The organism is Paracholeplasma morum, assembly GCF_016907055.1.
GTDB lineage: Bacteria > Bacillota_I > Bacilli_A > Acholeplasmatales > UBA5453 > Paracholeplasma > Paracholeplasma morum.
This window is the reverse complement of sequence record NZ_JAFBBG010000004.1, coordinates 57,672-115,342: the sequence shown is the minus strand read 5'-3', so window position 1 is coordinate 115,342 and position 57,671 is coordinate 57,672. Positions and strand designations below refer to the sequence as shown.

The 57,671-nt window shown below is 35.4% G+C and carries 55 protein-coding genes and 1 other annotated feature (1 of these 56 only partly in view); of the genes, 48 read left to right on the top strand and 7 right to left on the bottom strand.

The features are described 5' to 3' along the window. Positions 1 to 13: 13 nt before the first annotated feature. The 5 genes from JN09_RS03230 to JN09_RS03210 all read left to right on the top strand — a co-directional run bounded on the left by JN09_RS03230 (position 14) and on the right by JN09_RS03210 (position 6,126). Complete coding sequence (locus JN09_RS03230) at positions 14 to 967, top strand: hypothetical protein (protein WP_204432610.1); 954 nt, start codon at positions 14 to 16, stop codon at positions 965 to 967. A gap of 156 nt (positions 968 to 1,123) precedes the next feature. Further along, positions 1,124 to 1,843, top strand: coding sequence for a hypothetical protein (locus JN09_RS03225; RefSeq protein WP_204432608.1), 720 nt, complete (start codon positions 1,124 to 1,126; stop codon positions 1,841 to 1,843). A 32-nt stretch (positions 1,844 to 1,875) separates the two neighbouring features. Further along, positions 1,876 to 3,411 (top strand): hypothetical protein, encoded by a 1,536-nt coding sequence (locus JN09_RS03220; RefSeq protein WP_204432607.1) that lies wholly within the window; start codon positions 1,876 to 1,878, stop codon positions 3,409 to 3,411. A gap of 10 nt (positions 3,412 to 3,421) precedes the next feature. After that, entirely contained in the window at positions 3,422 to 5,473 is a 2,052-nt protein-coding gene (locus JN09_RS03215) for a DUF2357 domain-containing protein (protein ID WP_204432605.1), read from the top strand. 2 nt (positions 5,474 to 5,475) lie between these two features. Next, positions 5,476 to 6,126: a signal peptidase I gene (locus tag JN09_RS03210; RefSeq protein ID WP_204432603.1), complete on the top strand. Its 651-nt coding sequence runs from the start codon at positions 5,476 to 5,478 to the stop codon at positions 6,124 to 6,126. A gap of 244 nt (positions 6,127 to 6,370) precedes the next feature. Here JN09_RS03210 and JN09_RS03205 read toward each other — a convergent pair whose 3' ends face one another. Further along, a complete protein-coding gene (locus JN09_RS03205) occupies positions 6,371 to 6,985 on the bottom strand; it encodes a TetR/AcrR family transcriptional regulator (RefSeq protein WP_204432602.1) in 615 nt (204 codons plus the stop codon). Positions 6,986 to 7,299: 314 nt separating this feature from the next. Between JN09_RS03205 and JN09_RS03200 the strand changes: the two genes are divergently transcribed. The 11 genes from JN09_RS03200 (at position 7,300) to phaZ (ending at position 18,639) form a co-directional block, all read left to right on the top strand. Next, positions 7,300 to 8,508, top strand: a complete 1,209-nt coding sequence (locus JN09_RS03200; RefSeq protein ID WP_204432600.1) for an acetyl-CoA C-acetyltransferase — start codon at positions 7,300 to 7,302, stop codon at positions 8,506 to 8,508. A 10-nt stretch (positions 8,509 to 8,518) separates the two neighbouring features. After that, entirely contained in the window at positions 8,519 to 9,238 is a 720-nt protein-coding gene (locus JN09_RS03195) for a beta-ketoacyl-ACP reductase (RefSeq protein ID WP_204432598.1), read from the top strand. Between the two features lie 86 nt (positions 9,239 to 9,324). Further along, positions 9,325 to 10,356 carry a 3-oxoacyl-ACP synthase gene (locus JN09_RS03190; protein ID WP_204432596.1) on the top strand — a complete coding sequence of 344 codons (1,032 nt, stop codon included), beginning with the start codon at positions 9,325 to 9,327 and terminating at the stop codon, positions 10,354 to 10,356. Positions 10,357 to 10,359: 3 nt separating this feature from the next. After that, positions 10,360 to 11,319, top strand: a complete 960-nt coding sequence (locus JN09_RS03185) for a branched-chain amino acid ABC transporter permease (RefSeq protein ID WP_204432590.1) — start codon at positions 10,360 to 10,362, stop codon at positions 11,317 to 11,319. Positions 11,320 to 11,321: 2 nt separating this feature from the next. Next, positions 11,322 to 12,359, top strand: a complete 1,038-nt coding sequence (locus tag JN09_RS03180; protein WP_204432588.1) for a branched-chain amino acid ABC transporter permease — start codon at positions 11,322 to 11,324, stop codon at positions 12,357 to 12,359. Continuing rightward, positions 12,346 to 13,431 carry an ABC transporter ATP-binding protein gene (locus JN09_RS03175; protein ID WP_235985170.1) on the top strand — a complete coding sequence of 362 codons (1,086 nt, stop codon included), beginning with the start codon at positions 12,346 to 12,348 and terminating at the stop codon, positions 13,429 to 13,431. Before JN09_RS03180 ends, JN09_RS03175 begins: the two co-directional genes overlap by 14 nt. Then, complete coding sequence (locus JN09_RS03170) at positions 13,431 to 14,201, top strand: ABC transporter ATP-binding protein (protein WP_235985169.1); 771 nt, start codon at positions 13,431 to 13,433, stop codon at positions 14,199 to 14,201. The genes JN09_RS03175 and JN09_RS03170 overlap by 1 nt, the downstream gene beginning before the upstream one ends. 45 nt (positions 14,202 to 14,246) lie before the next feature. Next, positions 14,247 to 15,557, top strand: a complete 1,311-nt coding sequence (locus tag JN09_RS03165) for an ABC transporter substrate-binding protein (protein ID WP_204432585.1) — start codon at positions 14,247 to 14,249, stop codon at positions 15,555 to 15,557. A 64-nt stretch (positions 15,558 to 15,621) separates the two neighbouring features. Next, entirely contained in the window at positions 15,622 to 16,944 is a 1,323-nt protein-coding gene (locus JN09_RS03160) for an acetyl-CoA hydrolase/transferase family protein (RefSeq protein ID WP_204432584.1), read from the top strand. Further along, positions 16,925 to 17,746 carry an alpha/beta fold hydrolase gene (locus JN09_RS03155; protein ID WP_204432582.1) on the top strand — a complete coding sequence of 274 codons (822 nt, stop codon included), beginning with the start codon at positions 16,925 to 16,927 and terminating at the stop codon, positions 17,744 to 17,746. Before JN09_RS03160 ends, JN09_RS03155 begins: the two co-directional genes overlap by 20 nt. A gap of 11 nt (positions 17,747 to 17,757) precedes the next feature. After that, positions 17,758 to 18,639, top strand: coding sequence for an intracellular short-chain-length polyhydroxyalkanoate depolymerase (gene phaZ / locus JN09_RS03150; protein WP_204432579.1), 882 nt, complete (start codon positions 17,758 to 17,760; stop codon positions 18,637 to 18,639). A 39-nt stretch (positions 18,640 to 18,678) separates the two neighbouring features. Here the strand turns inward: phaZ and JN09_RS03145 are convergent, their stop codons facing one another. Next, positions 18,679 to 19,128 (bottom strand): CDGSH iron-sulfur domain-containing protein, encoded by a 450-nt coding sequence (locus tag JN09_RS03145; protein WP_204432577.1) that lies wholly within the window; start codon positions 19,126 to 19,128, stop codon positions 18,679 to 18,681. A 113-nt stretch (positions 19,129 to 19,241) separates the two neighbouring features. Here JN09_RS03145 and JN09_RS03140 point away from each other — a divergent pair, with 113 nt between their 5' ends. From JN09_RS03140 to JN09_RS03120, 5 genes are all read left to right on the top strand, one after another. After that, on the top strand, positions 19,242 to 19,943 hold the full coding sequence (locus JN09_RS03140; RefSeq protein ID WP_204432575.1) for a GTP pyrophosphokinase: 702 nt from the start codon (positions 19,242 to 19,244) through the stop codon (positions 19,941 to 19,943). After that, positions 19,940 to 20,965, top strand: a complete 1,026-nt coding sequence (namA, locus tag JN09_RS03135) for an NADPH dehydrogenase NamA (protein ID WP_204432574.1) — start codon at positions 19,940 to 19,942, stop codon at positions 20,963 to 20,965. Before JN09_RS03140 ends, namA begins: the two co-directional genes overlap by 4 nt. A 104-nt stretch (positions 20,966 to 21,069) precedes the next feature. Then, positions 21,070 to 21,327: a metal-sensing transcriptional repressor gene (locus JN09_RS03130; RefSeq protein WP_204432573.1), complete on the top strand. Its 258-nt coding sequence runs from the start codon at positions 21,070 to 21,072 to the stop codon at positions 21,325 to 21,327. Further along, a complete protein-coding gene (locus tag JN09_RS03125) occupies positions 21,324 to 23,765 on the top strand; it encodes a heavy metal translocating P-type ATPase (protein ID WP_204432566.1) in 2,442 nt (813 codons plus the stop codon). Before JN09_RS03130 ends, JN09_RS03125 begins: the two co-directional genes overlap by 4 nt. A 4-nt stretch (positions 23,766 to 23,769) precedes the next feature. Beyond that, positions 23,770 to 23,994, top strand: a complete 225-nt coding sequence (locus JN09_RS03120) for a heavy-metal-associated domain-containing protein (RefSeq protein WP_204432561.1) — start codon at positions 23,770 to 23,772, stop codon at positions 23,992 to 23,994. Positions 23,995 to 24,122: 128 nt separating this feature from the next. On the opposite strand, the gene JN09_RS03115 is transcribed toward JN09_RS03120, so the two are convergent. Then, positions 24,123 to 24,473 (bottom strand): hypothetical protein, encoded by a 351-nt coding sequence (locus tag JN09_RS03115; protein ID WP_204432554.1) that lies wholly within the window; start codon positions 24,471 to 24,473, stop codon positions 24,123 to 24,125. A 143-nt stretch (positions 24,474 to 24,616) separates the two neighbouring features. Next, positions 24,617 to 25,816, bottom strand: a complete 1,200-nt coding sequence (locus tag JN09_RS03110; protein WP_204432551.1) for a S1 family peptidase — start codon at positions 25,814 to 25,816, stop codon at positions 24,617 to 24,619. Positions 25,817 to 25,982: 166 nt separating this feature from the next. On the opposite strand from JN09_RS03110, the gene tig reads away from it, so the two are divergent. The 14 genes from tig (at position 25,983) to JN09_RS03040 (ending at position 40,893) form a co-directional block, all read left to right on the top strand. Next, positions 25,983 to 27,266 (top strand): trigger factor, encoded by a 1,284-nt coding sequence (tig, locus tag JN09_RS03105; protein WP_204432549.1) that lies wholly within the window; start codon positions 25,983 to 25,985, stop codon positions 27,264 to 27,266. A gap of 162 nt (positions 27,267 to 27,428) precedes the next feature. After that, complete coding sequence (gene lon, locus JN09_RS03100) at positions 27,429 to 29,735, top strand: endopeptidase La (RefSeq protein WP_204432547.1); 2,307 nt, start codon at positions 27,429 to 27,431, stop codon at positions 29,733 to 29,735. A 120-nt stretch (positions 29,736 to 29,855) separates the two neighbouring features. Then, positions 29,856 to 30,443 carry a ribosome biogenesis GTP-binding protein YihA/YsxC gene (gene yihA / locus JN09_RS03095; RefSeq protein ID WP_204432545.1) on the top strand — a complete coding sequence of 196 codons (588 nt, stop codon included), beginning with the start codon at positions 29,856 to 29,858 and terminating at the stop codon, positions 30,441 to 30,443. Continuing rightward, positions 30,436 to 31,290, top strand: a complete 855-nt coding sequence (locus JN09_RS03090) for a DegV family protein (protein ID WP_204432543.1) — start codon at positions 30,436 to 30,438, stop codon at positions 31,288 to 31,290. Before yihA ends, JN09_RS03090 begins: the two co-directional genes overlap by 8 nt. Positions 31,291 to 31,326: 36 nt before the next feature. Next, positions 31,327 to 31,532, top strand: a binding site (T-box leader). A gap of 41 nt (positions 31,533 to 31,573) precedes the next feature. After that, positions 31,574 to 32,125, top strand: coding sequence for a GNAT family N-acetyltransferase (locus tag JN09_RS03085; protein WP_204432541.1), 552 nt, complete (start codon positions 31,574 to 31,576; stop codon positions 32,123 to 32,125). Further along, complete coding sequence (locus JN09_RS03080) at positions 32,110 to 34,668, top strand: valine--tRNA ligase (RefSeq protein WP_204432539.1); 2,559 nt, start codon at positions 32,110 to 32,112, stop codon at positions 34,666 to 34,668. The genes JN09_RS03085 and JN09_RS03080 overlap by 16 nt, the downstream gene beginning before the upstream one ends. Next, complete coding sequence (locus JN09_RS03075; RefSeq protein ID WP_204432536.1) at positions 34,640 to 35,923, top strand: bifunctional folylpolyglutamate synthase/dihydrofolate synthase; 1,284 nt, start codon at positions 34,640 to 34,642, stop codon at positions 35,921 to 35,923. Before JN09_RS03080 ends, JN09_RS03075 begins: the two co-directional genes overlap by 29 nt. A 54-nt stretch (positions 35,924 to 35,977) precedes the next feature. Continuing rightward, positions 35,978 to 36,661, top strand: coding sequence for a RadC family protein (gene radC / locus JN09_RS03070; RefSeq protein ID WP_204432534.1), 684 nt, complete (start codon positions 35,978 to 35,980; stop codon positions 36,659 to 36,661). A gap of 37 nt (positions 36,662 to 36,698) precedes the next feature. Then, positions 36,699 to 37,691: a YcjF family protein gene (locus JN09_RS03065; protein WP_204432532.1), complete on the top strand. Its 993-nt coding sequence runs from the start codon at positions 36,699 to 36,701 to the stop codon at positions 37,689 to 37,691. A gap of 145 nt (positions 37,692 to 37,836) precedes the next feature. Continuing rightward, the gene (gene rplU, locus JN09_RS03060) at positions 37,837 to 38,145 is read left to right on the top strand and encodes a 50S ribosomal protein L21 (RefSeq protein WP_204432531.1); all 309 of its coding nucleotides are present in this window, start codon (positions 37,837 to 37,839) and stop codon (positions 38,143 to 38,145) included. Positions 38,146 to 38,153: 8 nt separating this feature from the next. Continuing rightward, a complete protein-coding gene (locus JN09_RS03055; protein ID WP_204432530.1) occupies positions 38,154 to 38,465 on the top strand; it encodes a ribosomal-processing cysteine protease Prp in 312 nt (103 codons plus the stop codon). 1 nt (position 38,466) lies between these two features. After that, on the top strand, positions 38,467 to 38,745 hold the full coding sequence (gene rpmA / locus JN09_RS03050; protein WP_204432525.1) for a 50S ribosomal protein L27: 279 nt from the start codon (positions 38,467 to 38,469) through the stop codon (positions 38,743 to 38,745). Positions 38,746 to 38,785: 40 nt separating this feature from the next. Continuing rightward, positions 38,786 to 40,054 carry a GTPase ObgE gene (gene obgE / locus JN09_RS03045; RefSeq protein WP_204432523.1) on the top strand — a complete coding sequence of 423 codons (1,269 nt, stop codon included), beginning with the start codon at positions 38,786 to 38,788 and terminating at the stop codon, positions 40,052 to 40,054. Between the two features lie 71 nt (positions 40,055 to 40,125). Continuing rightward, complete coding sequence (locus JN09_RS03040; protein WP_204432522.1) at positions 40,126 to 40,893, top strand: alpha/beta hydrolase; 768 nt, start codon at positions 40,126 to 40,128, stop codon at positions 40,891 to 40,893. A 44-nt stretch (positions 40,894 to 40,937) separates the two neighbouring features. Here JN09_RS03040 and JN09_RS03035 read toward each other — a convergent pair whose 3' ends face one another. Beyond that, positions 40,938 to 44,585, bottom strand: a complete 3,648-nt coding sequence (locus JN09_RS03035) for a coiled-coil domain-containing protein (RefSeq protein WP_204432521.1) — start codon at positions 44,583 to 44,585, stop codon at positions 40,938 to 40,940. Between the two features lie 162 nt (positions 44,586 to 44,747). Here JN09_RS03035 and JN09_RS03030 point away from each other — a divergent pair, with 162 nt between their 5' ends. From JN09_RS03030 to queA, 4 genes are read left to right on the top strand one after another with little or no spacing between them, the layout of a single operon-like run. Beyond that, positions 44,748 to 45,341, top strand: coding sequence for a class I SAM-dependent methyltransferase (locus tag JN09_RS03030; protein ID WP_204432520.1), 594 nt, complete (start codon positions 44,748 to 44,750; stop codon positions 45,339 to 45,341). 25 nt (positions 45,342 to 45,366) lie between these two features. Continuing rightward, positions 45,367 to 45,921, top strand: a complete 555-nt coding sequence (gene ruvA, locus JN09_RS03025; RefSeq protein WP_204432519.1) for a Holliday junction branch migration protein RuvA — start codon at positions 45,367 to 45,369, stop codon at positions 45,919 to 45,921. An 8-nt stretch (positions 45,922 to 45,929) separates the two neighbouring features. After that, positions 45,930 to 46,940 (top strand): Holliday junction branch migration DNA helicase RuvB, encoded by a 1,011-nt coding sequence (gene ruvB / locus JN09_RS03020; protein WP_204432518.1) that lies wholly within the window; start codon positions 45,930 to 45,932, stop codon positions 46,938 to 46,940. Continuing rightward, positions 46,940 to 47,959, top strand: coding sequence for a tRNA preQ1(34) S-adenosylmethionine ribosyltransferase-isomerase QueA (gene queA, locus JN09_RS03015; RefSeq protein WP_204432512.1), 1,020 nt, complete (start codon positions 46,940 to 46,942; stop codon positions 47,957 to 47,959). Before ruvB ends, queA begins: the two co-directional genes overlap by 1 nt. Before the next feature lie 152 nt (positions 47,960 to 48,111). Here queA and JN09_RS03010 read toward each other — a convergent pair whose 3' ends face one another. Next, positions 48,112 to 48,930 carry an undecaprenyl-diphosphate phosphatase gene (locus tag JN09_RS03010; RefSeq protein WP_204432511.1) on the bottom strand — a complete coding sequence of 273 codons (819 nt, stop codon included), beginning with the start codon at positions 48,928 to 48,930 and terminating at the stop codon, positions 48,112 to 48,114. 108 nt (positions 48,931 to 49,038) lie between these two features. Between JN09_RS03010 and JN09_RS03005 the strand changes: the two genes are divergently transcribed. The 9 genes from JN09_RS03005 to uxaC all read left to right on the top strand — a co-directional run bounded on the left by JN09_RS03005 (position 49,039) and on the right by uxaC (position 57,616). Continuing rightward, the gene (locus JN09_RS03005; protein WP_204432510.1) at positions 49,039 to 49,407 is read left to right on the top strand and encodes a hypothetical protein; all 369 of its coding nucleotides are present in this window, start codon (positions 49,039 to 49,041) and stop codon (positions 49,405 to 49,407) included. Beyond that, a complete protein-coding gene (locus JN09_RS03000; RefSeq protein ID WP_308699518.1) occupies positions 49,407 to 49,682 on the top strand; it encodes a phosphocarrier protein HPr in 276 nt (91 codons plus the stop codon). The genes JN09_RS03005 and JN09_RS03000 overlap by 1 nt, the downstream gene beginning before the upstream one ends. Continuing rightward, the gene (locus JN09_RS02995; protein WP_204432508.1) at positions 49,675 to 50,556 is read left to right on the top strand and encodes a DUF368 domain-containing protein; all 882 of its coding nucleotides are present in this window, start codon (positions 49,675 to 49,677) and stop codon (positions 50,554 to 50,556) included. The genes JN09_RS03000 and JN09_RS02995 overlap by 8 nt, the downstream gene beginning before the upstream one ends. After that, the gene (gene trmB / locus JN09_RS02990; RefSeq protein WP_204432507.1) at positions 50,528 to 51,124 is read left to right on the top strand and encodes a tRNA (guanosine(46)-N7)-methyltransferase TrmB; all 597 of its coding nucleotides are present in this window, start codon (positions 50,528 to 50,530) and stop codon (positions 51,122 to 51,124) included. The genes JN09_RS02995 and trmB overlap by 29 nt, the downstream gene beginning before the upstream one ends. Continuing rightward, positions 51,124 to 52,182: a M42 family metallopeptidase gene (locus JN09_RS02985; protein WP_204432504.1), complete on the top strand. Its 1,059-nt coding sequence runs from the start codon at positions 51,124 to 51,126 to the stop codon at positions 52,180 to 52,182. The genes trmB and JN09_RS02985 overlap by 1 nt, the downstream gene beginning before the upstream one ends. 12 nt (positions 52,183 to 52,194) lie before the next feature. Then, positions 52,195 to 53,043: an aldo/keto reductase gene (locus JN09_RS02980; RefSeq protein WP_204432502.1), complete on the top strand. Its 849-nt coding sequence runs from the start codon at positions 52,195 to 52,197 to the stop codon at positions 53,041 to 53,043. Positions 53,044 to 53,293: 250 nt separating this feature from the next. Next, entirely contained in the window at positions 53,294 to 54,742 is a 1,449-nt protein-coding gene (locus JN09_RS02975; RefSeq protein WP_204432500.1) for a tagaturonate reductase, read from the top strand. Beyond that, positions 54,729 to 56,213 carry a UxaA family hydrolase gene (locus JN09_RS02970; protein WP_204432498.1) on the top strand — a complete coding sequence of 495 codons (1,485 nt, stop codon included), beginning with the start codon at positions 54,729 to 54,731 and terminating at the stop codon, positions 56,211 to 56,213. The genes JN09_RS02975 and JN09_RS02970 overlap by 14 nt, the downstream gene beginning before the upstream one ends. Positions 56,214 to 56,224: 11 nt before the next feature. Beyond that, positions 56,225 to 57,616 (top strand): glucuronate isomerase, encoded by a 1,392-nt coding sequence (gene uxaC / locus JN09_RS02965; RefSeq protein ID WP_204432496.1) that lies wholly within the window; start codon positions 56,225 to 56,227, stop codon positions 57,614 to 57,616. A gap of 5 nt (positions 57,617 to 57,621) precedes the next feature. Here the strand turns inward: uxaC and JN09_RS02960 are convergent, their stop codons facing one another. Further along, a protein-coding gene (locus tag JN09_RS02960) for a pectinesterase family protein (RefSeq protein WP_204432490.1) crosses the window boundary here: on the bottom strand, positions 57,622 to 57,671 show its 3' portion. 823 nt of this gene lie beyond the right edge of the window; only the last 50 of its 873 coding nucleotides appear in the window; its start codon lies beyond the right edge, outside the window; the stop codon is at positions 57,622 to 57,624.

The window sequence follows — 57,671 nt, the reverse complement described above, 5'->3', positions numbered from 1 at the left end:
GAGGAGAAAAAAAATGAAAAAATTAACACAAAAATTAGTATTATCTGTTATTACAATGGCGTTAGTTGTAGTTGCATTAGGTACTTCAACTTTCGCATGGTTCACACTTCAAAACACTGCTACATTGGAAGCATTCAATGGACAAGTCACTTCAGGTGAAGGTATTGAAGTATCACTTGGTGATTTTAGTGGTAGTACACAAAGTATTTCGACATCTTCAAGCTGGGTAACAGTCATTACTTCAACACAAATTAAAAACAGATTATCTGAAATGTATGTTGATGGTGTAAATCCACTTAAGTTTTCAGATGTTACAAGTGTAGATGGAAAAAATATAGTCTTAAAAGATGGTTCTACACCAGCTGGTGCTTTAAGCGGGAAATATGTGCAATTTAATCTATATTTTAGATCAAACACTGCAAAAACAATTACCCTAACAGATGCATCTTTTGGAAATACTGCTGCAATTGATTGGCCAGTTGACGTCGATTTTAAGGGTGCGAATGATAATGCCGGTTCAGCTGTGTTGGCATCGGGTTCAACCGTTAAAGTTGCTGCAAGACAAGCTGCTAGAGTATCTGTATTTGGCTCAACAGGTGCAACTTATGAATTATCAGAATCACTTGGCACTACTCCAAGTACAGTTCTTTACAATTCAAATGCGCTCCCATCAGTTTCTTATGCATCAGGCACAGAATTTGGTGCTGCTGCTTACGCAATTGCTAAGGGGAATCCAGTAGCTTATACTGCTCAAACTATCGCTCCAACTTTCAAAATACCAACTGGAAACTCAATCGATTTGGTTACATTGGCTGCACCTGCAGGTGAGTTTGCAGGCTTAACACCTGGTTATTTTTATGGTCAAGTAACAGTCAGAGTATGGATTGAAGGTTGGGATGCAGATGCCTTTGATGCACTTTTTAAAACTAACCTATTTGTCGACTTAAAATTCGGCGTTGCTGCATAATTGTAATAGATTAAGTTTATGAACTAAATGGGTTTGCGAGTATTCGCAAACCTTTATTTTTTGAATAAATCCCACATTTTTGTTTACACTAGATTTACTGTTGTTTTTGTAATATAATATATATAGTTAAAGTCGAGAATAAGGGAGAATCATTAAATGGAAAATTCGAATAAAGGTCTTAAGAAGACGCTTAAAATTGTTGGGAATATTTTATTTTATTTCATAATTGTATTCTTGTTGTTTTTTTCAATCGCGAACTTGCAAGTTAAATCCAACAAAGATGTGGCAAACGTCTTTGGTATAGGATTCATGCCAGTTCTCAGTGACTCAATGGAAGGTAATGAATCTGACTCTTTTAATGAAGGGGATTTACTGATCGTTAGAGTCCTTTCTAAAAATCAAAAAGACAAACTGGAAGGCAAAGATAATGAAATCATAACATTCTATGATTTATCGATTTCCGGGTTGAATACGCATAGAATCAAAGAAATTACTGCTAGTTATGTTATCACTCAAGGAGATAAGGCTGCTGAATCTGCTGAATACGTTGTGGGTGGAGAAAACTCCGGTAAAGACTATCAAATCGTTGATTATGATAACGTAAAAGCTGTGCACTTATTTACAATCCCTGCAATTGGTGCTGTAGTTAACTACTTACAAACACCTGTTGGATTCGCGATTTTCATTATTGCACCAGTGATTATTCTATTAGCATATCAAGGTTATGTGCTCACAAAGACATTACTTGCAGTTAATAAAGAAAAACTTGAAGCTAAGTATGAAATAGATAGACAAACTGCTATGAAAGACTTAGAAGTAGAAAAAGAAAGAATTCGTCAAGAACTTCTTGAGGAAATGAAGAAAGAAAAGAAATAGATTTAAGACTTTACGATAGTTGAGGTAAGACAATGATCGAATTTGCTCGTTATTATGTCGACTTCATTAGGGAATTATTCGCAAATATTGGCAAATTTTTTAAGAGATTTTTTGAGGCATTTGCTGATTTGTTTTTTAATGATATCGCTGATTATATAAGAAAATTAATTATTGCCAGCAACAAGTTTAATGCACTTGACTGGATAATTGCCATAGTAATCCTCGGGATTAATATGATTTTTCTTGTTTTCTTAACACTGAAGGTCTATCAACTATTAAGATCTTATGTTCGCTTTGTAAAAACTGAGATGGACAAAGACGAATTACTCGAAGAAGTTGCCCTTTTAACTCAAAAAACAGTTGAGTTAGCAGATGAAAAGAATAAAATATTAATGCTTAAACTCGGTGGAGCCAGCGTTTCTTCGCAACTTCCATCCAAAGAAAAAGATATCACCAAGAAAGAACAACAACCTACTGGGCCAACTAGATTCCCACGCTTAACTCAAGTGGATGATGAATATCGAAATATGATTACATCCGTTCAAATGACAGCTGAGGATACTGTAGGGTTAACTGAGTTAGTATCTAGATTTATTAATTTCTCAGCATCAAGATTAGGACTCTATTATGATCCTAAAACAATCAGAACTTATTTTGCTGGGATGGCCTCTTCAAAAATACTAATTCTTGAAGGTATCTCCGGTACAGGTAAAACCTCTCTACCATATGCGATGGGAAAATTCTTTGGACATGATTCAGCGATTATATCTGTTCAACCTTCTTGGCGTGATAGAGCCGAAATGATTGGATACTTAAACGAATTCACCAAAAAATTTAATGAAACAGACTTCTTAAAAGAACTGTATGAAGCTACCTATAGAGAAGACTTAAACTTTATCGTTCTAGATGAATTGAACTTAGCTCGTATCGAGTATTACTTTGCAGAGTTCTTATCAATCATGGAAATGCCTAATGAATCTGAATGGAAGATTGATATTGTTTCTGACAAGCAAGCCAATGACCCTAAACATCTACAAGATGGTAAAATACTGGTTCCGCAAAACGTTTGGTTTGTTGGGACTGCCAACAAAGATGACTCGACATTTACGATTACGGATAAGGTATATGACCGTGCTGCATCTATTATCATGAACAATAAAGCTGAGTTCGTTGATGCCCCATATACAGAACACATTCAAATGAGCTATGAGTATTTAGTTCAATTATTCCAATCAGCACAGGAAACCAATGCAATTTCGCCTAAGGCTTTAGATAACCTTGCGAAACTGGATGATTTTATTTCACAAAAGTTTAAGATCACATTTGGTAACCGTATTATGAAACAAATTAAACTCTTTACCCCTGTCTTTATTTCGGCAGGTGGGACAGAGTATGAAGCGTTAGACTACCTTGTAGCACGCAAAATATTGAGAAAGTTCGAAGTCCTTAACTTGCCATTCTTGCAGGATGAAATTAGCGAATTAATTGTATTACTTGATAAATTATTTGGTAAGAATGTATTTAAAGAGTCAATCGCATTCCTAAATGACCTAAAGAAAATGAGTTAGGTGGTATTTGATGAAAAAAAAGAATCAAGACAAATTAACTGAATATTATCAAACACACGAACAAAACATGAAATCTTTGGAGAAGGAACATACTTTTCCAAAGAGTTTTTATGCTAAATTGAATAGTGGTAAAAATACAATCTATCAGAAGAGTATTTCTGAAACAAAAACATTTGATGAAACCTGGATTAAGACGATAGAATCCTATTTTCCAAGTATAGAAAAGATTATTCAAAATCCAAAGTCCAGTCTAAAATACAATGAAGAAGTTGTTGCAATCGAAAAAGCAAAGAAAATACGATCGACATCAATTCGACATTTAGCAAGTCATACTCACTATATCAAGGAAATTAGAGATGGTGTTGTTATGCCTAAAAAGCTTATGGTCGAAGAAGTTGAAGTTAACTATGGAACCTATGAGAATAGATTCATAATGACTTTAATTGATCGTCTTTTTAGTTTTGTCAAATCAAGACACGACTTGATTAAGGATAACATCATCTCTTTCCAAAAGAAACGTTTTAATTACGTTTCTGAATTTGATTTTGGTGATCTCGGTGTAGAAATGAGTTTGGATATGACCTTTAAAGAGGATTTAGAGGACAAATCGATTAATCAGTATAATCATAGTTTGATGACTCGAGTTGAATATCTTACAAAGCGTATATCATCTATCAAGAATTCTCCGTTTATGGAGATGCTTAAAGGTGAGAAAAAAGTCATTCCACCGATTATGCAAACCAATATCATGCTGAAAAATGTAGATTTCAAAAACTGCTATATGCTTTGGTTGTTTTTAGATAAGTACAATACGTTGGCATATGATGTTGCAGTGAAGGAACAAGATCTAAAAGTCTCTTCGCTATATCAAAGTTCTATTGAGCGTTTGGCTTTGAACATGTTCTCTACCATTGCCTATAATCAAGCAATCCATAAAGATGAGTATGATGCAGTACCAACCAAAGAATTTGTCAAAAAAGCATTTAAATACAACTCAATTAGCATTAAAGACACCATAGATAATCCTGAACCAATCGTCGTTGAAGACGAAAGAATCAATCAATTTTACCTTCAGGAGAATTTAAAACTATTTAAGAAGAAGGTCGATGAAGAAATCGATCGCAGTTCCACTTATGAAGTCGGTCTTAAACGTGCACTTCGAGAGACGATTAGTATTTCTAATGCTGTTTTCCAACATCACTTTGAACTAGAGGAAAATGATGATGTCTTCTCAAGATTGGTGAAAGACGAAGACCCTGAAAAACTGTTAATTGACCGAAGAGAAAAGGCAAAAATAGCTAGAATCATAAGAGAAACCAAAGAAGTAGACTATAATAATGCCATCAGATTAGAACGTAAATTAATGAAGGAAATTGAAAATGCAAACCTAAAGCTGCTTCAATCCATGGATGCGAAAGCATTAGAAGATGCTCAAGCATTAGAAGTTGAGATGAAACTAAAAGAAGAAAGAGAACTAGCAAATAAGGAACAACAGATGCTGGCGGATCATCTTCAATTAGTTAATAAGAATCGCGACAATCTTTCATTAGAACGTAAGGAAATTGACGATAGAATTAAAGAAGAACAAGACAAACACGAAAAGAACAATCAGGCTATGCTTGATGCCTTAAGTGAACACTTAAATAAAGGAGTTGAAGCAAAACTTCAAGCCCTTGATAAACACTTCGAACAACAACGACTTGCCATTGAAAAAGAGCATGAAAAAGAAGTGAAACGTCTTCAAAGGGAAGAGAAACAAGCGCTTCAAGAGGCTGAACGAAAGGCGAAAGCCGCCTATCGCCAAGCAGTTATGCAACTGAAAAAGAAACTTAAGCTTGAACAAGAAAAAGCACTTAAAAAGCTCAAACTTCAAAGAGAAAAGGAACAAGAAAAACTCCAAAAGGATTTTGAGAAATTGAAGATTCAGTTGACTAAACGAAAAGAGAAAGAAATCCTTGAAATTGATAAGAATGGGAAAAAAGATATACTTGAACTAAAAAAGAATGGTCTAGAACCAAAAACAGAACCTGTTATGAAACCTAGTCTATTTGATGAGGTATAAGTATGAAGAAAGCTATTAAAGTAGTCTTAAATATTACTACTGTAGTATTCTTCTTATCATCGATCCTCTTATTGGTTATGGGGACAATGGCAGTTCAACAAAATAGATATTTGAAAATATTTGGTCATTCTTATTCAGTTGTTGGATCAGGTTCAATGGAACCGACGATTAAAACAGGTGAATTCATTGTGATTAAGTATGTTGACTATGATACAGTCTATGAGTTGGTTGAAGAAGGAAAACAACCTATAATCGCATTCAAAACAGATAAGAATATAGTTCACCGTGCAATAAGAACTGAAAACGGTAAAATCGTGACCAAAGGGGATAACAATAATTCTGAAGATTCTATAAGAGTAGATTCTACTAATTATGTTGGATTAATAACAACCCACTTTATGCTATTAGATTTGGGGAATATCTCTCTCAATTATAAAAACGTCGTTTTTCTAATAATCACATTACTATTGATCGGAATTCTCATTCATGAATTCATCAGTATCGTAAAAATTCTAAAACTCAAAGCTGAAACAAAAGAACTACAGGCGTTTGAACAGAACAAAGAAAAATGGATAGCTGAAGAAAAAGAACGAATCAAGAAAGAACTAGAAGAAGAGATAAAATCAAAATATAATTCAAATAAGAAGTTATGATATCAAAAAAACACCTAATTGGTGTTTTTTTTAAGTTTAGATACCTATGCTTTACAAAGGGATAGCTGTTTTATTGCTTTTAATAATAATGATATAACTAAATGAATTTCTACAGGGGGTATATTTCATAGTTTGAATCAGCTATAACAAGTTCAGTGTATATTATCGCGATTTTCGTATATTGTGAAAGTGTTTACATTATAAACTATAAACGGTTTCAGTAACATGAACCTTGATTCACAATCTATAAAGATTTATTAAAAATTCCTCTATCTAGAATACTCATTGCTTGATCAATGATATAATCGATTCTTTCTTCAGATATATCATCTTTAAAGATTACTTGAAGACCTAAAAAGTTTGATATTCCCATTAAACAGTAAGACAACGTTTCTAAATCCAGATCATTTCTAAGTTCTGAATTATCGACGTATTTCTTCAAATGTTGGACATAGGAGGACGCGAAAGAGGAATAGTAATCTCTAAAAATTACGAAATCCACGAACAAAGACTCCCATACAATTCTATACGCGAGTGGATCGCGTTTGGCATATAGTATAAACGCTTTAATACCTGCTCGTTCAATATCATATCGATTGCTTAATCCGACTGTTGCTAGAGCACTGGCTTTTCGTATAGACACTTTGTATAAGTCCAAAATATAGAGATAAAGCGCTAATTTGCTATCGAAATGGATATAAAAAGTTCCGGAAGCTATTTTGGACTTAGAAATAATGTCGTTTATCGATGTTGCCTGGAACCCATTTTTTGCAAATAACTTTTTACCTGTATTTACTATTTTATTAAATGTTTTTAGACCGGATGGAGTCTTTGGAATTCTGTATTCTTGTTTGATCATCGTATCACCTAGGTTCATTTTATAGTAAAAAACAATAAAAAACAATCAAATTAGTTTCCTAAGAAGTGTTTTTTAACGGTTAGATATAATCTAAACTTTTTTCTTTAGAGATCTGAAAAATACATCAAAAGCCTTTAATAAAACTAACGATAACGAAATGGTATAAAACCACAAAAAAAGAAGGTGAATAATTATTTTTATGTAAGCGCTTGACATTGTTTTTGAGATAACGTAAAATGAAATCAAGATATGAATGTTTATTCACGTAATTTTTTAGAAGAATCTATGTGACTAATTTCAAGAGGAGGTATGTTATGAGTAAAAAAGTTTATATTGTTGGTGCGAAGAGAAGTCCAATCGGATCATTCTTGGGAACACTAAAAGATATTTCGTTAGCTGACTTAGGTGCGCAAGTATTAAAGCAAGTAATCGAAGATTCAAATATTCCAAAGAATGAAATCGATGAAGTCATTGTTGGTAACGTTATTCAAGCAGGACTTGGACAAAACATTGGTCGTCAAGTTTCTGTCAAAGCTGGTATTTCTGAAGAGGTTCCTGCATACACAGTTAATATGGTTTGTGGAAGCGGTATGAAATCTGTCATGAATGCATTTATGGGAATTCAGTCCGGATTTGCAAATCTAGTGGTTGCTGGTGGTGTTGAATCCATGAGCGGTGCACCATATGTAGTTACATCTAACATTAGAAATGGTGTTAAAATGGGCGGATTACAACTGGAAGATACCATTTTAAGAGATGCTTTACACGACTCATTTACGCCAGGCATGCACATGGGTATCACAGCTGAGAATATTGCACACAAGCATTCTCTAACTCGTGAGGAACTAGATGCATTTGCACTTGAATCTCAGCGTAAGGCTATTCAAGCTAGTGATTCAGGACGTTTTAAAGATGAAATCGTTCCAATCGAAATCAAAACTAGAAAAGAATCAATTGTATTTGATAAGGATGAATATCCAAACAGACAAACAAACGCAGATAAAATGGCTAAATTAAGACCAGCATTTAAACCTGATGGTATTGTGACTGCAGGTAGTTCATCTGGTATTAATGATGGTGCAAGTTTCGTCATCTTAGCTTCTGAAGAAATGGTTAAGAAGCATAACTTAGAAGTCATTGCAGAACTCGTTGCTGTAGGACAAGGTGGGGTAGATCCTAATTTCATGGGTTTAGGTCCAGTTCCTGCTGTTAAAGACGTTCTTGATAGAGCAAATATGAAGTTAGAAGAAATGGATTTAGTTGAGCTTAACGAAGCATTTGCTTCTCAAAGCTTAGGTGTAATCAATGAATTAGTTCTAGCTCATAAAGTAGACAAAAAAGAATTCTTAGAAAAAACAAACGTCAATGGTGGTGCAATCGCCCTTGGACATCCAGTTGGGGTTTCAGGCAACCGTATCATCGTAACATTGGCACACGAACTTAAAAAACAAAACAAGACTTACGGTTTAGCAAGTCTTTGCATCGGTGGCGGCATGGGAACAGCAGTCATCATAAAACGATAAGGAGAATAACATGAAATTACAAGGTAAAGTAGCAGTCATCACTGGTGGCGCTAAAGGTATTGGTATGGAAATTGCAAAAGCTTTTGCAAAAGAAGGCGCAAAAGTTGTTGCAGCAGATATGGGCGAAATGGCTTATGAATGTGAAAACGTGTTTTATAAGAAATTAAACGTCACTGATTCAGAAGGATGCAAAGTATTCTTTGATGAAGTAATGGCAGAATTTGGTCACATCGATATTTTGGTTAATAACGCAGGTATCACAAAAGATGCTATGACTCGTAAAATGACTGATGAACAATGGGATGCAGTTATCAATGTTAACCTTAAAGGGGTATTTAACTTAACTCGTCATGTTGGACCACAAATGGAAAACCAAGGTTCAGGATCAATCATCAACATTTCAAGCGTAGTTGGTGTATTCGGTAATATCGGACAAGCAAACTATGCAGCTACTAAAGCAGGTGTTTTAGGGTTAACTATGACATGGGCTAAAGAATTTGCAAGAAAAGGTGCTGCAGTTAGAGTTAACGCAATCGCTCCAGGTTATGTTATGACTGACATCTTAAAGACTGTTCCACAAGAATTACTAGATGGTTTTGCTAAATTAACTATGCTAGGCCGCCTAGGACAACCAGAAGAAATCGCGAAAGTAGCATTATTCTTAGCGAGTGATGATGCTTCATATATTACAGGACAAACCATTAATGTTAATGGCGGTATGCGCTTATAATAGCTTGAAATCTTGCCAAACAAGTCGTTTGGCTTGATTCATGTCTCACGCACGCGTACACTAACAATTGAAAAGAGGAATTTATTATGAAACCAACTGTAGGAATTGTAGGTACAGGGATATATTTACCAAAGGGTAGGATGACTGCTAAGGAAATTGCCGATCAAACTGGTGGTATCTGGTCAGAAGACGCAATCATTCAAAAACTTGGTATTGTCGAAAAAATCGTACCTTTTGATAATGCAACTGATGGAACTCAAGAAATGGGTGCCCTAGCTGCTCTAGATTGTTTAAAAAACACAGGAGTCGATCCAAAAGAGATTGATGTCATCTTGTGTGTTACAGAAGAATGGAAAGAATACCCATTAACCACTTCAGCACTTTACGTTCAAGATCGAATTGGTGCTGTAAATGCTTGGGGTATTGACGTTCAAAACAGATGCTGTACAACAGTATCAGCCTTAAAAATGGCTAAAGATATGTTAGTTGCCGACGATGATGTACATACCGTCATGGTTGTTGGTGGTTACCGCAACCTAGACTTCGTAGATTACAGCGATAAAAACATGTCAATGATGTACGACTTAGCTGCAGGTGGTGGTGCCATCATCCTTAAGAAGAATTATGGCAAGAATGAACTATTAGGTTCACACATCATCGGGGATGGGTCATTATCAAGAACCGCGGGTGTTGAAATTGGTGGTATCTGCAACCCTCTAACTAAAGATAATCTTGAAGAGTCTAAAAAATCATTACGTTTAATGGACCCAGTTAAAATGAAAAATAGACTAAACGAAGTATCCATGCCAAACTGGTATAAGTGTATTAATGAATCACTTCGAAAATCCAATTTCTCAAAAGAAGATTTCTCTAAGGACGGATTCTTAGCAATACTACATATGAAACGTTCTGGTCACTTGTCATTATTACAAGATTTAGGTCTAAAAGAAGAACAATCGATTTATTTGGAAAACTATGGACATATCGGCCAAATTGACCAAATCTTATCACTTCACTTAGCACTACAATCTGGACAAGTTAAAGATGGCTCCATCGTATGTATGTTAGCAGCAGGTATCGGTTATGTATGGGCAGCTAATGTCATAAGATGGGGGTAAACCATGTCATTCTTTATTGATATTTTCATCTCAGGGTTCTTACAAAGCGCGCCTCTTGTGCTTGCCACATTCGCGATTGTATTAATCTTTAAAACGTCATTTACTACCAACTTTGCGCAAGGGATGATTGGTACGGTTGCGGCATTTGTTACAACCTACATCATCATGCCAATCCCAGATATTCAAGGAAATGTGGCTTCACCATCATTTTTAGAATATCTAGTGGCCATTTTAGCTGGTATTACTGTTAGCTTTATTTTCTCAATGATTATCGATGTTTTAATATTTAGGCATTCCAGATACTTAAATCCAGTAGGAAAACAAATCATTACAATGGGTGTTGTATTGGTAATTACTGGGGTATTACCTATATTATTTGGGATTTCAGACCGTTCATTACCAAGAATAGGTAGAAATCTTGAAGATACTTTCTTAGGAGATGTTCTATTAGGGATCTCTAAAGGGTTCAAAGCCATCGGTGTCAACGTTGGAATACACGTATTACTAGGCTTCATAATCAGTTTTCTTTTAATCTCAGTAATATTCATAGCACTTAAGTATACTAAATGGGGGCTTGGCGTTCGTGCTACAGCATCAAATGAAAAAGTTGCTAGCATGATGGGGGTCAACACAAAGTTCATTACGGCTATGAGCTGGGCGATTGCAGGTGGACTTGGAGCAGTTGCGGCAATTTTAATCTCTTCAAACAAGGGATCATTCGGAAACGTAACCACTTACTTCATGATTTCTGTTCAAGTTCAAGCATTCTTTGCGGCAATCTTAGGTGGATTCTCAACATTCTATGGACCAGTTGTTGGTGCAATCATTTTCTCAATATTGAATAACCTCTTCGGTGTTTATTTCAATCCATGGGGAACAACAGTCCTATATTTGACAATTATGACAGTCGTCTTATTCAAACCACTTGGGTTGTTTGGTAAGAAGATAGCGAAGAAGGTGTAGATATGGATAAAATACTAACAGTCATTAAAACTAAGTTAAAAAATCCTCTATACCAATTCATACTATTTGGATTATTGATGATTTTACTACCAGTCCTTTCACCATTCTTAAGTGTTACAACTGTCGATGCATTAGCTAAAACACTCGTATACTTCATTGTTGCACTTGGATTCTCACTATTGATTGGTTATGGTGGATTGGCTTCATTAGGTACTTCATCCTTTATTGCAATAGGAACATTCGTTGCCTATGCAGGGATTAACGTATTTGAATTACCGTTCTTATTAACCATTTTACTAGGTGTTGTCATTGCGATATTGTTCGGGTTAATCTTTGGGGTTGTATCACTTCGTATTGAAGGGATGTACCTTGCGATTGTAACACTTGGTCTTTCTGAGATCATGATTGAACTGTTTAAGAACTTTGACAAGTTTACTGGTGGGGTTTCAGGAACCACTTCAAAAGCTATCGAAATGTTTGGGTTAAGACTAACCTCAACTGAAACGCTCTATTTAGTCATTATTGCGGTTGTAGTAGCAATGATATTAACTTACAACCTGATTAACAGCCCATTTGGACGTGCATTGCTTTCAATCAAAAACAATGATTCAGCAGCACAAGCCATGGGGATTAGCATTATTAAGTACCGTTTGATTGCATTCATTGTTTCAACAGTTTATGCAGTAATCGGTGGAATTCTTTACATGGGATATATCCGATTCTCTATGGGATCTACCTGGGGACTAGCGATTTCTCTTAACATCCTAGCGGCAGTAGTCGTTGGTGGAGCTAAATCGATTTGGGGTGTATTACTAGGTACATTTATGATTTTCGGTATGGATTTGATTCTGTTTAAGAATATTCCATTCCTAGCGGATTCTAAGTTTGCGAATTTATCATTTGTAATCAGTGGGATATTAATTATCGTGGTAACGATGTTCTATCCAAACGGACTAGCAGGATTAATTAACGAACTTAAATTCAAGATAAAAAAACTAAAAATGAAGAAGAAGGTGGCAAAAGAACATGAAGAACAATAATAAAATGCTCTTAAGCTACTACAATCAACGTTTAGTAAGACTTGAAAAGAAAAGCAGTTATTACAAATTATATGGTGGAAAAAATCAGGCTAAGCAATTAGCAAGATTAGAAAAACAAATCACACGTTTAGAAGAAAAAGTCAATCAACTGACTCAAGTTCAAAAACAAGTGATTGATAAGCGCATCTTAGAACTTGAAAGCTTGATTAAGACTACTGAACTTGAGAGTACTAAGAAAGAACTCTTAAGTGAACTAGATTCATTAAAAGCTAGAGAGTCGTTACTAACAGATCAAAAGCATGTGCTGTCTTTATCACACTTAACAATGAAGTTTGGTGGGTTAAAAGCCGTGGATGACTTAAGCTTTGTCGTTAACCGTGGAGAAATATTTGGTCTAATTGGACCAAACGGTGCGGGTAAAACTACAGTATTCAACTGTATCACTCAGTTCTATAAACCAACATTTGGCGCAGTTTACTACACAAACCGTCACGGTGAAGTTGTAAACTTAACGGACTATAAAGTACATAACATTATAGATTTAGGAATCGCGAGAACATTCCAAAACGTTGAACTAGTATGGGAATTATCTGTAATGGATAACCTACTAGTGGGCGCTCACTCATTATTTACATCTGGATTCTTCACACAATTATTCCATTTGCCAAAAATGAAAAAAGAAGAAACCTTACTAAGGAATAAAGCGTTGGAAATCATTGAATCATTAGGGTTAACCCCTTTTAAAGACATGATTCCATATGGTCTACCTTATGGTGTATTGAAGAAAATCGAATTAGCCCGTGTCTTAATGACCAATCCAAGTTTAATTATCTTGGATGAACCAGCAGCGGGATTAAATGATTCAGAAACTAAAGAACTTGCACATACAATCAAAGAAATCAAGAACAAATACAACTTGACCATTATTCTTGTCGAACACGATATGGAACTTGTTATGGATATTTGTGACAGAATTTGTGCAATGTCATTTGGACAAAGACTCGCAATCGGAACACCTCAAGAAATTCAATCGAACAAAGATGTTCAAGTTGCGTATTTAGGAGGCGAATGATGCAAACTTTAGAGATTAAAGACTTAGTCATTGACTATGGCATCATCAAAGCCATTAAAAATGTCAATTTGAAAGTGGATAAAGGGACCATTGTTGCCATTCTAGGTGCCAATGGTGCAGGTAAAACAACACTCATTAAATCCGTATCAGGAGCCGTTAGAGTATCTTCAGGTAGTATTCTTTACAAGGGTGATAACATCACAAACAAAGATGCGCACATCATTGCAAAAAAAGGGATTTTACAATCTCCTGAAGGTAGAATGATTTTAAGAGGATTAACCGTAGAAGATAACTTATTGGTTGGGGCATACTCGCTTAAATCCTTAAAGCAAACTGTGATGGTGAATGGGGTTGAAACCACAAAAACCATCGGTAAAAAAGAGCGTATCGCTAAGTTACTAGAAGCAGTTTACGGTTATTTTCCAGTCTTAAAAGAAAGAAAGAAACAACAAGCTTCCACTTTATCAGGTGGTGAACAGCAAATGTTAGCAATAGGTAGAGCCTTAATGGGAGACCCAGAGTTACTATTACTCGATGAGCCATCCCTAGGATTGGCACCACTTATTGTAAGAGACATTTTTGAAATCATCACAAAGATTAAAGAATCCGGAAGATCCATCCTAATCGTTGAACAAAATGCTTATCAAACGCTAAAGATTGCGGACTATGCATACGTTCTTGAATTAGGAAAGATTAAGATTGAAGGTAAGGCACACGAGTTATTATCGAATGATGAACTAGTGAATGCGTACCTTGGACAAAAGAAATAAGGGACTTTTCCACTCAGTGGATAAAAATAAAAAAGGAGAATAGAAATGAGAAAATTAGTATTATTACTAGTAGTTGCGCTTCTTGGCATATCACTTGCAGCATGTAATGGCTCAAGAGAAATCAAAGTTCAAGGTGTTACAGCTACAGAAATCAAAGTCGGAAACACAGCTTCAAAAACTGGTGCATTCGCGGCAGTAGGTGTACCTTTCAGTGCAGCAATCGAGGCTGTATTTGAAGAATACAACAAAACTGAAGGCGTCGTTCAAAAGATTAAATACATCACATATGATGATGCAACTGATGCTTCAGTTGGTCAAACTAACACTAAAAAGTTAATTGAAGAAGACAAAGTATTCGCAATCGTTGGACACGTTGGAACAGGTACAGTTGGTGCAACATTACCATACATTCAAGAAAAAGGTGTACCAATGGTTTATGCGGCAACAGGTATCAATGATCTATATTTTGAAAAAGCTGAAGGAAATCCAATTTTCGCAGTTCAACCAATCTATAGAACTGACGGTAGAATCGCTTATGCAAGAGCAACTAACGAAGCTATCTTTGGAGCAAACAGAGATCAAAAATTAGCAGCTAACGCTAAGATTGGTGTATTATACACTAATGATGATGCGGGTAAGTCAATTCTTGCTGGTATTCAAGACGAAGCTAAATTAGCAAAGAATGAAGCTAACTTAATCGTTAAATCATTCTTATCAGACACTGTTGAATCAGTAGTTAAATCAATGTTAGATAGCAATCCAGATGTAATCATCGTTGCTGGTAACCAATTACCATTTAACGAAGCTTTAATCGCGCTTGATGACAACGACAACACTAAACCAGTTATCACTTCATACGTTAATACTAACGCATCAAGTATCACTGTTAGACCTTACGGTTTTGACATTTATGGTTCAGCTTGGATCGACATCATTGACCCTCAAGGTCTATATGGTTTCTCACAAGCTTATTGGGATTTCGTCGCAACTATGACAGCTGCAGGCTATGGTAATCCAAATGCTGCTGACAACTATACTGCAAACGCATTCGCAATGGCTGGTTATGTAGCCGCTAAAGTATTCTTAGCAGGTTTAGCTAACGTTGAAGGTGAATTAACATTCAAATCATTCATCACAGCTATGGAATCAAAACCAATCCAAGTTCCAATGGGTGGACAAATTGACTTCTCTGAAGGCAAACGTTGGGGTATTAGCTCAATGGCACTTTCTAAATTAGTGTACACTCCTGCAGTCGCAGACAATCCAGATACAGAAGCAAATGAAGCAAAAGCAGCTTCACATGCATTTATCAAAGTTAGAAACATCGAATCACTAGATCAAATTAAAGCAAAATAAGTTAAAATTGGGATTAAGGGAGCATTGTGCTCCCTTAACACCTTAACTTGAAAGAAGGGTCAATATGAAACAAGCAAAATACATTACTGTAGAAGAAATGATTGATTTAGTTAATCCACAAGACGAAATTGTCGTTGGAATGGCTGCTAATGAACCACAATTGTTTATGTCCAATCTTCACCTAGCTGCAGATAGAGTAGAAAAAGTCACAGTTACAAACTGCTTACCTATCTCTAATGCAGATTTCTTCATTGAAGAAAAATACCGTAGTAAATTCAATCTTGATGGTTGGTTTTATACTAACGTATTAAGAAAAGTACATCCTCATGGCAATATCTCGTTTATCCCAAACCACTTGCATTTAGCTGGCTATAAACGTTTATTTTATAAAAAACCTAGACTGTTCATTACCTCAGCAAGTATGCCTGATGAACATGGTTATGTGTCATTGTCAACTTCAAACGTTTATGAAAAGCAAATGGTTGAAGCTGCAGAAATCGTCATTTTGGAAGTTAATCCTAACTTTCCAAGAACGATTGGAGACCTTGAAGTTCATCTAAGTGACGTGGATTATTTGGTTAAAGCTGATTATCCAGTCCCAACCATTCCAGATGCTGAACCTAATGAAAAAGATATGATTATCGGTAGACAAATTGCTGATATGATTAACGATGGCGATACCATTCAATTAGGAATTGGTGGTATGCCAAATGCCGTAGCTAAGTCCTTATACGGAAAAAAAGATTTAGGTATTCACACTGAAATGTTCACAAATGAAATGATGAACTTGATTAAAGCTGGCGTTATCAATGGTAAAAAGAAAACTCTACACAGAAACAAGCATGTTGCATGCTTCGCGTATGGTACTAAAGAGCTTTACGACTTTATCAACAATAACCCAAGCTGCTGGATTTTAGATGGTAAGTATGTTAATGATCCCGCTGTTATCGGATTAAATGATAATCAAGTTTCAATCAATAGTACAATCGAAATTGATTTATCTGGACAATGCTGTTCAGAATCCATTGGAACCCAACAGTTCTCAGGAACTGGTGGACAATCAGATACTGCTGTTGGCGCACAAAACTCCAAAAATGGCCGTAGTTTTATCGCGCTTTACTCAACTGCAATGGTTAAGAACCCAGCAACAGGTGAAAGGGAAGAAGTTTCCAAGATTGTTACAATGTTAAAACCTGGGGCAGCTGTGTCACTATCTAGAAATGACGTCGACTATGTCGTTACTGAATATGGTATGGTTTCCCTAAGGGGCACCAATATTAGAGAACGCGCTAAACTCTTGATTTCAATCGCCCATCCTAAATTTAGAGAACAATTAACACAAGAAGCAATAAAGGCCGGCTATTTACATGAGTTATATCTCGATTAATAATAAAAAAGTATATTACGAAGTTGAAGGCGAAGGATTGGCGATTGTCCTACTAAATGGTATAATGATGTCAACTAAAAGTTGGCAACCTTTCGTAAATAGCCTTACAGCGAATAATAAACTGATACGTATCGACTTTTTTGATCAAGGACAATCTGAAAAATTGGTTGGAGAGTCTTATACACACGCGATTCAAGTGGATGTTGTTAAAGAAGTAATTGACCACTTAGGTCTCGATAAAGTATCTATCATAGGCATATCTTATGGTGGAGAAATCGCTATTCAATTCGCAATTAAGTATCCAGAAAATGTCGATAGACTCGTATTATTTAACACAGCAGCATATACAAGTCCTTGGTTAAAAGACATTGGGCGTGCTTGGATTGCGGCTGGAAGAACGAGAGACGGAGAAGCTTATTACAATACAGCTATCCCTGTCATTTATTCTCCGATGTATTATGAATCACATAAAGGCTGGATGGACAAAAGAAAAGAAGTTCTTGTCCCTGTTTTCTCAAATGAACTATTCCTTAATCAACTTGAACGACTCACATTATCGAGTGAATCATTTGATGTGAAAGATAAACTTAAATTGATTGAAGCTGAAACTTTAATCGTTGCTGCAGAAGAAGATTACTTAACACCTGTTGCGAACCAGGAGTATTTAGCATCCAATATTAAAAATAGTCACCTAATTAAAATACCTGGAGCAGGACACGCCTCAATGTATGAAAAACCATTATTGTTTACTGCCCTTTGCTTAGGCTTTATAAACACAAAGGATAAAACATATTCAATATAGGAGGATTTATAGTGGAAAAGAAACGACTCACTTTGAAAAACGGAGAGACTTATGCTTATTTAGAACAAGGCATGGGCGACAAAACAGTTCTCTTGATTCATGGAAATTTATCATCTTCAGTGTATTACAAGCCTTTATTCGAACGTTTTCCGGACTCTATTCGTGTAATAGCACCAGATTTAAGAGGTTTTGGCGATACAAGCTATCAAAACCCATTCAACAGTTTGAAAGAACTTGCGACAGATCTTCAACTTCTATTGTCAGAGTTGAAAATAGATAAAGCAGTTTTAGTTGGTTGGTCTCTTGGTGGTGGAGTTGCAATGGAATTTGCAGCACGATATCCAAAATCAACAGAAAAGTTAGTACTCATTAACTCAACGACTCATAAAGGGTATCCAATCTTTAAAAAGGATCAAAACAACGCACCAATTCTGACTGAAGGTTATCATTCGAAAGAAGATATGGCAAAGGATCCAATCCAAGTCAAACCCATATTAGAAGCTTTAGCTACTGAAAATGCATTTTTCATGTCGTATATCTATGATTTGACAATTTATTCAAATCAAAAACCAAGTCCAGAAGATGCTAAATTATACATCTCGGAGACATTAAAACAACGTTGCTTGGTAGATGCTGACTATGCTTTAGCTTGTCTAAACATGTCTGATATGAATAACTTGTACACAAAAGGTGACAATACGATTAATAACATTCATACGGATGTATTGATGTTTTGGGGGAATCTAGATAAGACAGTTCCTGAATACATGGTATTAGATAACCTTAAAGCTATCCCGCATGCGAAATATGTCAAGTTTGAAGACTGTGGTCATTCACCATTAGTAGACAAACCAGATGAATTAGCACTAGAAATTCTTAAATTCATAGCATAAAAAATGCCTCAACAAGTCATCCTTGTTGAGGCTTTTATCTTATTTATCATTATATCCGATTGCTTGGTGTGTACCGTCGCAAAATGGCTTATTTTTGGATGCGCCACAGCGACACAACGATACTTTCGGTTTTTGTTCATAATGGGTATCACCATCATAAACCTTGACATCTCCACTAACTGAAAGTGGACCAGAAACACCTTTAATTTCATTTTGCATTACTGCGATTTCTGGATCATTTATCATATGGTCTGTTTGCTTTCCATATGGTGCTTGAAGGGTTCCATCAAAAAAGGTTTTGTGTGTTCCATCGCAGTATGGAGCATTTTTACTCTTTCCACAACGGCATAAATATGTCGTTTCAGCATTAGGATAATCCTTAATCTTTACCACTTCAGTCTTACCATCTACAACAGTAAGTTTCTTTTCAGTTAATGGAATTCTACCAATAACTTTGTAAGGACCGTCTTTCATTATTTCAATTTTCATAGTACTACCTCCTTATAATCATTATACATCGTAAAAGAATTTTCGAACCACATTTATTTATAAATGTATGTTTCTTTGTTATAATATAGATAGAGGAAGGCGAGGTACTAGCAATGTCAGCAGAATTTGAAAAAAACCTGTTTACAGAAATGTCTATTCAACCCCCTGTCGAATTTCAAGATAGTAAAGATGAATATAAAAAACTCATGATGGCATATTACGCAGCAATGAGAGAAGTTCAGACGAAATTCGAAATCTTAAATGACGAGTTAAACTTAAGACACAGCCGAAATCCGATTGAGTTTATTAAAGTAAGAATTAAAAAAAGCCAAAGCATTTTGGATAAATTGAGTAGATACGGGCTAGATAAGACACTTGATAACCTTAAGCAAATTAATGATATCGCCGGTGTACGTATTGTATGTACTTACGTAGACGATATATACGAGATTGCCAACATGTTTGTTAGACAAGATGATGTCACACTTGTTCAAATCAAAGATTATATCAAAAAACCAAAGCCCAACGGCTACAGAAGCTTGCACTTGACCATTGAAATACCGGTCTATTTTAGCGATTCTAAGCGAAAACTTCGTGTAGAAGTGCAAATTAGAACGATTGCGATGGACTTTTGGGCAAGTCTTGAACATGATATGAAATATAAAAAAGACTTAGATATATTACCAGCGCTAAAAGAAGAGTTGAAACAATGTGCAGAGGTTATTGCTGATACAGACATCCGTATGCAAAAGATCAAAAATAGATTGGATGAAGGTAATCAAGCTCCTATAGAAAAGAGTGAGAATAGCTTATGATAAATGTGTTTACACCCCTTACAATTAAGGACTTAAAACTAAAAAATCGCATCGTAATGCCTCCCATGTGCATGTATAGCAGTGATGATACGGGAATGGCAACTGACTTTCATGTTGTTCACTACGCCACAAGAGCCATTGGACAAATTGGGTTGATTTTCGTTGAGTCCACGGGCATCGAACCGGATGGCAGAATCACCAGTAACGACTTAGGTATTTGGGAAGAAGATCACGTTAAAGGTTTACGATGGATTACTAAGCAAATTCATGCTCACAATGCCTATGCGGGCATTCAAATCAATCATGCAGGCAGAAAATCCAAGGCTGCACTTGTTAAAAAAGCCCCAAGCGCGATTGCATTTGGGGAGTATGAAGAGCCAAAAGCACTTACCGTCGACGAAATTAAAGATATTATTGAATCCTATAAGAACGCTGCACGACGTGCAAATGAGGCCAATTTTGATGTATTAGAAATTCATGCAGCTCATGGCTACTTAATTCACGAGTTCATTTCACCATTATCCAATACTAGAACTGACGCCTATGGTGGGTCTATGCATAATAGAAGTCGTTTCCTACAAGAAGTCATTGACGCGGTTCGCTCAGAGTGGCCACAAGATAAGCCTATTTCGCTTAGAATTAGCGCTGAAGATTACGTTAAAGAGGGCATTCATCCTCAAGAATGGGCAGATATCATCAAGACTTTACCAAGAGGTTCCATCGACATTGTTCATGTCTCCTCGGGTGGACTTGTACCATTTAAGATAGATGATTATCCGGGCTATCAATTAAGTTTTGCTAAAAAGATTAAAAAAGAAACAGGATTGATCGTCATTGCAGGTGGACTTATTGAAGATCCAATTATGGCAAATGGAGTTTTAGAGTCCAACGAAGCAGACTTAATCTACTTTGGACGTCTTTCACTAAGAGATCCTTACTTCCCATTAAGATTTGCAAGTCGTCTTCGAGAAACCATTGAATGGCCAGAACAATATATTAGAGCCAATAAGAACATGAACTAAAGCCATTTAGAATCCTACTAAATAGGCTTTTTTTCTTGCATTTAATCCAATGTTGATGTATGATATTACTGTACCCCCTAGTGGGGGGGGTGAAAGGTGAGCGTATGACACATAATAAAGCACTTAAAACACTAAAAATCACAAAAGGTCAAATCGAATCTGTTATTAAGATGATTGAAGATCAAAGATACTGTATTGACATTTCTAATCAAATCCAAGCTTCCATGGCGCTTTTGAAGAAAGCTCAAAAACAAGTTATCACAGAACATTTGAACCATTGTGTGAAGGAATCTTTTGAAAACAATAATGCAGAAGAAAAAATCAAAGAAATAGAAGTTCTTTTAGATAGGGTGATCGGATGAAGAAAAAAACATTCTTAGTTGAAGGAATGACTTGTGCATCTTGTGTAAATGCAGTTGAAAGACAAACGAAAAAAGTCGAGGGTGTACAATCTGTTTCAGTTAATCTTATAACCAATCAAATGGAAGTAACTTTTGACGACTCTAAAACCTCAGTTGACGATATTGAAATAGGTGTTAAAAAAGCTGGTTATAAAGCGGTTTTGATGCAAAAAGAACTCTCATATACTGTGGAAGGTATGACTTGTGCTGCTTGTAGTAAAGCAGTTGAACGGGCAGCTAAAAAAACCGATGGAGTCATACAAGCCGACGTCAACTTAATGACTGAAAAACTCGTAGTTAAGGTTGATCCAAACGAATTTAACGCATCTGACTTAAGTAAGAAAGTCTCTATTGCTGGGTATAAGTTGATTCAAGAACAAACCACTGATATTCACCAACACAAAAAGGAACAAGAAATCAAAATCCTTAGACTAAAAGTCATATTAGCAGCACTATTTACGTTACCATTATTGTACATATCGATGGGACACATGATTGGATTACCATTGCCAACGATTATCATGCCACATGAGGAACCATTCAATTTTGCGCTAATTCAATTGATTCTAACCTTACCAGTGGTAATCATTGGGTATAAGTTTTATACAGTTGGATTCAAAACACTTGTCTTAAGAAACCCTAACATGGATTCATTGGTTGCTTTAGGAACATCAGCCGCATTTTTATATGGTGTATATACCTTATTTGAAATTGGTCTTGGTATGACCCATTCTGCGGATTTATATTTTGAATCTGCAGCTGTAATCATCACGATGATTTTACTAGGTAAATACTTTGAATCCGTATCAAAGGGTAAAACGTCAGAAGCAATCAAGAAAATGATGGATTTAGCACCGAAAAATGCAACTGTAGTCGTAAATGGTTTAGAACAAGTCATTAAAATTGAAGAAGTTCAAACTGGAGATATTATAAAAGTTAAACCCGGAGAGAAGATGCCAGTAGATGGCATCGTAATCGAAGGAAATACCTCGGTAGATGAGTCGATGTTAACTGGAGAATCCATACCAGTTGAAAAAACAACAGGAGATGTCATAATCGGTGCCAGTGTGAATAAAAATGGGTCAATCTTTTATAAAGCGACCAAGGTCGGAAAGGATTCAACACTCGCTCAAATCATCAAGTTGGTCGAAAATGCTCAAACAAGTAAAGCCCCAATTGCAAAACTTGCAGATAGAATATCTTCAGTGTTCGTTCCTGTTGTATTAGTTCTAGCAATCATCACATTCGGATTCTGGATGCTTATGGGAGAATCATTTGAGTTTTCGATGAAAACAATGATTGCAGTATTGGTTATCGCTTGCCCTTGTGCCCTTGGATTAGCTACGCCTACCGCTATTATGGTTGGTACGGGAAAAGGTGCAGAATATGGAATCCTTATTAAAAGCGGAGAATCTCTTGAAAAAGCTCATAAAATCACCGCTGTTGTTTTAGATAAAACCGGAACGATTACTAATGGCAAACCTAAAGTGACCGATGTTCTAACCTCCGGTCAGTATCATGAAGACCAATTAATACAATGGGTCGCTAGTGCTGAATCACAGAGCGAACATCCTCTAGGCGAAGCAATCCTATCCTATGCGAAAGAAAAAGGGTTTGGATTAAAGAAAACCGAACAATTTGAAAATATTCCTGGTAAGGGCATCAAGGCAGTAATAGATGATAAAAGACTTTTAATCGGAAATGATAAAATCTTACTCGATAAAAAGATCAAACTAGGTCAACTAAAAGTCATATCGGATGAACTATCTTCAAAAGGCAAGACCGTAATGTATGTGATAATTGATGAAGTCTTATCGGGGCTAATCGCCGTACAGGATACAGTTAAGGAAACTTCCATACAAGCTATTGAACAACTTAAAGCCCAAAACATAGAGGTTTACATGCTTACTGGAGACAATCAAAAAACCGCTTCAGCAATTGCATCTGTTGTGGGAATTAAAAATGTATACTCCGAAGTATTACCAGATCAAAAGTCCGAAATCGTTATGAAACTTCAATCTGAAAAACATCATGTGGCGATGGTTGGAGATGGCATCAATGATGCAGTAGCACTGGCGCAATCCGATGTTGGATTTGCCATAGGTTCAGGCACGGATGTTGCGATGGAATCTGCAGATATCGTATTGATGAAGAGCGACTTAAGAGATGTGAGCATCGCCATCGAGTTGTCGAAAAAAACCATCAAAAACATTAAAGAAAATCTGTTTTGGGCATTCATTTATAACATATTAGGAATTCCAGTGGCTATGGGTATTCTATACCTTTTTGATGGCCCACTGTTAAACCCAATGCTTGCTGGAGCAGCGATGAGTTTTTCAAGCGTCTCTGTTGTACTAAACGCATTAAGATTAAAAAAGTTTCAACCAAAGAAAGGATAAACATATGAACCAAACATTATTTATCACAGGCATGAGTTGCCAACATTGTAAAAGACATGTGACTGATGCATTGAAGTCATTAGAAGGTGTTAACGAAGTAGAAGTAAGCCTTCCTGAGAATAAAGCAGTTATCAAAGTGGATAGAGCACTTAGCTTTGATACATTAAAAGCTTCCATCGAAGAAGTTGGTTATACACTTACTAAAGTCGAAGACCAAAGAGGTGAATAAATCACCTTTTAACGACCTAAATCGTCTTATTTAAAACGACTACATATCAAACAAATATGTACGTTAAGGTGTGTTCACACCTTTAGTCCCTATCCATAAGGCATCGGGATTACCTTTTCGAATCGTGTTTAGTGAGGCATTTTGATCTGCACGCTTAAAACGGCTGTTTTAAGTTTATTGATCATGATGCCTTTTTGACTCTTATATAACCCTCTTTTAACTCTAACACGAGAAAAATCATCCTTTACGAACTCATCTTGGTCTAGATAAGATGATTTTGAAGTGTAAGCTTCATTAATCACTTGGGTCTTTATACCAATTTGTTCAGCTAAATAGCTAATCCGGTCTCTTAATCTAGCGATTGGGATATTTTTCGTCGCTTCATCAACTTTACGAATGATCATTTGAGCTTGTGTCGTACTTAAGTAACGATAGTGTTGATTGTTTTTCAGTAATTGATAGTTTTCGCTGTAAGACAAATAACCCTTTGTTTGGCATAGAAAAACACCTCCATAACTTCAATTATAGAGATGTTCTTATCTATCGCTTCATAACGATGTAATCCATGCATCGTTTTTTTAATTTGTCTACTAAATAGGGGTCAGTCTAATCTCAATTCGCTTTAATTTATGTAGGAATTGTCATTAGAAGCAGTTTCGGTTGCCATAATTTCATCGATCGCTTTTAGTACCGTGGCCATATGGACTTCATAACTTTCAAGGTTATCTTTATCACCTGCAAAGTGAATGCCGATTAGGTTACCAACAGTGTCAAACATCGCGCCACCACTGGAGCCTTGGCCTAGAGCGGCTGTGGTTGAAAAGGAATCACAACCAGTAGCACATAACGTACTTGGCTTTTCGGGGTCAGGTTTTAGGAATACTGAATAATCAAGATCTTTTATGAAACCTACTTTATATTGGTTAAAGTTTTGAACACCACCAGGTGATCCAACTGAAAATACGGTTTGATTTAGATAAATTGGGACTGCAGTTTTTGTAGTAAATTGATCATCATCTAGTACAACTAACGTTTCTCTTGAAATCAGTTTTACAATTGCGATATCGGTTTTTTCTGTATAGGTACCCACTAAGGTTGCTTGAGTATCCATTCTCGCTGAATCATAGTATATATCGAAAATAGAATAACCGTGTACAACGTGATAGTTTGTTAATATATAGTATGTATATTCGATGTAATCATCACCAATCAAAGGGTCGATGGTTTCTTGTGTACTATCATAGATAACACCGGAACCCCAAGCCACACATTCTGTTCTAAAACCAATTCTATTGCAGCTGTGAATGCCGACAACACTTTGTTTCTTTTCTTCTACAATCGCCATATCAAGAGATTTAAATGCATTGCCAGAAACAGAGCTTTCTAAAGATTTAACTGTTTCATTACGCATATACTCTATTGATTGGATATTGAATGTTTTGTTAGGGACATTAGGTTCAAATTGAATTTCATCCGTGAAACTCACTTTAATGGTTTTCTTGTCTTTAACTACATTAAATTCCGTGTAAGTCTTGTCGGATATTTTAATGGAAACCAATTCGTTTTCATCGACATATTTGATTACCAAATCGAATCGATAAGTATCTTCTTCGACATAACTGATTGTGAAATCAGTCACTTCAGGCTCACTCTTTATTTGATCAACTAAAGAATCAAAAAACTTGTAAGTTTGCTTTGCGGCAGTCTCATATATGGTATCTAATTTAACGCCTTCTATTTGAATATCAACAAATTTACTTGTGACATATAAAAGTAGAAGCACGATGAATGTATTGCGAATGACAGCAAAGAATTTTTTCATAAAATCACACCTTTTTTAAAAGATTCAGGTTAATCTTTTTTACTAATTATATTATATCATTTTTGAATGAGATATAGACAAAATACCATAAATTCCAAAAAAAGGGTAAAAACATTTACAAATAACGTAGTTATGCTATAATTAAATAGGCTTAGGAGGAAATTATATGAAATTTGAAAAAATATCAACCAATCGTGCAAAATTTACATTTGAAGTAACCCCTCACGAATTCGAACATGGATTAGACCATTCATTTGAAAAGGCAGTTCAAAATGTTGAAGTTAAAGGGTTTAGAAAAGGCAAAGTTCCAAGAACTATATTCGAACAAAAATTTGGTGTAGAATCATTATATGAAGATGCATTAAACCATGTTATTGGTCACTTATATCAACACATTTTCGATGAAAAATCAATCGTTGTTGTTGGTGAACCACAAATAGATTTAGACTTTAATTCAATCAAAAGAGGCGAATCTTTTGAATTATCAATTATTGTCCCAATCAAACCAGAAGTTGTTTTAGGCGACTATAAAGGCGTAGAAGTTAAAGCTAAAGATTTAGTTGCCACTGACAAAGAAGTAGACCAAGAAATCCAAGGTTTATTAAACCAAAATGCTTCATTAGAAGCCAAAGAAACTGACATTCTTGAAGAAGGCGACACTGCAATCTTTGATTTTGAAGGTTCAGTAGACGGCGTTCCATTTGATGGTGGTAAAGCTGATAACTACGAACTAGTAATCGGTTCAAACCAATTCATTCCTGGTTTTGAAACAGGTATGTTAGGTATGAAGATTGGTGAAACAAGAGACGTTAACGTTAAATTCCCTGATCAATACCAAGCAGAAAACTTAGCTGGCAAAGATGCTGTATTTAAGGTAGTATTACATGAAATCAAGATCGCTAAAGGTGAAACCCTAAACGATGAATTCGTAGCTAACTTAAAACGTGATGGTATCAATACAGTTGAAGAACTAAAAGCTGATGTGAAAAAATCCATTGAAGCTAGAAAAGAAACTCAAGAAAATGACCGCATTGTTGGATCAGCAGTTAAGTTTGCTTGCGATAATGCAACAGTAGACATTCCTGAAGAAATGATCGAACAAGAAATCAAACAACTTAGATCAAACGTAGAAAACCAAGCTAAACAATACAAGATTGATTTTGAAATGTTTGTCCAATTAAACGGATTAACTATGGAACAATTCAATACTGAAATGGCTAAACAAGCTAAAGACAGAGTATTGACAAGCTTAGTAATCGAAGCAGTAGCTCAAAAAGAAAACTTAACGGCATCTGAAGAAGAAATCAATGCTAAGTATCAAGAAATTGCAGATATGTATAAATTAACCGTTGAACAAGTTAAAGCTCAACTAGATGTTACAGCAATCGTGAATGAAGTTTCATTCAATAAAGCAATCGATTTATTGGCTGCAAGCGTTAAAGAAGTTTAATTTAGAATTACCAATTTAATAAGTATAAGGACACTCGCGTGTCCTTTATTTAAAAAACACATTTGGCACTCAAGTGTTTCGATTGCAAATTGTGATTAGTTACAGTATAATACTGGTATACAAATGAATTGATTTGTATAATAGAAAATAAGAGGTGATACGATGGAAAACAAAAACTTACCCGCTATTGTTGTACGGGGCATCGTTCCGATTCCTAACAATGATTTTAGAACTGAAATTGGTCGTTCAATCTCATTTAAGGCTTTGGATGAATCAGAAAATTCTTTTGGCAACTATATATTAATACTAATTCAAAAGAATCCACTCATTGAAAATCCAACTCCTGCTGATATTGAAGAATATGGCGTGTTGGCCAAAACCACGATGAAATTAAAATTACCAAATGGCAATTTAAAAGCGAAGTTTAATATTGTTTCAAGAATTAAAGTTAAAGACTACTTTTTAACTTCTCCATTCTTTGTAGCCGAATACGAAGAAGCAGAAACAATCAGTGGTGATGTTGATGAAGAAATGACACTCGTTCGTATGGTTATGAACGATGTAATTACAAATCAAAATCTAGTTTTAAACAACGCACAAGAAATTGTTAGAACCGTTCAATCTGGACTAACAACTGAAAAACTAGTAGATACAGTTGTTTTTGGTCTCAAAGGTAACGAACAAGACAAATACAAATACATCAAAGAATTAAAACTAAATCAAAGATTAAAACTCGTATTAGAAGATATTGCGAAACAAAAAATGGTCTCTGAACTTGAACAACACATCAATGAAGAAGTTAAACGCTCAATTGATGAATCTCAAAAAGAGTACTATTTAAGAGAAAAAATGCGCGCTATCCAAAATGAACTTGGCGATAAAGCACGTAAAGAAGACGAAGTAGATGAATTAAGAGATAAAATTCTTAAAGCAAAAATGCCGAAAGAAATTGAAGAGAAAGCACTTCAAGAATTGGCAAGATATTCATCCACGCCACCAGCTATGGCAGAATCTGGGATTATCAAAACATATCTAGATTTCTTAGTAGCGCTTCCGTGGAAGAAATCTTCTAAAGACTCTAATGATCTTAACAAGGTTCAAGAAAAACTGGACAAGAACCACTACGGATTATCAACGGTTAAAGACCGTATCATCGAATATCTAGCCGTTAAAATAAAGACTAGACGTAATCCACAAACCATTCTTTGCTTAGTGGGTCCTCCAGGGGTTGGTAAAACAAGTTTGGCAATTTCAATTGCAGATGCACTTGGAAGAAAATTTGTTAAACAATCACTAGGTGGTGTCAGAGATGAATCAGAGATTCGTGGGCATAGACGTACTTATATTGGTGCGCTTCCAGGTCGTATTTTAAATGGCATGAAAGCAGCTGGGACTGTAAACCCTGTATTCTTACTCGATGAAATTGATAAAATGAGTTCAGATTATAAAGGTGACCCTGCCTCTGCAATGCTAGAAGTACTTGATCCTGAGCAAAATGCTAAATTCTCAGACCACTATCTAGAAGAAAACTATGACTTATCACAAGTTTTATTCATTACAACAGCGAACTATCTTGAGAATATCCCTGCGCCTCTTAGAGACCGTATGGAAATTGTGGAGCTATCGAGTTACACTGAGTATGAAAAGTTCAATATTGGAATCAACCATTTAATTCCAAAACAATTGAAGGCTCATGGTATTACGGATAAGGAATTCTCTATTACAAATGATACTTTATACTACATCATTAGACACTACACAAGAGAAGCTGGTGTTCGTGAATTAAACCGCTTTATTGGGACATTAATCCGTAAAGGTATCAAGGAAATACTGATGGATAAAAAGACCACTATTGATGTGAACATGGAAAACGTAGAGCACTACATAGGTAAACCTAGATTCTCTCATAATTTAGCGGATGTAACAGACCAAATCGGGGTTGCAACTGGCTTAGCTTACACACAGTTTGGTGGAGATACCCTTTCAATTGAAGTTACATTCTTTAAAGGAAAAGGCGCATTATCATTAACTGGTAAGCTTGGAGATGTTATGAAAGAAAGTGCGATTACAGCTCTATCTTATGTGAAATCTAATGCAGAGAAATTTGGAGTTGATCCACAATTCTTTGACACACATGACATTCACGTTCACGTACCAGAAGGTGCAACACCAAAGGATGGACCGTCTGCTGGTATCACAATCACAACTGCTATTTTATCTGCAGTATCCAATAAAAAGATTAGAAAAGATGTTGGTATGACAGGTGAAATGACCCTTCGTGGCTATGTACTTCCAATCGGTGGATTGCGTGAAAAATCTATTGCGGCTCACCGTAGTGGATTAAAAACAATCATCATTCCTAAAGAGAATGAAAAAGACATTGAAGACATTCCAGTAGAAGTCAAAGATGCCATTAAAATTATTCCGGTATCGAACATTTCAGAAGTGTTTGAAATCGCATTCTTATAACGTTAAAGTCTGCAAAACGCAGACTTTTTCTTTTTAAGAAGATAATTCGGGCAAATAAGAAATATTCCTTTTATATTGAGAGGCGATTTGGTATAATAGTTAAAGAAATGAGGATTATCAATGTTAACGATTAAATCAGCTGAATTCATTAAAAGTGGCACAGATGAGACACATTACCCTGACCCATTAAAGACAGAATACTTATTATTGGGGCGTAGTAATGTGGGGAAAAGTTCCCTTATCAACGCACTTTTAAACAGAAAAAACTTAGCTAGAACATCCAGAGAACCTGGTAAAACAGTAACGCTTAATTTCTTCTTAGTTAACGAAGCGTTTTATATTGTGGACGCCCCTGGTTATGGTTATGCGCGTAGAAGTCGCACCATAATCGAGTCATTTCAAAAAATGATTACAAGGTATATTCAAAAGCGTAGTTCATTGAAACGAATCTTTCTTTTGGTCGACATGAAGGTCGGTGCAACTGTAGATGATGTTGAAATGTTTAAATACTTGCAAAGATTTGGATTTGAAGTGGTTGTTATCCTTACAAAAATCGATAAGTGTAACCAATCAGAAAAAGCAAAGAACCTTTTAAAAATTAAACAAGATTTAGAAAATGCAGAAATACTGATGATTCAAACATCAAGTGAGACAAAACGAGGTATTGACAAAATACTTGAACTATTCGAGGAGGATTTAAATGAATAAAGTAATCATTATGGCAGATTCAACCTGTGATTTAACTCAAGAACTTTTATCATCTAGACAAATTGAACTTATCCCGCTTTATGTTAACTTCGGTGAGCAAAGCTATAGAGATGGTGTTGATATTCAAACAGAAGAATTGTATCAAAAAGTTGAAGAACTAGGATACTTACCTAAAACAAGTGCGATTTCGCCTGGGGATTTCATCGTAAGATTTGAACCATACATTGAACAAGGTTATGACATTGTCATGTTAACAATTGGTTCAAAACTATCTGGGACTTATCAAGCAGCTTTAGTCGCTCAATCTAATTTTGATGAAGGCAGAGTTCAAATCATCGATACTCAAAACTTGTCATCTGGTGGCGGTTTATTAGCTCTTAAAGCCTGTGATTTTAGAGATAAAGGATTGTCAGCTTCAGAAATAAAAGCCGAAGTAGACAAATTAGTTCCACGTGTAAGAAGTCAGTTTGCTATCCAAACCATGGAGTACTTGTACAAAGGTGGTAGATGTAGCGCACTATCAATGTTCTTAGGCAGTGTATTATCAATCAAACCAATCATTCAAGTGAATAATGGTAAACTGGATGTATATAAAAAGTCAGTTGGTAAAATGACAAGAGCGTTGGATCAAATGCTTGAAGATTATTACGAACTATTTGATAAAGTAGATAAAGATTATGTGATGATTACACATTCGTTGGCGGATAAATCTGCAGCCTATATGAAAGAACATATTCAAAATCATGGCAAACTTCCAAAAGCATTATTGGAGACAACCGCGGGGTGTGTCATTTCAACACACTGCGGAAAAGGGACAATTGGAATTTTATACATTTTAACAGAGTAGAAATCATTTACAATAAAGTAGTTTTGTGTTATCATTTATAAAACGAAGAATAGGAAGAGTAAGCAAAGTAGTTTTAAAGAGACAGATTGGTTGGTGGAAAATCTGAGATGAACTTGCTGAAGGTAGCCTTGGAGTTGATGTAGTGAACTAGAGTAACTATATCCGGTAAAGCCCGTTATCGCTAATGAAGTGCTACTAGCAATAGTAGAATTAAGGTGGTACCACGATCAATCGTCCTTAAGAACCCAGTGTTCTTAAGGATTTTTTTATTAGGAGGCGTCAAATGGACAAAATAGCAACTAAAAGACTTTTACTCAGGCCATTAAAGAATGATGATGCATTAGATGTTTTTGAATATGCAAAACTTGAAAACGTCGGACCTGATGCAGGGTGGACGCCCCACAAATCACTCGAGGAATCCAAACGAGTCCTTGAATGGATGATAGGCACAAATGAAGTCTATGCGATTTATCATCAAGAGGATGAAAAAGTCATTGGAACCATAGGACTCCATAAAAAAGACTATCCTATGCATCAAGCAGAAATAGGTTATGTGTTACATCCTCTATATTGGAATAGAGGGTATATGACAGAAGCCGTGACAGCATTAATTACATATGTGTTTGAAGAAACTGATATCACATTACTACATTGTGCTCATTTCAATGATAATGAACGCAGTCAAAGAGTTATTAATAAATCCGGGTTTAATAAAGTTAAAGAAGAACTGAAAACAATCACTTTACACGGGTTTTCAATTACCAAACAAAGTGTCAAATATGAATTACCAAAATCGAATTATGAAAGGAAGATGCTACCATGGCAACAACATTAGAAACAAAATACAATCACTTAGAAGTAGAAAAAGACCTTTATAAATTTTGGGTTGAAAAAGGCTATTTTAAGGCAACTGGTCAGAAACAAAACCCATTTACAATTGTGATTCCGCCACCAAACGTTACAGGAAAACTCCATTTAGGACATGCTTGGGATGGTACTTTACAAGACATAATTATCCGTAGGAAACGTATGCAAGGCTATGACGCTTTATTCTTGCCAGGTATGGATCATGCAGGGATTGCTACACAAGCTAAAGTCGATGAACGATTGAAAAAGTCTGGGATTTCACGTTATGATTTGGGTAGAGAAAAATTCTTGGAACAAGCTTGGGCTTGGAAAGATGAATATGCCAACCACATCAAGAATCAATGGGGTGTTTTAGGATTGTCCTTAGATTATTCAAGAGAACGTTTTACCTTAGATGATAAGTTATCAGAAGCGGTTGGACACGTGTTCGTTTCGCTTTATAACAAGGGGTTAATCTATCGCGGCAACCGCATCATAAACTGGGATGTTGAGGCCAAAACTGCGCTATCAAACATTGAAGTAGAATTTGTTGAAACTAAGAGCAAACTATATTATTTTAGATACACATTTACCGATCAAAGTGGTTACTTAGTAATTGCGACCACACGACCTGAAACCATGTTTGCTGACCAAGCATTAATGGTTCATCCAGACGATCCAAGATACCAAGCTTTTATAGGTAAAAAAGTATTCATTCCTAATACAAACGTGGAAATTCCTGTTATTGCAGATGACTATGTAGATATGACATTTGGTACTGGGGTTGTTAAAGTTACACCTGCCCATGATCCTAATGACTTTGAAGTTGGAAAAAGACATCATTTAGCGATGCCTCTTTGTATGAACGAAGATGGTACAATGAACGAAATGGCTTTACAATACAAAGGACTAGAACGTTTTAATTGTCGTAAACAATTGGTTCAAGATTTAGAGGCGGCTCATCTTGTAGAAAAAATTGAAGACTATGAAAACAGCGTTGGTCACTCTGAACGTACTGGAGTTGTAGTTGAACCTAGACTTTCTCTACAATGGTTCGTTTCGATGAAACCACTAGTAGAACAAGCCTTAGAATTATCAACAACTGAGTTTGTCCCAAAACGTTTTGACAAAGTCTATAAGAACTGGTTAGCAAACATCGAAGACTGGTGCATTAGCCGTCAATTATGGTGGGGACACCGTATACCTGTTTGGTATAAAGGAGATGAAGTAGTCGTATCAGTCACTAAACCAGGTGATGACTACATTCAAGATGAAGATGTTCTTGATACATGGTTCTCAAGTGCATTATGGCCATTTTCAACATTAGGTTGGCCAGAAGAAACAGAAGACTATAAGAAGTATTACCCAACACAAGTTTTAGTTACTGGGTATGATATTATCTTCTTCTGGGTAGCAAGAATGCTATTCCAAGGCATTGAGTTCACTAAACAATCACCATTCAAAGAAGTTCTAATCCACGGGTTGGTTCGCGATGAAACTGGTAAAAAGATGAGTAAGTCATTAGGTAATGGTGTGGATCCAATGGATGTTTCTAATACCTATGGAACAGATGCTTTAAGATATTTCTTATCCACTAACGCTGCCCCAGGACAAGACTTAAGATATGAAACTGAAAAAGTAGAATCGAGTTGGAACTTCATTAATAAACTGTGGAACATTGCCCGTTTCATCGATATGAATCTTGATGATGTTTCAGATATGTATGATGAAGCCTCATTAACTATATTTGATAGATGGATTTTAACTCGTCTAAACAGTGTAATTGAAGAATCTGATTTAAACTATGAAAAGTATGAGTTTGGTGAAGTTTCACGCACACTTTACAATTTCATTTGGGATGAATTTGCAAGCTGGTATGTTGAGATTGCAAAACTTTCTTTAAGAGATCATCGTAAAGAAAATACTCAAAAAGTTCTTATATATGTTTTAAAACAAATCTTAAAACTCTTACACCCATTTATGCCGTTTGTAACAGAAAGACTATATCAAAGCATCTTGAAAGAAGAGACGATTGTCACTGCTCCATGGCCAGTAGTTAAACCGATTGAAACCAAGAATTCAATGTCCTTAATGCAAACCATCACGGAAATGATTACGAAAGTAAGACAATTAAGACAAGAGATGTCGATTACACCTTCTAAACCATTGAAAGTGGAGATTGTTTCAAACATCAATGAGCTCAATGACGTAACTGACATGTTAAGTGCGTTCTTAAAAACAAGTGAACTAAGTATATCCTCTAAGTTAACCATCAAAGAAGAAACCATCTTAATCACTGGTAGTGGGTATGAACTATATATTTTAAAGAGCGACATTATCTCTGTTGAAGAAGAACAAAAGAAACTTCAAAAAGAGCTAGAGTTCCTTGAAAAAGAGCTTACTCGTGTTAAAAATATGTTAAGTAATGCTAACTTCTTAGAACGTGCTAAGCCTGAAAAGGTTTTAGAAGAAAAGAATAAACTTGAAAACTATCAAACACAGTATGATAGCATCAAGAAAAGATTGGGTTAATATGTTTAACACCATCAAAGAGGCAGTAAACTGGATTGAAAGACAAGTGAAGTTTAAGCCGAAAACAGACTTAACAAGAATGCATCTTGCGACAAAACTGCTAGGAAATCCAGAAAAAGATTATCAGATTATTCATGTAGGGGGAACAAACGGCAAAGGGTCTGTTTGTTCTTACCTATCGTCGGTTCTAGTCAAACATAAAAAAGTTGGAACCTATACATCACCCTATATTATCAAGTTTAATGAACGTATTAAAATCGACTTAGAGATGATTACGGATGAAGAACTTTTAACTGAAATTAATGAAATATATGAGTTTAATGAAAGATATTTCGAGCTGTATGAGGAAAGACTCTCTTTCTTTGAGTTAGTTACATTGATTGCATTTAAGTATTTCAGTAAAAAGAAAGTCGAAGTTGTGGTTTTAGAAGTTGGGATTGGCGGTTTATTGGATGCAACCAATGTTGTTCAAGCAGATTTAGCAATCATTACAACGATTGGCTTAGATCACATCGAGCAACTTGGAAATACATTAGAATCTATCGCAAAGAACAAACTTGGTATTGTTAAAGATAATACGCCATTAATTACATCGGCTGATAAATCATTGTATCCGCAATTTAAAGCCCACTGTGATGCGGTTAAAGTTCCACTATATATGATTGATTCTGAAGAGATAGAAGTTGTTTCAAATAACCCATTACGTTTTTACCACGATGGGACCATTTTTGAAACGCCCTTATTAGGATTACATCAAGCCATTAATGCGACAGTTGCGATTACAGCGATTGAGTATTTATATCCTGAAATACCACAAAGCGATATTGCCGATGGCATCAAACACACACAATGGCCAGGTAGATTCGAAGTGATGAATAATGATCCACTCATCATCTTGGATGGTGCCCATAATGAAAATGGCATTACCGCACTGGTTGATAGTTTAAGGGCTTATTATCCAAATCGGAAGAAGCACATATTGTTTTGTGCAATGGCTGATAAAGACACTAAAATCATGTTAAAACTCGTGAGCAGCATTGCCGATTCAGTCTATGTAACGCATTTTGATTACAAAAGAGTCCTAGATCTTGACCAGTTATTAGATCAAACCCCACATACCAACAAAAAAGCTTTTGTCAATCCAATTGAAGCCATTGAAGAAATGGTGGCCACATTCAAAGAGGATGTTATTGTAATTACGGGGTCGTTATATTTTGTTAGCTTTGTAAGACCATATTTATTAGAAAAGAAATGATTCGTCATTTCTTTTTTTTATTTGGTCCTTGGTATTCATGTAATGGGTGATCATATGTTTTTTATAAAAGAAATGCCGGAAAATGAAAGGCCAAGAGAGAGATTGGCCAGAGAAGGTGTAGAAAAGCTTTCAAATGTAGAGTTGCTTGCGATTTTATTACAGACAGGTACAAAGAAGTATTCAGTCATTGAACTATCAAAGCAAATCATTTTTTCCATGGAATCCATTGGAGATTTTAACCGACTAGATTATCAAGAATTGATTAAAAAAGAAGGAATAGGAGTGGCAAAAGCAACCACGATTCTAGCTTCACTTGAATTCTCGAGACGAGTATTCGATCAATTGAACTCGAAAAAGATTCAAATAGCCTCATCAAGCGATGTATATCATTATTTTAAACATAAGATATCACAACTAGAACAAGAACATTTTTACACGCTTTATTTAGACTCTAAAAATCAGGTGTTGTCTGAAAAACTTATTTTTATTGGAACATTGAATCAATCAGTCATTCATCCAAGAGAAATCTTTAAACAGGCAGTTAAAGTCAGTGCTAATTCAGTGATTTTTATCCATAACCATCCAAGTGGCGATTCTACACCCTCAAATGCGGATATCAAAACAACCAATCAGTTGGAATACAGTGCTGATTTGATGGGAATCGCCTTAATTGACCACATTATTGTCGGGAAAAATCAGTTTTTTTCAATAAAAGAAAACCGTAAATATCAATTTTAACTATCTTGTTATATAATAGAACCAAGGATGTGATTTTATGGCAAAAGACCAAAAAGAACTTGGTTACGAACCAACTAACAATGAAAAAAAGCGTAACAAGAAAAATAAGCAAAACAAGATATGGATTATCGTAGCTTTTGGCGTGATTTTATTGTTTTTGTTAATTCTTGTTTCTTCGATTATCAATATTGGTGAAAGACTTAGAAATATTCATCCATATGTGGAGTATTCATTTTATGGAATATCGGCATTATTAACCTATTTTTTGGTTATTAACCCAGTTAGAATTATTCTCGTGTCTCCAGCCTTTTCGATTGAAACGGTTATGGATAATAAACCAACTCATAGAAGATACTTAACCTATAAGAAGGTTTCAAAGAATTTAATGAATCGAGATGAAATCTCTGAGACCGAAAAGACCAAGCTAAAAGAAGCGCTTGGTAATCCAGAAGACCTTCAAAAAGTTCTAAATGAAATCTATAGCACAACGATGAAAAAGAAGATGAACAAGGTAATTCTGAAACATGCCAAGACGGTGTTAATCTCTACAGCCATCTCTCAAAACGGAAGGCTAGATTTATTTACAGTCGTGGTTGTTAATATTCGAATGATTAAAGAACTTGTGCAAATGTGTGGCTTCAGACCAAGTTATAAGAATTTGGCTAAACTCACCATAAACGTGTTTACAACTGCGTTAATAGCAGAGGGATTGGAAAATGTGAATTTCAATGATTTATTACCAAGCTCAACTGCAAATATTTTAGGCGAGATACCACTAATCAAACCTGTGATGTCCTCGATTACACAAGGTATTACAAATGGCTTATTAACGCTTAGAATAGGGATTGTAACAAGAAAATACTTGTTTGCAGATAGTAAAGAATTGACTAAAGCTGCTATCCAAAAAGGTGCATTTGTTGAGTCATTGAAGATGATTCCAACCGTTGTAAAGGATTCAATTATTCATTTTCCACAAAGATTTTTTGATCTCTTCAAGAGAAACAAAGATGAAGTGTCCGAAGAATTATAAAAATTATCGCTTTTAGATTGACAATAGTTTATAACTAAGGTAAAATAGTAGCGTTGCAAAGAATACCACATAGAACAGGTCAAAAACATGGGTTTTCCATTACCTTAGCTAGTGAGTCTTCAAACTATAAGGAGGTGTATTTGTAATGTACGCAGTGATTAAAACTGGTGGTAAACAACTTAAAGTTGAAGTCGGACAAGAAATCTACGTTGAAAAGCTAGATGTTGAAGTTGACGGAGTTGTTACTTTTAATGAAGTTTTACTCGTTGGTGGCGAATCTACAGTTGTAGGTAATCCACTAGTAAATGGCGCATCTGTTACAGCGAAAGTGTTAAAACAAGGTAGAGCGAAGAAGATTATTGTCTTCAAGTATAGACCTAAAAAAGACTACAGACGCAAACAAGGTCATAGACAAAGCTATACAAAATTACTTGTTGAATCAATCAACGCTTAATATTACATATGATTAAATATCATGTGAGTAAGGACAAAACGATTACTGAGATTAAAGTCAGTGGCCATGCAAATTATGCAAAACATGGTGAAGACATCGTTTGTGCCGCAGTATCCACAGCTACCATTCTCACCTACAATGCGTTAGAAAGAATGGGCTTTAAAGAACAATTGAACATTTCGGTTAAGGAAGGATTCTTTCACTTGAAAGTCCTCAAACCAAATGAATCGATAACTCATCTACTAGAAAACCTAGAAGATACGTTATCACAACTCGAACTACAATATCCTAAATATATTAAAAATCAAAAGGAGGGATAACATGTTACAATTAAACATACAGTTATTCGCATCGAAGAAAGGTACTGGGTCCTCACGAAATGGTCGTGACTCAGCTGCTCAACGTCTAGGCGCTAAACTATCAGATGGACAATTTGCTACTGCAGGTTCAATCATTTACCGTCAACGCGGAACAAAAGTACATCCTGGTAACAATGTTGGCCGTGGCGGAGACGACACTTTATTCGCTAAAGTTACTGGCTACGTCAAATATGAACGTCTTGGCAGAGACAAGAAGCAAGTTTCAGTCTATGAAGGGTAAGCCTAGCTTATCCTTTTTTTTCAAATAACGGAGGGGTACCATGTTTAAAGATGAAGTAAAAATTAAAGTTAAAGGTGGCAAAGGCGGAGATGGCATTGTTGCGTTTAGAAGAGAAAAATATGTAGAATTCGGAGGTCCTGCTGGCGGGTCTGGTGGAGACGGAGGAAACGTATATTTTCAAGCTGAAGAAGGCATGTCAACACTACTAGATTTGTCTTTTAATCGTCATATGTTTGCCAAAGATGGCACTGCTGGTTTAAACAAGTCTCAACATGGGAAAAATGCTGAACACACAATCTTCAAAGTGCCAGTAGGTACCGTTGTATATGATGATGAAACTGGTGAAATGATTGGGGATTTAACCATCCACGGTCAAACCTTATTACTTGCAAAAGGTGGCAAAGGTGGAAGAGGCAATGAAGCATTTGCTACTCACAAAAATCCAGCACCAGAAATATGTGAAAAAGGCGAACTTGGGGAGTCTAAAGAATTAAGAGTTGAACTTAAGATTCTTGCTGACGTTGGATTGGTTGGTTACCCATCTGTTGGAAAATCAACACTGATCAGCCGTGTTTCCAAGGCGAGACCTAAAATCGCTGAATACCATTTTACGACACTTGAACCTAACCTAGGCTTGGTTTATGTCGGACAAAACAAAAGCTTTGTAATGGCCGATTTACCTGGTTTAATCGAGGGTGCGTCACTTGGTGCGGGACTTGGAATTCAGTTCTTGAAACACATCGAAAGATGTCGTGTCATTATCCATGTTGTTGAAATGGATGGGCTAGTTGAAAAAGACCCATATGAAGACTTTATTAAGATCAATAAAGAACTTGAATCTTACAACTTAGATTTATTAAAACGCCCAATGATCATTGCTGCAAGTAAGATGGATTTACCTAATGCATGGGCAAATCTAGAATTGTTCAAAGAAAAAATAGGCAATACCTACGAAATATATCCAATTTCTGCAGTAACTGGCGAAGGTTTGAATGAACTCATTTACCGTTCAATGGAACTTGTAGAAACTACACCTAAATTTGAGGTTCAAGCCATCCACAAGAACTACATTAAGCAAAAAGAAGAAGATTTCTTCAAGATTAATTTAGGTGAAGATGGTGTCTATGAACTGACAGGTGATGGTTTATATCGCTTATTTGCTAAAACGGACTTCACTAAAGAAGAAAACGTCAAGAGATTCTCTAGACAACTTAGAAGTTTTGGTGTAGACGATGCCTTAAGACAAGCAGGCGTCAAGAATGGCGATACTGTAAGAGTCTTTGAATTTGAATTTGAATTTATTGATTAACAAATAATACTGCACTATTCACCTTGTGAATGGTGCTTTTTTTGACTATAATAAGGTTAGGAGATGATTATATGAAACTCAACATAGAAACGAACATTGTCAAAAATGAAAAAATGCGTGTGTTCATCGTTCATGGTATTGCAGAACATTTAGGTAGATATGATGACTTTACATCATTTTTAAACAAGAATGGATACTCCGTCGTTAGATTTGATCTAAGAGGTCATGGTAAGAGCGAAGGCAAGCGTGGATATGTCAAACGCTATGAGGATTTTCTAGACGATTTGGACGGGGTAATAAGAGAACATAAAGGCATTAGAAATGTTTTGCTTGGACACTCCATGGGCGCCTTAATCACCCATCTATACATGCTTAGAGACAATCCGATTGATTATTCAATTACCTCTGCCGGACCAACTTATTTCATCAAGGATGCCTCCTTTTTAAGATTTACCGGTTATAGATACATGGGATTCATAAAAATCAAGAACAACCTTTCTTTTGAGAAATTGAGTCACGTTCGAAAGGTGGAAGAACTCTACATGAGTGATCCACTTGTTTTAAAAAACTATCACATCAACCTAATTGGCGAGATGTTCATTAGAGGCGTCAGATACCTCAATAAACACTACGAAAACAATCAAAAACCGATATTAATGTTGCATGGAACGGAAGATAAGATTGTCCCAGAGGCATTCTCTAAGCGTTTGTTTGATAAACTGACTCAAAAAGATAAAACCTATACTAGATATGAAGGAATGTGGCATGAAATCCTAAACGAAACAGACCATATGAAAGTGTATCAAGACATATTGGCATGGTTAAACGCACGTAGTTAAGACATATTCAATAAAAAACAGGACTATTCTAAATAGACCTGTTTTTAATTTAAGCGATTTTTTAAACTGTGACGTTTAACTTTGTATCTTTGAATCCACACATGATAGCCACTTTGTAATTTAGATAATTTATAAAGCAATTTCAGTTTTCGTGTATTCCGTCTGATATTTCTTTTTTCTATGCGCTCATAACTCTTCAGTAAGTTAGTAGTTTTAGTCTCGTAATCCTGAATAAACATGCTGTTTTGTTTAATAGAACGGTAGGATTTAAGTCTGTTTTCTGCTAATGAATCCATGATGCGTTTACGACCTTGTTTTTCCTTTGTCGCATAAAATTGAATTTTGTTAGAGAATACTGAGTCAGATTGAAGTAAGTCATTATTAATGATGTCGATCTTATCAGTGATTTCTTTAACTTGAGTGTTATAAGTGCTTTCGAGTAATGAAAGTTCTTTTTTGTACGTTAGACCTTGTTCGGTCAATACACTCATTATGTTTAAATCTGTCGCATGCAATAATGAGTTCTTAGACTCAAAAGCACGTTCAATATCTTTCTTACATGCAGCTATTTTTTCATCTATTTGCTTGAGTTTATCGCGGTGATGAGAGGAAAGAAGCTTCATCTGACTGTCCATATGCTTGGTTTGAATCTTCGTAAATGATTTCTTATACTTGTTCAATTCAAGCATTTTGTAGTGTAACTTACTCTGACGTTTCTCTGTGGTAATCCTAATGTTTAATGACGTGAGTCTATAGGAAGTCTCATATTCATGAATAATTCTCTTTTGATCTTTTTGAATGCCTTCATGTTGTCTATCACACAACAAAATACCTTCTTTATGGTGTGAAGATAACGCCTGCTTGGTTTTCAAAAATGAGTTTTGAATATAATGAAACTGTTTTTTAAATATAGCATCGGTCAGTTCTGTTTTAGTCGTTCTATCGAAAACTCTAAAAACGAAATTATAGTGTTTGTTAAAACTACGTTTAACGCTGTTTGATAGTAAAGCAATTTCCTTTATGGCGTCATAGTATATCTTGCCTTCTTTATACTGACTATGCCTTAAATTATTTTCACGAACCGTACGCTTGATTTCCACATGGGCAATCGATGAATTTAGAGGTTTAAAACTTTGGTTAATTTTATGCATCTCACGGTTGTGTTGCTTAATTTGGAAACGTATATGAGAGATGTCAGCACGATTCTTGAGAATCTCTTTACCTAATGATTTAAGTTCTTTCTTTAAGTTTAAGGCTGTTTTTCGATTCTGTTTTGAAAGTGGATGCATTCCAAGGCTTTCAATTTGTTTGTGGATAATAGATTTCGTATGATGGATAGAATCAATGTTATTTTGGATGACAGCAACTTGTTGGTATAGATCAGTTACCGTATTTCTGAGTGCTTTCAGTTGATGTTCTAAATGTGAAATTTCATTTCTATACATTTCAACTTCTAAATCCAGTTCTTCGTTTATGCTTTGTTTCAAAGACATGTATTTGAACACAGTTAACTCATCTATTTTCTCTTGATAATAAGCCGTGATGTCTTTCTCGAGTGATTCAATAATTGAATCTTTGTATTCTAGTTGAGCATTGAAAACCTCAGTTAGGTAACCCAGTGCTTCTGTGAATTCCTCGTTAGAAGAAGTCGTATAAATGTCTCTAAATAGGGTTAAAACGTAATCATGTTCTTGAATGATTGCCATGAGCATTTGGAAATAGATATCGAACAATTTACGTTGTCTTTGAATCTCATTTAAACTTGTATCGATAATGCGTTTGGCTTTTCTAATGCCTGTTTCTCTGGTGTGGTTGATTTTCGCAAGTTCAACAGTGGAGTCGTGGTCGATTAAGGATTTGTTCTCATTTACTTCAAGAATTTGCTGATTGAATTTTTGTCTAAAATCGATCATTTTTTGTTCGATATTTTGACGTTCCTTGACAATCTCGAGCGCATTTAGTAGTCGTGATTCTTGTTTACTGTAGTATAGCTCCTGTTCCTTTTTTCGTTCGTCAATGACCTTTCGGTCACCTGATAATCGGTTTTTCTCGTACTCCATGTTTAAATAAGAAACGACATTGGCTTGTCTTTCGTCGTATTGATTGGACAGGATTTGCACATCTCTATCTTTTCTTAGGGTAAGTTCGTCGATAGTGGATAAAAGAAGTGTTTTCTTCTCGATTAAACTTTGGTTTTGCTTAAAATGGTTATTTTCAAGTGTTCGGTAATTCACTTCTGTATCGTGAATTTCTCTGGCAAGTAAAACCTCAGCTTCATAAGGGTATATCTTTAGAACTTGTTTTTCTTTAAAGATTTGATTTTGTAAAAAAAGTTTTTTTTCTAACAAACGGATTTGACTGATTTTGGATTGATACGTTTTATTGAAAGTGGATTTGTTGTTTTGAATATCACGTTCTTTAAGTTGGGTTCTATTTTTGATGGCCAACTTAAGTTTCGCTTGTTTTTGGATGAAAACACATTCGTTATCTAGAAGGTCTTTTTGATGTTGTTTCTTACGTCTTAAGTTCTGAGCATAGGTCTGCATGATGTGATCTCTAAGCTCTTTTTCCATGTGACGCTTTTCTTTATAGTAGTGACGATTGATTTCGCTTAGAAGCGCTTGATGGTCCATAGAAGAAGTATCTACATTCTTCCTTAACTCATTGGTTCTCGATTCAAGTGCTTTTTGTTGGATTTGGTTTAAATCCTTATAATTGGCAAGTTTGGAGTTGTTAATTGTGATGTCTCTTGAGAATTTTTTGGTAATTGCATCTTTGTTTTGTTCATACTCTTTTTTCAATTGCTCTAGCTTTTCATCGTAAGCAATGAAGTCTTGTTCGAATCTGTCGATGATTTCTCGTTCGTTAGTAACATATAAGGACTTTAGTGTCTCTATCTCCTGGTTGATTGCGTCAATCGATAAGTTGGTTTCGTGTTCGTAAGCGCCCATAATTTGTTGGAAACTCTTTTGAATCTCACGAATCTTTTGGTTGAACTTAACTGTAACACGGTTGAAGATGGTTTTGATTTTGATGGTCGATTCATCGAAGTTATTTTGCTCAACTTGTCTTTCTTTTTGAAGCTTTTTTTGCTCTTGAGACAACTTAAATTGTCTGACTTGCTCTAATGATTTATTCTCGCTGATTTTTGCTTCGAAAGAAAGCTTGATTTCAGCCAGCTTAGATTGTTTTTGATCTTCTATGTCTCCGATAGATTTGTGGTAATTTTTCTTAAGTTTATCGTATTCTAAATCGAGTTCTTGATGACGTTGTCTCATTTCAACTAGAGCTCGATAGATATCAGTATTTGTCTGTTTTAAAGCACTTTGATAGTTTTGTTGAAGTTCTTTAATGGCTTTGTTAGATTCTAATGTTTCGTCTTTGTATACCTTCTTAATCGATTTTAACGACTCAGCATATAGACTTTCTTGACGCTTTAATGATTCTTGATACTGATTATTAATTTGACTTAATTCATTAGAATAATCTCTACCATAACGAATCATGCTGTGTTCATATTGTTTGTTAAGTTCTTTGATTTGTTCAAGGAGATTTTCGACCAAAACACGTGTAGACTTAATTTGATAGCCAGACTCGTTTGTAATGGCGTAGGACGTTAGGACATCATTAAAAAGCGTATCTAAACGCTCTTTTTGGATACTTTCATATGTTTTTGGATGAATTGACGCCAAAAGCCCACCCCTATTCTAAAGGTTATTATAACATAATAACGCCATTTAATGCTAGATAATGAGTTATTTTATAAAGCAAATAACGGAAACAAGTCATTCTATGGTTAGTCTTTATGTTTCTCAAAATGAAATTATGTTATAATGGTTTTGTTAGGTGAAACTATGGAAAAAACGATGAATTTAATTAAGGATAAAGAATCGGGCTTACTCTATAAAGAAGAGACACTTCATTTAAATGAACAGGATGAATACGTTCGTTACCGAAGCCATAATAATGGTTTGGACAATCCCGATTATATGGCCTATCAAAAGCGAATTTATGATGAGTTTATCAGTAGATTTCTCATCGGTGATAATCATTTAGATTTTGGCTGTGGAGAGTTTGCAGCTATGAAAAAAATAACTGAAAAGAACTTAGCAGTTTACGATAAGTATTTTCATAATGATCCTATAGTATTGATGAAACAGTATGATACCATCTGGTTAATCGAAGTTGTCGAACACTTTAAAGATCCCTATGAAGAGTTTGAGCGATTATTCAAGATGTTAAACCATCAAGGACGTTTGATCATTCAAACAGAATTTATCCCTAAGGAAAATCTTGATAATTGGTGGTACTTAAGGGATAAAACGCATTATACTTTTTATGATGATCAATCATTCAAAGTGATATCAAAGAAGATTGGGTTTGAGGTGATTTTTTCAAATCATATCAATCAAATTGTATTAGAAAAGAAAGAAAACTTTAAAAGATAATGATACATATATAGTGAGGTGCACAATGTTTAGTTATATTACGGGTACAGTCGTCGAAATTAATCCAACAAATATCGTATTAGATAATCGAGGTATTGGCTATTTAATTATTACGCCAAACCCTTATGCATACCATTTAAACGATGAAGTGAAAATACACATTCATCACTATGTTAGGGAAGATGCTGAAACGCTTTATGGATTTGAATCAAAAGAAGCTAGAAACTTGTTTATTGACTTAATTAGCGTCTCAGGGATAGGTCCAAAGAGTGGGTTGTCCATACTTGCTTATGGTAAACCAGATGATATCCTTTTTGCCATCGATCAACAAGACGTTAAGTATTTAACTAAGTTTCCTGGGATAGGTCCGAAGAGTGCACAACAAATCATCCTTGATTTACGTGGAAAACTGGAGAAAAAAGCGCTAAAGATCACAAACGTGACGGAATCTGAAGTCAAAGAAGCGCTAATGGCTTTAGGATACTCACAGTCTGAACTTAAGAAGATTCTTCCTAAGATTGATGATACTCTACCAATCGATCAAATGATTAAGCAAGCTTTAATGTTATTAATGAAATAGGTGACTAAATGAAGACAGATGAAAGACTGATAACCAGTCTTGCGGTTAAAGAGGATGAAGACCAGTCTCTAAGACCTCAAAAACTAAGTGAATATATTGGGCAAAAAGACATTAAAGAAATGTTAGATGTATACATCAAAGCTGCCCTAAAACGTAATGAAACTATGGACCATATTTTATTTTATGGGCCTCCTGGACTTGGGAAAACTACACTTGCACAAATCGTAGCCAATGAAATGGGTGTCAACATCAAAGTAACTTCAGGACCAGCCATTGAGAGAAGTGGTGATCTAGCCGCTATTTTGACATCTTTAGAACCAGGAGATGTACTCTTTATCGATGAAATCCATAGACTACCTAGAGTAGTCGAAGAGGTTTTATATTCAGCAATGGAAGATTATGTCATTGATATAGTGATTGGTAAAGATCAACAAACAAGGTCCATAAGAATTGATTTGCCACCATTTACTCTTGTTGGTGCAACCACTAGATTCGGGGACTTATCTGCACCATTGAGAGATCGCTTTGGTGTTGTTTTAAGACTATCGTTTTATACGATAGACGATTTAGCAAAAATCATCAAACGTACTTCAAGTGTATATAAAACAAGCATTTTTGAAGATGCTGTCACTGAACTGGCTAAGCGCTCGCGTGGAACGCCGCGTATCGCTAACCGTTTATTCAGACGTGTAAGGGATTTTGCTGAAATCATTGGAGATGGGGATATTTCTAGAGAAATTACGAATCACGCTCTAGAAAAACTTGGAATTTCCTCAAACGGACTTGATCATACGGATAAACGCTACCTATCAGCCATTATTGATAAATTTGGTGGGGGACCGGTAGGACTTGAATCGCTTGCGGCAACCATCGGTGAAGAAATCACCACCGTTGAAGATGTGTATGAACCCTATCTCTTGCAAGAAGGCTTTATCAAGAGAACTGCTAGAGGTAGAGTAGCTCTACAAAAAAGTTATGATGCACTAGGTAAAAAATACTTAAAAGGATTATTTGAATAATGAAAACAAGCGATTTTGATTTTGATTTACCTGAAAGACTTATTGCTCAACACCCGCTCTTAAAGCGCGATGAGTCACGATTACTAATTGTTGATAGAAAGACTCATGATTTAACACACACAACGTTTAAAAGCATTTTAGACGAACTGACGAGTAATGACGTTTTGGTCGTTAATAATACTAAAGTCATGCCTGCAAGACTCATCGGCCAAAAAGAAGAAACAGATGCTTTGATTGAACTGTTACTACTAGAACAACAAAACGGTCTTTGGGATGCGTTAGTAAAACCTGGAAGAAGGGTTAAAGTAGGCACAATTGTATCATTTGGAAATGGCATATTGAAAGCCAAATGCGTTTTTGAAAAAGAAGAAGGGATTAAGTCCTTCGAGATGATTCATGAAGGCATATTTTATGAGGTATTAGACCAGTTAGGTCAAATGCCATTGCCACCGTATATTCATGAACGACTTGAAGAAAAAGACCGTTACCAAACCGTATATGCTAAAGAAATCGGAAGCGCTGCCGCACCAACAGCTGGACTTCATTTTACGAAAGACTTGCTTTTAAGCATTAAAGCGAAAAACATTCCAATTATTGAAGTGACACTTCATGTTGGTTTAGGGACATTTAGGCCTACCACCGTAGAAAACCTTCAAGACCATCATATGCATGAAGAGGCTTACTCAATAGGAGAAAAAGAAGCAGAAATGCTAAATGATGCGATCAAAATGAACAAGCGTATCGTTGCAGTTGGAACAACCACCGTAAGAACTTTGGAATCCAATTTTAAAGACAACCAATTTCATTCAGGAGCCAGTCGCACAAGCATCTTTATTTATCCTGGATATCAATTTAAAACCATTGGGGCACTGATTACTAATTTCCATCTTCCAAAATCGACTTTGATTATGTTGGTATCTGCTTTTAGCAACCGTGATTTGATCTTAAAAGCCTATAATGAAGCTGTAGAAAATGAGTATCGTTTTTTCTCATTTGGGGATGCAATGTTTATTAAATAATTTACACCACTATTTTAGAAGAATAGTGGCTGTTTTATATATGAAGCGATAACGTTACGAGATTAAAATATTAATAGTCTTTCTTAGAAAACAAAAAAAGGCTATTGAAAGCCTTTTGAATATGTATTTTTAAGCAGGATTTATATCTCCCTTTAGAAAATAAAATGACTAATTAGCGCAAGTATACCTACGGTGCACACGTATATACTAAAATATAGTAAGTGTTTAGTTTTTAGTTTACTCATAACCAAGGTTGCAGTAATATAGGTTGTTATTAATGTAATGCCAAATGCTAAGAAATAGCCAAGATAGTCAATCGATTCATTGGAATCTATTAAGTCAAGAATAGACAGCAGTGAAGTTGGAATAGAAATAATGATATAACATAAGAATGAGAATTTCAGTAAGGACTTTATAGAAATTTTGCGAAACAATCCACCAACAATGGTTGATCCACTTCTAGATACACCTGGAAGAATAGCAACAGATTGAACGAGTCCAATCGCAAGCGCATCTTGATAGGTTATCTCAGTTTTACCATCATCTGATATGCTTTTCTTATATATTGAAAATAAAAGTAATCCAGTTACCATCAAAGCGATTCCGATGCTCAGTAAACTCTTAAATTGATCCATGTAGTCTTTAAATAGAAGACCTGCAATTCCTATTGGTATAATTGCAATCACAAGCTTAACTGTATATTCAAACGACTCTTTATGACTTTGATCTTTCTTGAAGACAAACTTGATATCTCCAATGATTAATGCCCAGATGTCTTTTCTAAAATACACGATCATCGCAATCAATGACGCCATGTTTGTAAACATTTCAAAACCAAGACCAGGGAGTTTTAAACCAAAGATATGTTGGAATAAAACTAGGTGTCCACTGCTAGATACAGGTAAGATTTCTGTAATTCCTTGAATAACACCTAAAGCTAAGTATTTTATTAGTTCGACAATTCTATTCATGTTAACACCTCATTTGAGATTATAACATGATTTTTGAAGTAATGTCTTCATATATTTACTTGTAAAAAAACGTTATTCACTTTATAATCATAATGGAGGGGTGATGCCATGATTTTATCAATTAATATTGATTCAACGATGATCATAAGCATAATACTGATTTGTTCTTTAGTTGTAATTGTAAGTTTAAACCTATACTTACGTCACCAAAAGAAAACAACCAATCATAAAAACGAATTAACGATAGCACATATCTCTTTATTGAAAGAAGCGTTAGGTGTAGAAAAAGGAAACTTAGATTCAATTAAAATTGAACACAATCGTGTTAAGTTTTTAGTTAAAGATGTTAAAAGTACTGACTTAAAACTATTAAAAGGCTTCTCAAAAGAAGGGTTATTTGTAAAAGGTAAAGAAATAACATTAACATTTGAATTTGACCCGAAACAAATTAAAGAAGCATTGGAAAAAGAGGTGTAATAATGGAAAGAACATTTAAAGTAATCGCAGAAAATGGAATTCATGCTAGACCAGCAACAAACCTTGTCACTCAAGCAATGAAATTTAAGAGTGATGTTTGGTTAATTGCAAATAACCGCTCGGTTGACATGAAGTCTATTATGGGTGTAATGTCACTAGGCATTTATAAAGCTGCAACATTTACAATCAGAACCTCAGGTGAAGATGAACAAGAAGCATTAGAAGCAATAACGAATTTACTAATAAAGGACAACCTTGGCGTTATTTATGAATAAAGTTTTCGACATAATCAAGGGGTCATTCATTGGATTAGCAAATGTGATTCCTGGAGTAAGTGGCGGCACAATGGCCGTCATTTTTAAAATATATGATAAGCTAATTTCAGCAATTGCTGATTTTCCTAAACATCCGATTAAAGCGATAAGGGATTTATTTTTCATATTAATAGGTGTAATCTTAGGGGTTGTTATCGGTGTATTTGTGATTTCTTATGGCTATGAAAAAGTGCCATTCATCACTACATTCCTATTTGTAGGGTTCATCATTGGTGGGTTAAAACCAATTTACAAAGAAGTAGAGCACAGGTTTTACAAAATGCCCAATATCATTGGATTTATCATATCGATAGCTGTAATTGTAATACTGCCTTTACTAACATCAAAAGGCGGAATTCAATCGGGGATTCTTTATTATATTATGTTATTTATTGTAGGAATTATTACTGCAGTAACGATGATTATCCCGGGTGTAAGCGGATCAATGGTTCTATTAATAATTGGGTATTACGCCCATGTTTTAGATGTAACAAAGGATTTCTTCAAGGCAATCATTTCATTTGATGTGCCTGCTGTTATTGAGTTAATAGTGCCTGTAGCTTTACTAGGAATTGGTTTCTTAGTTGGTGCAGTTTTATTCTCGAAAGCAACCAAATGGGTAATAATACACCATGCGAATATGTTTTTTGCCATCGTGTTTGGATTGGTTGTATCAAGTCCTTATGCAATCATCTATTTATTAAACGAATCCAACCCAATAATAAAAACCAACCCAATTGAGATAATTGTGGGGTTACCATTAATGATAGGAGCGGCATATCTTGCATATGTCATAATTGTAAAAAGTGAGAACAAAGAAAGTAAAGCAAGCTAAGGAGAGTATTGTTAACTCCCCATTAATCATAAAAGAACCAACCATAATTAAGTCTGATAAACCGATCCATTTAGAAATTGGCTCAGGGAAAGGTAAGTTTATCACTGAACTTGCGGATATCCATAGAGAGTTCTACTATGTTGCGATGGAAAGAGACTTAAATGTGTGCTATAGAATCCTTGAGAAACAAGAAGTTTTACAGCTTCCTAATTTAGCAATCATTCCTATAGATGCAAAAGATTTGTTATTATTTTTTGAACCAAAATCGGTATCAAAAATCTATTTGAACTTTTCTGATCCATGGCCAAAGGCTAGACATCATAAAAGACGTCTTACAGCCAAGAGCTTTTTGGAAATTTACGAACAAATCTTGGTAGAAAAAGGTGAACTGGAAGTAAGAACGGATCATGAATCGCTATTTACGGATTCACTTGAATATCTAAAAGAGTCAAACTTTGAGTTGATTTGGCAGCATAATAATGCCCCTGTCAGAGAAGCTATTTCAGAATATGAAATGAAAAAACGCGCCAATGGCCCAATATATGGGTTTATCGCAAGGAGGAAATAATGTTAAATCCAATTTATGAAAAACTAATGTCCGCAAGTGGTATTTCTGCTTATGAACATTCTGTATTTAAAATCATGTATGAAGAAATGAAGAAATACCCTTCATTTGAAATCGAAACTGATAACTTAGGTAGTATTTTTGGGATCAAACGTTCAAAAAATCCTAATGCCAAGACTGTGATGTTTGCTGGTCATATGGATGAAGTAGGATTAATGGTTTCCCAAATATTCGATAATGGTGCGATTAAAGTCATCCCTATTGGTGGACTAGTGCCGGAAGTGTTTATTTCTCAACAATTATTTATTGAGACTAAAAACGGTAGAGTCCCAGGCATAATCGGATCAATTCCACCACATTTATCGAAGAGTCAGTCTGTTTCATTTGATGACCTTGTGTTAGACATTGGAGCAAACTCAAAAGAGGTTGTTGCAAACGCAGGTGTTAATGTTGGCGATATGGTCTTATCCAATAACGTATTTTCATATAATTATGATCAAACCAAAGTAATGTCAAAAGCAGTAGACAACCGTTGGGGTTGTGGCATGGCACTAGAACTCATAAGAGATTACGCTGATATTGAACTCGATTTTCATTTAATCATTGGGGCAACCGTTCAAGAAGAAGTGGGACTGAGAGGTGCAGGAACCGCTGTGTTTAAGTTTAAACCTGATATGTTTATCGCCATGGATGCCTCTCCGCTTAACGACTTACTAGATTCCAAATCATCCGGTAAAATGGGTGATGGGTTCTTGATTCGTTTATTTGATCCGAGAAACATCATGGGTCCAAAATTATTCAATTATTTCAAAGAAGTTGCTGCTAATAATCAAATCAAACATCAAGTATATATTGCAAAAGGTGGCACTGATGCTGCTAGAGCATTAGATTCTAACGATGGGATTATTGCAACAACAATTGGTCTTCCAGCCAGATATATCCATTCAACCGTTGCGATGTTTGATTTAAGAGACCATCAAGCAGCTTTTCTAATGGCACGAGCTTTAATTAATAATCTTACAAATGAACAAATAGCATATTTTCAAAATCCAGTATTATAAAGGAGGATTACGATGTACTCAAGAAAACTATCAAATGGAGTAGAAATGCCAATCCTTGGAATTGGAACATTCAAAGTAGGCGATGGACCTGAAGCGTATGATACGGTTCTAGAAGCATTAAGCATTGGGTATAGACATATCGATACCGCTCAACTCTATGGAAATGAAGAATCTGTCGGGAGAGCCATTAAGGATTCTAATATCCCAAGAGAAGAATTATTTATTACAACTAAACTCTCTGCAACCAAATTAGGCTATCAAGAAGCGATTGATGAACTAGATATTTCATTACAGAAATTAGGACTAGATTATGTAGATTTATATCTAATCCACTGGCCAAGTCCATCAGATGCTTTAAACCAACAAACTTGGAAAGGCATGGAAGTTTGTTACAAGAATAAAAAAGCTAGAGCAATCGGTGTTTCAAACTTTAAGATTCATCACCTTGAATCGGTTCTAAAGATTGCCAGCATTTATCCTATGGCAAATCAAGTCGAATTACATCCTGGTTTATATCAATTACCATTACAAAACTATCTTAATCAAAAAAACATCGCTTTGATTTCTTATGGCCCTTTTATGAAAGGTGAAGTCTTTGATATAAATGGCCCATTCTTTAAGCCTTTATCAGAAATAGCATCAAAATATAACGCAACAGTAGCGCAGATTATTATTAGTTGGGGACTTGCAAGAAACATCTTTATGATCCCAAAATCTGTAACGCCTAAACGCATAAAAGAGAATTTTATGAGCCTAAATATCACTCTAGATAAAACGGATATTGAAGCAATTAATGCCTTAAATAGAGGTAGAAGAGTCTATACAGACCCTGATAATAACTCATTTGTAAAACAGTTCTAAACGCACATTTTGTGCGTTTTTTTATTAATAAACCGTCTATAAATTTAGACTTCTATAGAAAAACCCATTTATAAACACTCACTTATCGACAGTTTAAAATCAAAAAACCAATCAAAACTAAAACGTTTACATAAAAATCCATGAAACCGTTGACACACTAAAAATTATTTGTTACAATTAAGTGTAATTAAACGGTGTTCGCATATACAAACGGCTAACGCAGATATCAATTAGTATGTTGGAGGTACTCATGAATAGACTGTCTAGAGCGATTAAACCTTTCCCAAAGAGACCCATTAAAGTGGTACAGTTTGGTGAGGGTAATTTCTTACGTGCATTTGTAGACCCTTTCATTCAAACAATCAATGAAAAAGGTCTTTTCGATGGTAATGTGGCTGTGATTCAGCCGATGCCATTTGGTAGAGTTAAAGAATTAGAACAACAAGATGGTCTTTATACGTTGATCTTAGAAGGATTGGAAAACGGTAAAGTTGTCCATGAATCTAAGATTGTAGATGTTATTAGTGCATTCATCGATCCTTATCAAGAATATAAAGCGTTCTTGGAATTGGCAACAAGCACTGACATCACGACCGTCATTTCAAATACAACCGAAGCTGGAATTGCCTATTTAAATGAAGAAGTCAACTTCACAGCTACCCCAGTTTCATTCCCAGGAAAACTATTGGCTTTCCTACGCATGCGTTTTGAAACATTCGCGGGCGATATGGGCAAGGGACTAGATATCATTGCATGTGAACTCATCGATGATAATGGTCAAACCTTAAAACGTGTATTGATTGAATTAGCAAGAAGCAATCAAATGAGCGAAACATTCATTCATTGGATGACAACTGCCAATAGATTTTACAATACCTTGGTAGATAGAATTGTTCCTGGTTATCCAAAAGAAGATGCAGCTAAACTAGAAGTAGAATGGGGGTATTTAGACCATTCAATCGTTAAGGGTGAAATATTCCATCTTTGGGTTATTGAAGGTGAAAAAGGATTAAATGAACGCTTACCATTTGATGCTGCAGGACTCAATGTCTATTTCGTGGATTACTTAAAACCATATAAAGAACGTAAAGTTAAAATACTAAACGGCTCTCATACAGCAATGGTTCCAGTCGCTTACTTAGCTGGCATCGACACAGTAAAAGAATCCGTTAATGATCCTTTAGTTGGTAAATTCATTAGAAACTACATTTGGGATGAAATCATACCAACCATTGATTTACCTAAAGCTGACATGGACTTATTTGCAAATGCAGTCTTGGAAAGATACTTAAACCCATTTGTTCGTCATGAACTAATGAGCATTGCACTTAACTCAATGAGTAAGTATAAATCAAGAATCTTGCCAAGTGTTTTAGAACGTCTTTCTACAAAAGCGTTTCCTAAATTGGCTCTATTCAGCTTAGCAGCTTTAATCGTCTTCTATAAAGGCGAAAGAGGCAATGAAAAAATTAACCTTAAAGATGACCAACATTTCCTAGACTTATATCAATCTCTATGGGCAACCAATGATTCCGATTATGTCGTAAAAGAAATTCTTGGATTATCACACTGGGAAACAGCACGTTTGATTTCTGAAGATGTATTAACTTATGTACAAAAACAAGTTAAATCTATTTTAGAAAATAACATGGAAGTGGCTTTAACAAAACTTTTGGAGGATACGGATGGACAACACTAAGTTTTTGATCATTAACCCAGATGATAATGTCATGATCGCACTAGTAGAATTAAAAGCTGGTGAGGTTGTGAATGGTGTCACATTATTAAACGATGTCATCAAAGGGCATAAGATTGCTTTAAAAGACATTGAACCGAATGAAGATATCGTCAAATATGGTTTTCCAATCGGTCATGCGACAACGAAAATTTTAAAAGGCTCACACGTACACACTCATAACGTTTCTACGAACTTGAACGATGTACTTGATTATACCTATGAACCTCAATTTGAATCTTATGAAGTTAAACCGAAAAACAGAGATGTTTATGTTTATAAGAGAAAAAATGGAGAAATCGGAATTAGAAATGAACTTTGGATTGTTCCAACAGTAGGTTGTATCGTTGGACAAACAAGACAATTAGCAGATTTGTTCATGCGCGAAGTTAATCCAGGTCCTGAGTTTGATGGCATTCACGTATTTGGACACCAATTTGGGTGTTCACAAATGGGTGATGACCATGAGAATACAAAGGAAACCCTTCAAAACATCTCCAAACATCCAAACGCTGGAGCCGTATTGGTTCTAGGATTAGGTTGTGAAAACAATCAAGTTAAAGAGTTTAGAGAATCTTATGGTTCTTATGACCCTGAGAGAGTTAAATTCCTTGTTATGCAAGAAGTTGAAGATGAATTAGAAGTTGGACTTGATGCATTAAAAGAACTCTATGAAGCAATGAAGAATGATAAACGCACAAAAGCTGATGTCTCTGAACTTAGAATTGGTTTGAAATGCGGTGGATCAGATGGATTGAGTGGTATTACTGCAAACCCATTACTTGGTAAATTATCAGATTACATCACGCATTACGGTGGAACAACTGTGTTAACTGAAGTTCCTGAAATGTTTGGTGCCGAAAAGATTTTAATGCGCAGAGCTAAAAACCAAGAAGTGTTTGAAAAGACAGTTCACTTGATCAATGATTTCAAAGATTACTATAAATCTAATAATCAAGTCATTTATGACAACCCATCTCCAGGAAATAAAAACGGTGGAATCACAACATTAGAGGATAAATCTCTTGGTTGTACACAAAAAGCTGGGTTATCAGTGGTTTGCGATGTATTAGGTCAAACTGATCGTCTTAAGACAAAAGGTTTAAACTTAATCAGCGCCCCAGGTAATGACCTTGTATCTGTTACAACACTTGGAATGAGCGGCTGTCAATTAGTACTATTCTCGACTGGACGAGGAACACCATTTGGTGGATTTATTCCAACGATTAAAGTATCAACAAACACTGAAATATATAAGAAAAAACCAAACTGGATCGATTTCAACGCTGGCAGTTTAACTGAAGGTGTTGATATGGAAGCCTTGTTAGAATCATTTATTGACTTCATAGTTGAAGTTGTAAATGGGAAAAAGACCCGTAATGAAATCAATAACTTTAGAGAAATTGGTATATTCAAAACTGGCGTCATCCTATAAGGAGTAATTATATGAAACCATTTATGGATAAAGATTTCTTGTTACAAAATGAAGTAGCAAAAACCTTATATCACACTTATGCAGCAAAAATGCCAATCATTGACTATCATTGTCATTTAAATCCAAAAGAAATTTATGAAAACAAACCTTTTGAGAATTTAAGTAAAGTTTGGCTTGGTGGCGATCACTACAAATGGCGCTTAATGCGTGCGAATGGCGTGAGTGAAGAGTTCGTTACTGGATCAAAACCTGATTTTGATAAGTTTATGAAATATGCGGAAGTGATGCCATATTTAGTTGGCAACCCACTGTTTCATTGGTCCCACTTGGAACTTCAACGTTTCTTTGGGATTAACAAACTCTTAACACCAAAAACTGCCTTAGAGATTTATCAAGAAGCAAACTTAAAACTAAAAGAGTTAACCCCTAAAAAATTCATTGAAATGAGCAATGTCAAAGTTGTTTGTACAACAGATGATCCAGTGGATGATCTAGCTTGGCACGTAAAGTTAAAAGCTGAAAACAACCCATTTAAGGTATTACCTGCGTTTAGACCTGATAAGGCGATCAATATCGAATTATCATGGTTTAACTCTTGGATTGAGCAATTAGCTCAAACAGTTCTGTTTTCAATTAATGAATTGACAGATTTGGAAAATGCCTTAGAACAACGTATGGACTATTTTGCGCAACATGGATGTAAATTATCTGACCATGGTCTAGATTCAATATATTATCGTCCATTTACAAAAGAAGACATCGAAGTGATATTTAAACGTGCTAGAAGCGGTATTCAATTATCACAAGATGAAATCGAAAAGTATAAAGGTTATATGTTGATTTTCTTAGGGAAAAACTATCATAAACGTGGATGGGTTCAACAATATCATATTGGTGCACTTAGAAACAATTCAAAACGTATGTTAGAAAAACTGGGACCAGATACAGGATATGATGCAATCAATGATGATTTAATTGCGAAACCTTTATCACACATCTTAGATGCACTAGATAGCAATGATGAACTTCCAAAAACAATCATCTACGCGTTAAATCCAAGAGATCACGATGTGGTTGTTACACTAATGCAAGCTTTCCAAGATGGAAAAACACCTGGTAAACTTCAATGTGGTTCAGCTTGGTGGTTCAATGACACCATTGATGGCATGAGCAAGCAAATTGATGCATTAGCTAATAACGGATTACTTTCAAGATTTGTTGGAATGTTAACAGATTCAAGAAGCTTCTTAAGCTATCCTAGACATGAGTACTTTAGACGATTATTATGTAATAAAATCGGCTCATTGGTTGAAGATGGATTATTCCCTTATGACCTAGAAGTGCTTGGTAGAATTGTCGAAGACATTAGCTACAATAACGCTAATAAATACTTCGGTATGTAAAAAAATTATCGCTTGTTAGCGATAATCTCTAAAATTGAATTTAACATTGCTTCGG

Excerpts from the sequence above, each read along its gene's own strand:
- JN09_RS03010 (WP_204432511.1), bottom strand. The coding sequence starts at position 48,930 with ATGAATAGAATTGTCGAACTAATAAAATACTTAGCTTTAGGTGTTATT.
- queA (WP_204432512.1), top strand. The coding sequence starts at position 46,940 with ATGAAAACAAGCGATTTTGATTTTGATTTACCTGAAAGACTTATTGCT.
- JN09_RS03090 (WP_204432543.1), top strand. The coding sequence starts at position 30,436 with ATGAATAAAGTAATCATTATGGCAGATTCAACCTGTGATTTAACTCAA.
- rplU (WP_204432531.1), top strand. The coding sequence starts at position 37,837 with ATGTACGCAGTGATTAAAACTGGTGGTAAACAACTTAAAGTTGAAGTC.
- JN09_RS03215 (WP_204432605.1), top strand. The coding sequence starts at position 3,422 with ATGAAAAAAAAGAATCAAGACAAATTAACTGAATATTATCAAACACAC.
- namA (WP_204432574.1), top strand. The coding sequence starts at position 19,940 with ATGATAAATGTGTTTACACCCCTTACAATTAAGGACTTAAAACTAAAA.
- JN09_RS02980 (WP_204432502.1), top strand. The coding sequence starts at position 52,195 with ATGTACTCAAGAAAACTATCAAATGGAGTAGAAATGCCAATCCTTGGA.
- JN09_RS03110 (WP_204432551.1), bottom strand. The coding sequence starts at position 25,816 with ATGAAAAAATTCTTTGCTGTCATTCGCAATACATTCATCGTGCTTCTA.
- JN09_RS03185 (WP_204432590.1), top strand. The coding sequence starts at position 10,360 with ATGTCATTCTTTATTGATATTTTCATCTCAGGGTTCTTACAAAGCGCG.
- JN09_RS03155 (WP_204432582.1), top strand. The coding sequence starts at position 16,925 with ATGAGTTATATCTCGATTAATAATAAAAAAGTATATTACGAAGTTGAA.
- JN09_RS03160 (WP_204432584.1), top strand. The coding sequence starts at position 15,622 with ATGAAACAAGCAAAATACATTACTGTAGAAGAAATGATTGATTTAGTT.
- radC (WP_204432534.1), top strand. The coding sequence starts at position 35,978 with ATGTTTTTTATAAAAGAAATGCCGGAAAATGAAAGGCCAAGAGAGAGA.
- JN09_RS03230 (WP_204432610.1), top strand. The coding sequence starts at position 14 with ATGAAAAAATTAACACAAAAATTAGTATTATCTGTTATTACAATGGCG.
- obgE (WP_204432523.1), top strand. The coding sequence starts at position 38,786 with ATGTTTAAAGATGAAGTAAAAATTAAAGTTAAAGGTGGCAAAGGCGGA.
- lon (WP_204432547.1), top strand. The coding sequence starts at position 27,429 with ATGGAAAACAAAAACTTACCCGCTATTGTTGTACGGGGCATCGTTCCG.
- JN09_RS02970 (WP_204432498.1), top strand. The coding sequence starts at position 54,729 with ATGGACAACACTAAGTTTTTGATCATTAACCCAGATGATAATGTCATG.
- JN09_RS03075 (WP_204432536.1), top strand. The coding sequence starts at position 34,640 with ATGATAGCATCAAGAAAAGATTGGGTTAATATGTTTAACACCATCAAA.
- JN09_RS03040 (WP_204432522.1), top strand. The coding sequence starts at position 40,126 with ATGAAACTCAACATAGAAACGAACATTGTCAAAAATGAAAAAATGCGT.
- JN09_RS02995 (WP_204432508.1), top strand. The coding sequence starts at position 49,675 with ATGAATAAAGTTTTCGACATAATCAAGGGGTCATTCATTGGATTAGCA.
- JN09_RS03080 (WP_204432539.1), top strand. The coding sequence starts at position 32,110 with ATGGCAACAACATTAGAAACAAAATACAATCACTTAGAAGTAGAAAAA.
- JN09_RS03205 (WP_204432602.1), bottom strand. The coding sequence starts at position 6,985 with ATGATCAAACAAGAATACAGAATTCCAAAGACTCCATCCGGTCTAAAA.
- JN09_RS03170 (WP_235985169.1), top strand. The coding sequence starts at position 13,431 with ATGCAAACTTTAGAGATTAAAGACTTAGTCATTGACTATGGCATCATC.
- tig (WP_204432549.1), top strand. The coding sequence starts at position 25,983 with ATGAAATTTGAAAAAATATCAACCAATCGTGCAAAATTTACATTTGAA.
- JN09_RS03180 (WP_204432588.1), top strand. The coding sequence starts at position 11,322 with ATGGATAAAATACTAACAGTCATTAAAACTAAGTTAAAAAATCCTCTA.
- JN09_RS03130 (WP_204432573.1), top strand. The coding sequence starts at position 21,070 with ATGACACATAATAAAGCACTTAAAACACTAAAAATCACAAAAGGTCAA.
- JN09_RS03145 (WP_204432577.1), bottom strand. The coding sequence starts at position 19,128 with ATGAAAATTGAAATAATGAAAGACGGTCCTTACAAAGTTATTGGTAGA.
- JN09_RS03200 (WP_204432600.1), top strand. The coding sequence starts at position 7,300 with ATGAGTAAAAAAGTTTATATTGTTGGTGCGAAGAGAAGTCCAATCGGA.
- JN09_RS03220 (WP_204432607.1), top strand. The coding sequence starts at position 1,876 with ATGATCGAATTTGCTCGTTATTATGTCGACTTCATTAGGGAATTATTC.
- JN09_RS03195 (WP_204432598.1), top strand. The coding sequence starts at position 8,519 with ATGAAATTACAAGGTAAAGTAGCAGTCATCACTGGTGGCGCTAAAGGT.
- ruvB (WP_204432518.1), top strand. The coding sequence starts at position 45,930 with ATGAAGACAGATGAAAGACTGATAACCAGTCTTGCGGTTAAAGAGGAT.
- JN09_RS03225 (WP_204432608.1), top strand. The coding sequence starts at position 1,124 with ATGGAAAATTCGAATAAAGGTCTTAAGAAGACGCTTAAAATTGTTGGG.
- JN09_RS03165 (WP_204432585.1), top strand. The coding sequence starts at position 14,247 with ATGAGAAAATTAGTATTATTACTAGTAGTTGCGCTTCTTGGCATATCA.
- JN09_RS03085 (WP_204432541.1), top strand. The coding sequence starts at position 31,574 with ATGGACAAAATAGCAACTAAAAGACTTTTACTCAGGCCATTAAAGAAT.
- JN09_RS02985 (WP_204432504.1), top strand. The coding sequence starts at position 51,124 with ATGTTAAATCCAATTTATGAAAAACTAATGTCCGCAAGTGGTATTTCT.
- JN09_RS03125 (WP_204432566.1), top strand. The coding sequence starts at position 21,324 with ATGAAGAAAAAAACATTCTTAGTTGAAGGAATGACTTGTGCATCTTGT.
- JN09_RS03005 (WP_204432510.1), top strand. The coding sequence starts at position 49,039 with ATGATTTTATCAATTAATATTGATTCAACGATGATCATAAGCATAATA.
- JN09_RS03055 (WP_204432530.1), top strand. The coding sequence starts at position 38,154 with ATGATTAAATATCATGTGAGTAAGGACAAAACGATTACTGAGATTAAA.
- JN09_RS03190 (WP_204432596.1), top strand. The coding sequence starts at position 9,325 with ATGAAACCAACTGTAGGAATTGTAGGTACAGGGATATATTTACCAAAG.
- ruvA (WP_204432519.1), top strand. The coding sequence starts at position 45,367 with ATGTTTAGTTATATTACGGGTACAGTCGTCGAAATTAATCCAACAAAT.
- JN09_RS03140 (WP_204432575.1), top strand. The coding sequence starts at position 19,242 with ATGTCAGCAGAATTTGAAAAAAACCTGTTTACAGAAATGTCTATTCAA.
- yihA (WP_204432545.1), top strand. The coding sequence starts at position 29,856 with ATGTTAACGATTAAATCAGCTGAATTCATTAAAAGTGGCACAGATGAG.
- rpmA (WP_204432525.1), top strand. The coding sequence starts at position 38,467 with ATGTTACAATTAAACATACAGTTATTCGCATCGAAGAAAGGTACTGGG.
- JN09_RS03065 (WP_204432532.1), top strand. The coding sequence starts at position 36,699 with ATGGCAAAAGACCAAAAAGAACTTGGTTACGAACCAACTAACAATGAA.
- uxaC (WP_204432496.1), top strand. The coding sequence starts at position 56,225 with ATGAAACCATTTATGGATAAAGATTTCTTGTTACAAAATGAAGTAGCA.
- JN09_RS03120 (WP_204432561.1), top strand. The coding sequence starts at position 23,770 with ATGAACCAAACATTATTTATCACAGGCATGAGTTGCCAACATTGTAAA.
- JN09_RS03030 (WP_204432520.1), top strand. The coding sequence starts at position 44,748 with ATGGAAAAAACGATGAATTTAATTAAGGATAAAGAATCGGGCTTACTC.
- JN09_RS03210 (WP_204432603.1), top strand. The coding sequence starts at position 5,476 with ATGAAGAAAGCTATTAAAGTAGTCTTAAATATTACTACTGTAGTATTC.
- JN09_RS02975 (WP_204432500.1), top strand. The coding sequence starts at position 53,294 with ATGAATAGACTGTCTAGAGCGATTAAACCTTTCCCAAAGAGACCCATT.
- JN09_RS03175 (WP_235985170.1), top strand. The coding sequence starts at position 12,346 with ATGAAGAACAATAATAAAATGCTCTTAAGCTACTACAATCAACGTTTA.